This is a genomic window from Actinoplanes sp. NPDC051859 (assembly GCF_044452725.1).
Classification (GTDB): domain Bacteria; phylum Actinomycetota; class Actinomycetes; order Mycobacteriales; family Micromonosporaceae; genus Actinoplanes.
The window spans coordinates 56,418-106,177 of the sequence record NZ_JBITBX010000016.1; the positions used below are offsets into that span (position 1 = coordinate 56,418).

Consider the following 49,760-nt stretch of genomic DNA (forward strand, 5'->3'; position numbering starts at 1 on the left):
GTGCCGATCACCGTCAGGCCGGGGCCGGCGCAGGCGGCAAGCCAACTCGCCTCGACGGATCCCGGTGCAGCACCGATGAGCGCGACGCGGCGAGTTTCCGCCGCCGCAGTTGCCCGGCGCAGGGTGCCAGGGATCATGACCGGCCCGCCGTACGGCCGCGACGGAACAGCAGGCCGCCCACCGGGTCCAGGTCGGCTTCCTCGCCGAACGGGACGATCCACGCCGGGCAGGTGTGGCTGATGTCGGCGTTGACGACGATCGGGAAGGCCGGCTCGGGCAGGTGCTCGTCCACCAGCTCCCTGACGGTCTTCGCCCAGTCCTCCGGCGTCAGCTGCGGATGCCCGCCGATGATCATGCCGCCGAGGCGGGTCAGGTCGGCTGCCGCGCACAATGCCGCGAACAGCGGTGCGACGTCGAGGCCGTGATAGGAGACGTCCCAGAAGAGCAGGGTTCCGTCGAGAGTGAGATCGAACCGCTCGATCAGCTCGGGGAGCAAGGTGAGTTCGCCGCCCAGCAGCGGGCCACGGGCGACGCCCGGCCGCAGCCAGGTCCAGCCGCCGGGAACATCCCTGGTCCGAGGGATCCGCTCCCGATCGGGGACGTACCAGTCGATCACGCCCGCGGTCCGGGACGGCACCGGGTGGCAGCGCAGCGGCGCGGCACTGTCCAGAGCCGCGGCCAGATAGTCCAGCGTTTCCGGGTACGCGCCACCCGCCTCACCGATGTGGACCATGAACGTGCAGCCGTACAGGGAGCTGATTCCGGCTTTCGCGGCCAGGAAGTGATTCAGATAGACGTTGTCGCAGTAGCCGAGAAACGGTTTCGGGTGGGCGGCGATGAGGTCGGGATCCAGCGCGTCGAGCAGATCCTCGCTGCCCAGCCCGGCGTCGGCGGCGAGGATGGCGTCGACGGAGGGGTCGGTGAAAGCGTCCATCAGGTCCCGCGCCCGCTCGGCCGGGGTGCCCGCCGTGAGCCCGTCCGCGGAGATCAGAAACGCGTTCTCCCCGAAGCTGACCTTCCAGCCGGCATCGGTGAGCGCCCGGACGCCCCGCTCCACCCGGTCCGGGACGTACGCCAGCGTCGGCATCCCCGGGCTCAGCACCCGCAGGTGACCGCCGGGCCCGACCGGGGCGGGAACTTTCAGGACACGAGGCACAGCGAACTCCTCCAGTCGACGCGGGTGGTTCATCGGGCGGTACGCGCACTGAGCCGGCCACTCAGCGCGCGGATCGTCTGGCAGGCGAACAGGTCCTGCACGGTGACGTCATGGCTGGGCAGTTCTCGGCGCAGGCTCGCGGCGACCCTCAGCAGCCGCAGCGAGTCGCCGCCGACCTCGAAGAAGCGCTCGTCCAGCCCGAACCGCGCCGTACCGAGCACCTCCGCCCACGCGCGTGTGATCGTCGCGGTGAGCTCGTCGCCCGGAGCGGCTGACTGCTCCTGCGCTACCGGCTGTGCGGCCAGATCACGGAGGAGGCCGGCGTCCAGCTTGCCGTTGCGGGTGACCGGCAGCTTCGCGACGACCGTCCAGAGCGATGGCACGGCGTACCCGGGAAGGCGGTCGGCGGCAAACCGGCGTACCTGTTCGACCAGGCCGGGCCGATCGTCGGCGACCAGGGCGGCGAGCAGGCGACGGTCGGCGCCACCGGGCGCGGCCAGCACGGCGACATCGCGCACCTCGGGATGCTCGCGCAGCGTGCGGGCGACCGCGTCCAGCTCGATCCGGAAGCCGCGGATTTTCACCTGCCGGTCGGATCGGCCGAGGAACCGCAGCCGCCCGGCCCGGTCCCAGCGCACGAGGTCCCCGGTCCGGTAGAACAGCTCGCCGTCTCGGGCGATGAACGCGGCCGCGGTCTCTCGGGGCCGTCCCGCATAGCCGAGCGCCAGCCCGGCACCGGAGGTGTACAGCTCGCCGACGCCGCCCGGCGGAACCGGACGGCCGTGCCGGTCCAGCACCACCACGCCGGTCCCGCCGACCGGCCGGCCGATGGGCAGCGGGTCGTCCACCGCGGCCGGGTCGGCCACCGTGTGCGTGGTGGTGAACGTCGTGTTCTCGGTCGGGCCGTACCCGTTGGTGACCCGCAGCCCCGGGCAGCTCGTCAGGACCCGCGCAACCTGTGCTGGTGGCACGACGTCGCCGCCGGTGAGCACCTGTCGCAGCCCGCCGAACGCTTCCGGCTGGTAGTCGGCGACCAGCCGGAACAGGCCAGCGGTCAACCACAGCCCCGTGCTGTCTCGGTCCGCGAGGAAGGCGGCCAGCGCGGCCGGAGTCGGATGGCCCGCCCCGAAAACGTCGATCGTGCCCCCCGCCAGCAGCGGAGCGAAAATCTCCAAAGTGGACGCGTCAAACGCCAGCGGCGCCAGCCGGACAAACCGCTCGGTCGCGCCCGGCACCAGCAGCTCCGGGTCCCGGGCCAGGCGCAGCACGCCGCGCTGCGGGATCAAGGCAGCCTTCGGCTCACCCGTCGACCCGGAGGTGAACCCCAGGTAGGCGACCCGCTCCGGGTCGGGCGGGGCCGCGGGCGGCGCCTGATGTGACCGTACGGGCGCCCACGGGTCACCGATGTGCAGCAGTGTCCGGCCGGGCAAACGAGCCCAGCGCAGCCAGCCGCGAATCCTCGCCGAGCACCACCTGCACCCCGGCCGCGTCGAGCATCGCGGTGACGGCGGGCGCCGGCACATCGGCCTCGATCGCCGTGTAGGCAGCACCGAGCCGCAGTACGCCGAGGATCGCGACCAGCTCCTGGGCCGATCTGCCGACAGCGAGCGCCACACGGTCTCTTGCCCGTACCCCCGCAGCGGCCAGTTCGGCCGACTGGGCAACGGCGGCGGCGCACAGCTCGGCATAACTGAGCGGGCGCCCGGTCTCGCCGTCGCGCACCGCGATCCGATCCGGTCCGGCAGCTGCTACGGCCGCGAACGAGTCCCAGAGGCCGCCATCTGTCGGGACGACCGAACCGGCGCCCAGCCCGGCCAACCGGTCACGCTGGGCAGGCGTCGTCGTGCGGCAGTTCGCCAGCAGGCCGTCGGCTGCCGACAGGTCGACCAAGGCCTGATCCAGTGCTGTGGCAAGCTCCGTCGCCTCGTCCGGCGCCAAGACGTCGGTGGCGTACTCCAGCGCCAACATCGGCCGGCTGGCCCACTGCTGCACATAGAGCACCGCGTCGTAGATCGTGCCTCCGCAGTGTCCTTCATGGACGGTTGCGGTCAGTCCGGGCGCGTGTACCACGTCCGGGACCAACTCGTCGTGGGCCGCGAAGGCGACCTGGACCAGCGGGTGCCGGCTGTCGTCGCCACCGAGCTCGAGGGCAGCGACCAGCTCCTCGAACGGCACGTCCGCCGACGCCAACGCCTCGCGAAGCCCCGCCGCGACGCGACGGACATGCGCGCCCGCAGTGCCGGTGTCGTCGACTCCGCAGCGGACCGGCACCACGGTCAGACAGGGACCCACGACGTCCCAGGTGGCGGCGGTCCGCCCGGCCGACACCACACCGACAGGAAACTCCGGCAGGCCGGTCCGGCGGCCGATCACCAACGACCACGCAGCCAGCAGCATCGCGTTGCGGGTGACCCCGGCGTCGCGCGCCAACGCCGCACACGCGTCACGCGCCGCGTCCGACAGTGCGAACCGCAGCCGCGCCCCCGTCCGAGTCGCCCGCGCGGGCCGTACGACGTCGCTCGGCAGTTCCAGCGTCGTCGGCACCCCGGCGAGTTCTTCGGCCCGGCGGCGCGCCCGGGCAGCAATCTCGGGGCCACGGGCGGCAGCTACCACCGACTCCATCGACGGCGCGGCCTCGGTGACTTCCGCGCCGCCCAGCCCGGCGACCAGTTCCCGCAGCAGCAGTCCGACACTCCACCCGTCGACCAGGACGTGGTGCACGAGCAGCGAGAGCACGGTCCGGGACGGGCCGACCGGGCTGACCACGAACACCACCGGCGGGCGCCGGAACGGGTCGAGCAGCCCACCCGCGGCCGCGCCGAGCAACTCCTGCACCGCGGGAACCGGGTCTGTGCCCGCTGGCAACAAGAGCTCCCGCACGGTCGGCTCCCAGTGCGCGAGCACCCGCCGCCGCAGCCCGGTCTCACCACGGACGAACATCGTCCGCAGTCCCGCATGCCGCCGGGTCAAGCCGGCCAGCACCTTGCGGAGCCGCTCCGGGTCCACGCTCCCCCGCAAGTCCAGGCTGAACAGCAGGTGGAACGGCGCACCGCCGTGCAGCTGCTCACCGACAAGCATCGCCTCCTGGACGGGTGCCGCCAACGCCGTGCCATCAACACCCGCAACGGCGGCGACGGTCGGAGGGAGCGAGCGGGCAGCGGCCAGCACCCCACCCAGCGGTTCCGGCCCGAGCAGCGCAGCAACCGAGACGGTACGCCCGTACCGCCGTTCCACTCGGGCGGCGAGTTCGATCGCCCGCAACGACGTACCGCCCAGCGCGGTGAACGAGAGTTCCGCGTCAATCTCGCAGCCGAGGACGTCCGCCGCCACGGCCAGGTCGATGTGTTCCACGGTGGACATGGTGGAAGCGTTCGCTGCCTGTGGGAAGACCCGGTTGGGGTACCCGAAGGTCCGGCCCGAAGCGGCCTTGGCGAGCGCATCAACGCTGCGCAGACTCGGCTCCTGCGACCAGCATGGCGCCGGTCGCAGGCGGAGGGAGCGGAACATGGAGCTGCTGTCGGACGTGTCGGCGGTGGCCGGGCAGCGATTCGACCACGTGATCGTGGGCGGCGGCTGCATCGGCACGGTCCTGGCCCACACCCTGCTGGACCGCGACCCACGGGCCCGCGTGCTGATCCTCGAACAGGGCCCGGTGCTGCTGGAATCGCACGTGCAGGACCTGACGCCGGACCGACAGACGTTGATGGAAACGGCGGTCGCCACGCCCTGGCGGCCGTCCGGCGACCTTGACCTCGCTGGGCAGGTGCCGTTCCTGGGCGGCCGGGCGTCGTTCTGGAGCGGCTGGACGCCCCAACCGCGGCCGGAGCAGCTACGGGAATGGCCCGCGCAGGTAGTGCATGACCTGGAGCAATACTGGGCACCCGCCCGCGCCCTGCTCGGCGTGCGGTCAGCGGCGCAACTGTTCGGCCCGCTGCACGAGACGGTCCGGGAACAGGTCCTGCGAGTGCTGGACGACTGCCCCGGCCTGATCGCCCCGGCGACGGCCGCGGAGCTGGACGCTTGCCTAGCCAGTGCGCCCGGGGTCGAGGGTGGGGACGCGCGCCGCTTCAGTCCCGTACCCGTGCTGCGGGGTTTGCTGCGCGACCACCCGGACCGGCTCACCGTGGTGACCGAATGCGAGACCGTCGCGATCATCCGGGACGGCCGCGAGGCCGTCGCGCTGCACACCGCCGGCGGTGACCTGCCGCTGCAAGGCGCCCGGCTCCTGCTAGCCAACGGTACGGTCGAAAGCACCCGCCTCGCGCTGACCACCCACCCGTCGACACCGGCCGGGCGCAACCTCAACGGCCACGTCGGCAGCTGGTTCGCCTGCCGAGTGCCGCGGAATGCACTGCCGTCCCTGCCGACGTCCTACCAGCTCGGCGCGCTGTACCTGGACGGCGGTACGACGGAGCGACAGTTCCACATCCAGCTCATCGCCAGCGCCACCACCAACGCGGCCGCCGACCGGGCGGAGATCTACCGAACCGTGCCGGAGCTGTCCGGCGCGGACATCATGAACCAGCTCGCCGACGACGAGCACGTGGTGTTCCTGGTCCGCGGACTGGGCGAAATCTCCACCGACGGCCCGGCGATCTCCCCGGTCGCGGTCCGCCTCGGCGCCGACGGCCTGCCCGAGGTGGACGTCCGGCTCGACCCGCCGGATCTGCGCATGTGGTCCGCCCTGGACACCGCCCTCGACGCCCTCGTCGCCAACCTGTTCGCCGGTACGCCCGTGGAGTACTGGTGCGCCGCCCGGCAGCAGTGGACCACCGAACTGCCCGACGACCGCCGCCAGCCGTTCCTCATGCACGAGGCCGGCACGCTCTGGCTGGGCGAGGACCCGGAAACCTCGGTGACCAACCTGGATGGCCGCCTGCACGACCTCGACAACGTGTACGTCGCCACCGCCGCCGCCTTCCCCACCGAAGGATCCTGGAACCCGACCCTGACCATGGTCGCGATGGCGCTGCGCCTGGCCCGACACCTCACCTCGGAACACGCCAGCCCGGCCACCGCCCTCACCCTGGTGGCGTGATGGAGGTCCGGATCCACGTCGAGCCCACCGAAGCCGGCGCCCGCTACGCCGCGCTGTCCCGGGCCGCGCAGGTAGCCGAGGACTGCGGCTTCGACGGCTTCTTCCGCTCCGACCACTACCTGCGTTTCGGCACCGGTCACGCCGGGCCACCGGGGCCGAGCGACGCGTGGACCACTCTCGCCGGACTCGCCCGCGACACCCGGCGAATCCGACTCGGCACCCTGGTCAGCCCAGTCACCTTCCGCTCCCCCGGCCAGCTCGCCGTCCAGGTCGCCGACGTCGACGACATGTCCGGCGGCCGGGTGGAACTCGGCCTCGGCGCCGGCTGGTACGCCGCCGAACACGCCGCGTACGGCATCGACTTCCCGACCGACCGGTTCACCCGCCTGACCGAACAACTCGCCATCGTCACCGGTCTGTGGCACTCCACCGGCCCCTTCTCGTACGCCGGCAAGCACCACCACCTGACCGATGCCATACCGCCCCGACGGGAACCCGGCAGACCGGCGCCACCCCTGATCATCGGCGGGCTGGGTGCTCGGCGTACGCCCGCACTGGCGGCCCGCTACGCCACCGAGTACAACGCGCTCGGTGCGGCACCTGCGGAAGCGACCGAGCGCTACGCCCTGGTCAGCCGACTCGCCGTCGAGGCGGGGCGGCCGACGGGCGCGGTGACCTGTTCGGCGTTGCAGACGTTGGCGTGTGGCCGTACCGATGCGGAGGTGGCCCGGCGGGTGGCAGCAGCAGCCGCACCGCCGGGCCCGGACGCCTTCACCGGCTCACCAGACGCCGTCGTGGACCGCATCGCCCGGTACGCCGAAGCAGGCGCCACCCGCGTATACCTCAGTCTCGCCGACCTCGACCTGGACCAGCTGGAACTGGTCGCGTCGACGGTGCTGCCCCAGCTAGCGCTCCGAGACGGCTAGCAGTGCGACCTCGGTCCGGTTGGTGCACCCGGACTTCATCAGCAGGTTCGACACATGCCGCTTGACCGCGTTGCCGGAGATGCCGAGGCTCCGGGCGATCTGCTGGTTGCTGCGCCCCCGCGCGACCTGCGCCAGCACCAGCTGCTCCCGCCCGGTCAGCCGGCCCGCAAGAACCGGGACGGGTGGCGGGGGCAGCGAAACGGTGGCCTGCTGCTCGCGTACGAGTGCGCGGCGCAGAGCGGACGGCACGGTAGCGGCGATCGCCCGGCGCAGCGTTTCGTGCGCGAACTCCAGCTCCCCGCCGCGGACCCGCAGCAGGCCCGCATCGATCGCCTCCTGCCAGGCGGGCAGCAGTGCCGCGGTCGGTCGGCCGGCCAGGTCGGCGATCCGGTCCGGATCGAGCGCCGGGCCGAGCACGGCGGCGACGCAGAGCAGGTGGCGGCACTCGGGCTGTCGCTTCGCCAGCTCGACCCGGATCAGCTCGAGGACGCTCTCGGGCAGACCGTCGCGGACCAGCACGGCCAGCCCGGTGTCGATCCGGACGCGGCCCTCCGCCGTCAGCCCGTCGATCAGGGCTCGGGTCCAGGCCGGGTCGCCACCAGCCTCCGCGATGAGCACCCGCACCTGAGCGGCGGGCGGCGCGCCGAAGGCTGCGGCGCAGCTGCGCAGAACGTCGTCATGGTCCAGCAGGTCGGTCTGGTCCAACAGGTCGGTCATCGTGCTCGTGGTCCTCTCCGGGCGCATCGTGCCGGAGATGGTGCGGAGGCCCGCTCAGAGTTCCCTCAGAGTCCGTTCAGAACAGCCCGGGTCCTGGCACGAAAACGGGAGATGCTCGCCCCTGTCGTCCTTATAGGATCATTCCTAGGTTCACCGGGGGGGTGGCATGGGCGTGGGGGCATCGGCTCCCACGCCCATGCCTCGTTGCCCAGCGATCCGCCGCGACCTGCGCCGATGACTCCGCGAGCTGCATTGCCCTAGTAGCGGAAGCGGGAGACCAGGCTGGTCAGTTCGCTGGACATGCGGGCCAGTTCGGTCGTGGCCTGCCGGGTCTCCTCGATGCCCTCGCTGGTGGTCCGGGCGGCGGTGGCGACGCCGTGGATCGTCCGGGAGATGTCTTCGGTGCCGGAGGCGGCCTCGCCGACGCTGCGGTTCATCTCGGCCGTCGTGGCGGTCTGCTCCTCCACCGCCGACGCGATCGTGGTCTGGAAGTCGCTGATCCGGGTGATGACCTCGGTGATTGTCTCGATCGCCGCGGCCGCCCCACCGGCGTCGGCCTGGATTGCCTGAACTCGCCGGGAGATTTCCTCGGTGGCTCGGGCGGTTTCCTGCGCCAGGTCCTTCACCTCGGCGGCGACCACTGCGAAGCCTTTGCCCGCCTCGCCGGCCCGAGCGGCCTCGATGGTCGCGTTCAGGGCGAGCAGGTTGGTCTGGCCGGCGATCGAGGTGATCACCTTGACCACGTCACCGATCTCCGCCGACGAGACACCCAACTGGTTCATCGTGGCCGAGGTGAGCGTCGCGGCGTCGACGGCCTCCTGGGCGACCTGGGCGGCCTGGGCGGCGTTGACCGCGATCTCCTGAATCGAGGCGGTCATCTCGCCGCCGCCACCGGACACGGTCATGACGCTGAAGGACACCTGCTCGGCGGCCGACGACACCGTCTGGGCCTGGCGTGAGGTCTCCTCAGCCGACTCGGCGATCTGCGAGGCGGTGGCGGACATCTGCTCGGACGCCCCGGCCAGCGACGTCGCGGAACCGTCGATGGTGGACACGGTTTCCCGCAGGCGGGCGATCGCCACGTCCAGGGCGCGACCCATCCGGCCCGGCTCGTCGCGGGCGGTCAGGCCGCTGGTGCTGGTGAGGTCGCCTTCGGCGAGAGCGTTGCAGACCTCTTCGACGCGCGCCAGCTTCTTCACGATGCTGCGGGAGACGAAGATGCCGGCCAGGGCCGCCGCGACCACGCCGCCAACCATCAAGATCAGTGCCAGCGTACGGCTGGTTTCGTACTGTTCCTGCGCCGACTTCGCCGCCTGGGCCGCGTCTTCGGTCTCCTCGGCGACCATCTTGTCGACCGCAGCGGTGATCTTGTCCATCACCGGCAGCACCTTGGTGTCCCGGGCCTGGGTCCACTCGTCGACGTCCCGGGTGACGCCGAAGGTCAGCAGCTCGGACTGGACGAGCCGGGTGTAGCTCTCCCACTGCGACTGCAGCTCAGAAACGGCCGCCTCGTCCCCGGTCTGGGTCTCCTTGTAGGTCATCAGCGCCTCGTTGACGACCCGCACGTCGGCGAGGAACGAGTCACCGAACGCCATCTTCACCTTGGGGTTGGTGGCGAGCGCTTGGTTGGAGACGTCGAGCTGGGCCCGCAGCACCGCGGCCCGCACTTTGCCGATGGCGTCCACCGACACGACGTTGCGGCTGTGGATACGCTGCGCCGATTCGCTCGCCCCGGACAGCGCCTGCATGCCGGCTAGGCCGACGGTCAGCGCCGCGAGCGCGGCCACACTCACCGACGAAAGGATCTTCACCCCGGTGGGCAGGTCACCGAAGCGCAGCGAGGGCACGGACAGCCGACCCCCGGCCTTCTTCGGCTTTCCCTTTTTCGAGGCGGTCGAGCCCTTTGTCGAGGCGGTCGAGGAGGATGCCGCTGCCCGACGCCGCCCGGGCGCCCGCCGGCGAGACCGCCGACCAGGCTTGGCGGCCTTACCCACTGCAGCCGGTTCGCCGGCCGGGCCGGAGGCAGCAACCTCACCGGATGCGGGCAGCTCGCCAGACGCATCTGCCACCGACGGCTCGCCAGGCTCAGCGGACGCGCCGGTCTCCCACGGCTCAACGGGCTCGGCGGCGCTCGTCACGGCGGGCTCCTGTCGGTCGTCCGGCGGGCCGGAAACGCCCCCAGTACCCGACTGATCGTCAAAACAGTGCCCTACTTAACAGCTCCTCCGCAGGAAGACCGCTATTCCCACACCCGATCGCGCTCGCAATCACTCGCGCGCACCGTTGGTCCCGCCTAGCAAACCGTTCGGCCTGATCGTGCTGGATTCTGCATCAACCGGCGAGTGCTGGTCCGGTGGGACCCGGGGCGCGCCGGGTCCCACCATGCCGACAGTCAGGCGTGCCACACCGTGCCGCGGCGCTCGTACTCCATGATTTCCTCGACGCGCAGGGCGAGTTCCGCGCCGCAGTAGCGCTCGACCAGCCAGAGGGCCAGGTCGATGCCGGACGTAATGCCACCGGCAGTCACCAGGTCGCCGTCGTCGACCACGCGGGCCTTCTTGATGACGCCGCCCTTGTCGCGCACCTCTTGCAGGAACTCGTGGTGGGTCACGCACGGACGGCCCGCCGTGATCCCCGCTTCGGCCAACAGCCGTACGCCGGTGCACACGCCGGCGATGACCAGGCCGGGTCGGCGTGCCGCCGTGAGCTGCTGCGGGAGTGCGCGGCGGGGTTCGTCGAGGCGGCCGCCGGGGACCAGGATGACGTCGGCTTCCTCCGGCGCCCAGCGTTCCTCGGCGGCGAAGCGGGTGCCGTGGCTGCCGGTGACGAGTCCGGTCCCGCCGGGGCGCAGCAGCGTGGCCTGCACATCACCCTTGAGCTTGCGGGCGATGCCGAAGACGTCCACCGGGCCGATGAAGTCGAGTTCGTCGACGCCGTCGAAGACGATCAGTTGCACCCGCAGCCGGCCGGGCGGGGTGGGGGTTGCCGCGTGGGCGACGCCGGGGGTCGCGGTCATGCCAGCGCCTACGCCCGCGCCGGCCGCAAGAGTCGCCCCGAGCAGTTTCCGTCGGTCCATGCCTGTTCCTCCTTGAAAGGCGGTTCCTGCACGTCCAGTCGGACAAAGATCAACTCGAGTTCCCGGCGGTTCCTGTCAGAGCGCTAAGCGTTGCTGTGGGTTGGCTATGGAAGGAGAAGGTCGGACCCGGCGGTTCCGAATGGTCACCACGTACGGGGCGGCAGTCGCCCCGCCGGGACGGGAGACGAAGAAAATGACCTCGATCAACGCGCTCAGCTCGACCAGCAGCACCGCTTACACCCAGGCGCCGCGGCCGATGCCGCGCAACGGAGAAAACCCGATGGTCAAGGTCGCGGAGACGTTGGGGCTCAGCGGCGAGGAGCTCAAGTCGCAGCTCGACAGCGGCAAGAGCCTCAACGACGTCGCTTCCGCGCAGGGCGTCTCGCACGACGACCTGATCGCCTCCATCAAGGCCGGCATGCCGACCGACGCCACCGGATCGGTGGACGCCGACACGATGGCGGAGAAGATCGCCAGCAGCACCGGCGCCCCGCCGCCGCCCCCGCCCGGCGGCCCCCGCGGCGAAAACGCCGGCATCCGGGATTCCAGCAAGCTCCAGCAGCTCAGCAAGCTGCTGGAGATGGACTCGGCGACGGTCACCGACGAGGCGACCAGCGCTTCCAGCCTGGTCAACCTGCTCCAGAGCAAGGGCGTCGACCTGGGCGCACTGCGCAACGTCTTGAACAACGGCGACCTGCTGGACGTCGCCGCCTGACCCATCGCGCCGGCTCGGGCCGGTCGCGGCATCCCCGCCGGCTAGATGGCACTCCTCCGGGCGGCGGATTGGATCAGGAAGGCGCGCCTCCGGGCGGCGGCCCGCTCGGGCGGCCGCCGCCGGGCGGCGGACCGCCAGGTCCACCGGAACCACCCGGTCCGCCGGGACCACCAGGCATGCCAGGGCCCCCGGAACCACCCGGTCCGCCAGGACCGCCAGGCATGCCCGGACCGCCGGAGCCCCGCGGCGCCCCGGACGGTGCGCCGTCGCCGGTGAGCTGGCCGCCGGTCGGCGCGGTCCGCGTGTCGACGTTCACGACCAGCGACACCGCGAAGCCGCTGCTCACATCGCCGGTCACCGTGCCGAGTTGGCTGGCACCGTCGTCGTCACCGAAAACGTTGTCGTCGGCCAGGGACACCTGGGCCAGTGTCGCGACCGAGGATTCGTAGCCTGTGCCGGCGTACACCTGGTCGCAGACGGCCTTGGGCAGCGCGACCTGTGACGTCGCGATGGCCTTGCCCGAGTCGGTGATGCTGTCCAGGTCGGGATAGACCTCGAAGTGCACGTGCGGCCAGCGGCCGGTGTAACAGGCCGGGAAGATGCTGGTGAAGTTCACCTTCCCGGACTCGTCGGTCACCTGCACCCCGCGCAGGAAGTTCTCGGTGGTGACGCCCTCGGAGTACAGCGAGTACCGGCCCGCCCGGTCGCAGTGCCACACATAGACAGCGGTGCCCACGAAGGGCTTTCCGCCGTCAGCCAGGTCGTTGACGGTCAGCTGCAGTGTCATACCCACGCCCTGCGCCCTGCCCTTGGCGGTGCCGAAGCTCGACCGGATGTCGCTGCGCACGATGTCGTTCTGGTTCAGGACGTTCGGGCCGTTCGACCCGTCCCCGGGGTACGGTCCGGCGGTTTCCTCCGGAATCTCCCCGCCGGCCGTGGCGGACGCGGAGGCCGCAGACTTCGGCGTGGATGCGTCGTCGCCGCAGGCAGCGAGCCCGAGGGTGGCAGCGCCCAGGCCGAACGCCCGCAGCACCTGCCGGCGTCCCATGGTGACCAGGTCAAAGCCCAAACCCTGGTCGACAAGGTCGGCTCCGGGACGGTCCAGCGGACGGCCCTCGTAGGTGTTGTCGGCGGCCATGAGCTCACCTTCGCAGAGCGGCAGCACCCGCCGGGCCGGAAACCACCATCGGATGACATCTGGCCGCACAGCCGCAGCTCAGCTCGCTTTTATCGGCGCCATACGCTTCGCCTGGCACTGTTGATGGCACGGACGAGTAGCGACGAGCGGAGAGCGGACGATGCGGTATCAGCTCGACATGGCGCTCCACCGGCCCGGCGCGGTGGAACTCCTGCTGTTTTGCGCCCTCACCAGCGTGGCTTTGTTCTGGCCGTTGGCTCGGCTGATGCGGTGGCGACCGGCTTGGACGCTGCCCGCGCTGCTGTCCTTGGCGCCGATCCTGGTGTTCACCGCCCCGTTCGGGGCGCTCGGTTGGCAGGAGGGTGCCCTTCCGCGGTTGGCTCAGTATGTCGGCTCGTTCCTCGCCAAAGCCACGTTCCAGGCTGCCCTGGACGCCCCCGCCTTGCACGAGGAACGGTTCGCGAACCTGCTGCTGTTCATCCCGCTGGGCTTCTTCGGCGCGCTGGCAACCCGCCGTCCCTTCTGGACTCTGCTCGGCGGCGCCGCACTGTCCTTCGGCGTCGAGGGCTGGCAGGCAGTCAGCGGCGTCCGCGACGCCACGGCCGCGGACTGGCTGTACAACAGCGGCGGCACCCTGTTCGGCGCAGCCGCCGGCCTGGTTCTCCTGGCCGCCCACCGCTTCGTTCCGCCGGCACCCGAAACGACACCGTCGACCGAAACGCTGCCGTTGCGACAGCCGCTGCCACCGACCGCGGCGATGCCGCCGGCACCGCACCAGACGATCCCGCCGGTGCAGCCTGCGCCGGGCTCCCACCAGTCACCCTGGCAGCCCGCCCCCGCGTACCGGCATCCATCCGGCGACACGCTGCTGGAACCGACGCTCGCCTTCTCGATGACCCGCCTCGAGGATCAGACGACCGCGAACCTGCATCTGCCGCACCACACCACGGCCCACAGATAGCCGCCATACGAGGACGTCCGCGACGCCCTCAGCTCCCGGGCCGGCCGACGCGGCAACTCGGGAACACGCTCGGGCTAAGTGGAAGGCACCGCGTCTCCCGGGCCGAACGCGCTGCTTCCAAGTTTGGTCACCGCCGTGCGGCGCTTACGGCGGGAGCGGCGAACAACCCGGATGCCCACGTACGCCAGCAGCACCGCAAGCAGCCCCACGAGTGCCCACGGCCACGCCCACACGCTGGTGGTCCTGGACACCTTGTCGATGGTGGCGCCGGCGGCAACGGGTTGGACGTCCACGTGCGCGGCGAGCTGCACGGTGGGCTGGACGCCGAGGATCTTCTCGGTGACGGTGATCGAGCTGCCGGGGAGGAGTTCGGGAATGGCGGCGGCGCCGGTGTTCGCGAGCTCCCAACCGAACGGGCCAGTCACGCGGATTGCGCCGGTGCCGCCCGCCCGCAGATTGCCGGTGTTGCGGACCAGATAGCGGACGGTCATCGCGCCGCCGTCGATCGGGTTGGCGGACTGGGCGTACTCCAGCCGTACGGTGTCGATGGTCAGTTGGGGGGCGGCGGCACCGGCGACTGTGAGGTATACGCGGGCCGCGACCCGGCGGTCGACCAGGATCTTCTGGCCGTTGGCGTCGGTCTGTTCCTGGGCCAGCGAGGCGATGATGCCGCCCGCGTGGTCGCCCGGGGTGGCGTTGGCCGGGACGGTGATGGCGAAGGGCACGTCCAGCCGCGTGTTCGCCGGCACCGTGTACCGCTGCGCGCCCAGCGTGATCCATGAGCCGATGTCCGTGGGTTTGCGGGCGGCGGGCAGCAGTGCGAAGGAGCCGTCTTCGGTGGTGTGCGCGTCAGTCCCGTACACGGAGAAGGTCAGGGGTTTTTTGATCAGGTTGGTGATGCCGACGTAGTCGGTGAGGCGTTCGCCGGGTGCCGCCCGGCTGATGATGTAGTCCCGGCCGTTCGGACCTTTGGCGGTCGACGGCTGGATCGACCAGCGCAGGTCGTCGGCGGGTGCTGCCTGAGCCGGCGCGGGCGTGAGGGCGGCGAGGATGAGCAACCCGGCCAGCGTGCCTCGGACGAGCATGGTGCTCCTTAGACTTCAGGTGGGCCGGCCGGGGATGGTTTCTCCTATCCCCGGCCGGTTCTTTCCGCAACGACTGGTGACTCAGGCGAGCGTCAGCGTGAGGACCGCGCTGTACTCTCCGGCCGCGCTGGACTCGGGGATGCCGAGGTCGAGCGCCGCGCCGCAGGTGGAGCTGCCGAGGCTGCTGCCCGGCTGGGCCTTGCACAGGGTGCGGCTGGCGCCGAGGCCAGCGCCGGGTGCGACCGGGCTGCCGGGGACCACCGCGTTCTTGACGCCGTTGGCTGCCTTGAGGGCGCTGGCCTTGACGGCCGCGTTCGGCGTCCAGCCGAGGTTGGTCGCCGGGATGTTCGCCCCGCCGGTCCCGGTGAAGTCGGTGACCTCGCCGACCAGGTCCCAGCCGGCGTTGGTGCCGCGCAGGTCGCTGACCGTGACGGCGTTGAGGTTGCCGGTCGCGTTCTGTCCGGGGGTGGCGGCGGACAATGCCACGTCCCCGCCCGTCGACGTGAGGGTCAGCGCACCGCCGGAGACGGCCGCCTTGATCTTCTGAGCCGACGATCCGGTGCCCGGGTCGGTGGGCTCGGTCGGCTCGGTCGGCTCGGTGGGCTCCGTCGGGCTGGTCGACGCGGACGCCGACGCGGTCACCGGGTCGAGAGCCGTGCCGGCGGTGAAGAAGCCCGCGAACGCGCTGGCCCCGGTTGCGGTGAGGGTCGCAGCCAGCCCGGTGAACGTGACGTTCCCGTTCTCCACGGTCGGCGCCGCGGTCGCCAGGGTGGCGATCTCGGCCCCGTCGAGGTGCTGCTGGGTGCTGCCGCCGTTCGCCACCAGGTCCACATCGGCCAGGATCGAGCCGGTGCCGTCGCCGTCGACCACGATCTTCGGGTCGGCCAGGGTGATCTCGAACATGTGGGCCGGGTACGAGAACTTGACCGTGCCGCCGTACTGCACGGAGGCGGTTCCCGCGGCGGCGTCGTACGTGCCACTGCGGGCCGGGAAGTCGAACGTCCCGTCGGTGTTGCGGGTGGCGCCGTCGCTGAGGGCGATCGACGGGGTCCCGTTCCCGGTGGAGACGTACGCCCGGAACGAGGCCTTGAAGCCCCAGTCGAGGCTGCCACCGGCGACGTCGGCCGGGGCGGCCAGGGCCGGGGAGGTGGCGGTGAGCGCGGCGGCGGCGCCGAGGGCGATCGCACCGGCCCAGAGCGCTACCCGATGCGGGCCGTGGGGTGTGCCCATGTCGGTCCTTCCAAGATGGATTGAGGGGGTCTTCTCAGGTCCGCACGCGAACCTTTAGGGTAGCCTTACCTAACTCAAGATCGATTGCAAGATCGTGGATGGCGCGAAATGTGGGGAGGCATCGTGCGCACCGCCGGACGAACGACCGTGGCAGCTCTCGCCCTCGCGGCTGTGACAGTGGTCGGATACAGCACACCCGCGCAGGCCGCGAAGCAACTGACCGTGTCCAAGACCGCCGGCCTCAGCCGCTCCGGAGAAACGGTGACGGTCTCCGGCACCGGCTACGACGTGACCAAGGGCATATACGTCGCCTTCTGCGTCGACAACGGCGCAGGCGCCATCCCCTCACCCTGCGGCGGCGGCGCGGACATGACCGGCGCATCCGGCGGATCCGCGTGGATCTCCTCGCATCCCCCCTCCTACGGCGAAGGCCTCGCCAAGCCGTACGGCCCGGGTGGCTCTTTCACCGCGTCCATCCAGGTCAGCCAGATGATCGGCGACGTGGACTGCGTGGTCCGCGCCTGCGCCGTGGTCACCCGCGCCGACCACACCCGCGCTGCCGATCGCTCGCAAGACAAGCGCGTACCGGTCCGGTTCGCCGCGCCGACATCAGCCGGCGGCACCCCAGTCGTCGAGCAAGCCGCCCCCGCCGCAGCAGCACCCGCTGCACAAGCCCAGAAGAAACCCGTCGGGCCGCCCACCGGCCGCCTCGCCACCGCCGCCCCGCCCGCCACCACCACAGCGGCGGCAGCAGCCACAGTGGACGATTCCGCGCTGACCCGCACCAGCACAGCCACCCCGCTCGGACACTGGTGGTCCATCGGCGGGGCGTTCCTCGCTGGCCTCCTCGGCGCCACCCTCATCGGCCGGTTCCGCCGCCGCAAGCAGGAGGAAAGATGATCCGCCGTACCGCCGCCGCGCTCGCCGCGACCCTGCTCCTCACTGCGGGCTGCACCGCGGTCAGCGAAATCGGGCCGGAAACCGCCGCCGCCGGCACGACCGGCTGCGGCACCACCACCGCCAAGCTTGCCAACGCCGACATCTCCCCGCTCGACCCGCGCCCCACCCCGAGCCTGCCGGCCACCGTCGACTCCGCGGACGGCCGCAAAGTGACCGTCACCAGCACCGACCGGATCCTCGCGGTCAACCTCTACGGCTCGCTCGGGGAGCTGGTGTTCAGCCTCGGTCTCGGCGACAAAGTCGTCGGGCGCGACACCGCCACCACGTTCCCGGCAGCGGCCAAACTGCCGCTGGTCACACCGCAGGGACACGACCTGTCCGCCGAGGCGATCCTCAAGCTCAACCCGACCGTGCTGCTCGCCGACAACAGCATCGGCCCGCCAACCGTCCTTGACCAGATCCGCAAGTCAGGGATCCCGGTGGTGCTCATCGGCGACGAGCAAACGCTTGCCGCCGTACCCGAACACATCCGCGCCGTCGCCGCCGCCCTCGGCGTGCCGGAAGCGGGCGACCGCCTCGTCAACCGGGTCCAGGGCGAGATCGACACCGCGAAGAACAGCGCCCCCAAAACCGACAAGCCAATCAAGATCGCCTTCCTGTACGTACGCGGCACCGCAAGCGTCTTCCTCCTCGGCGGCGACGGCGCCGGCTCGGACGCCATGATCGAAGCAATTGGCGCGGTCGACGCGGGCAGCTCCATCGGCATGAAAAAGTTCCGTCCGCTGACCAGCGAAGGCCTGATCACCGCCGCCCCCGACGTCATCCTCGTCATGACCGAAGGCCTGAACTCAGTCGACGGCGTCGACGGCCTGCTCAAGCTCCCCGGCGTGGCACAAACCCCCGCCGGCATCAACCGCCGCGTGGTCGACATGGATGACGGCATCCTCCTCAACTTCGGCGCCCGCACCGGCAAGGCCGTCGAAGCCCTGGCAAAGGCGGTCTACGGCCCGTGCGACTAGGAACCCCCACCGGTCCGCGCCACACCCCGCACCCGGAAGGAACCGCCGAACCTGGCCGCACCGGCACCGGTCGCGTTGCCCGCGGCGGCCTGCTCGCGGGGCTGGCCGTCACCCTGGTCGCGGCCGGCCTGCTCGCCGCCGGCAAGGGCCAGGTGCCCATCTCGCCCACCGAGGTGCTCGGCTCGGTGCTGCACCGCCTGGGCCTGGACCTCGGCCCCCTGCCCTCGGCGGTACAGGGCGAAAACGCGCTCTGGCTGGTCCGCTTCCCGCGGGTGCTCCTCGCCGTCATCGTCGGCGCCTCGCTCGGCTGCGCCGGCGCCCTCATGCAGGGCATCTTCGGCAACCCGCTGGCCGAGCCCGGCGTAGTCGGCGTCTCAGCCGGCGCGGCAGTCGGCGCCGCCGCCGCCATCGTCAGCGGCGCCACCCTGTTCGGCCCCTGGACCACAGCGGCCGCCGCATTCCTGGGCGGCATCGTCACCACCATGATTGTGTACGCCATGTCGCGCGCCAACGGCCGCACCGAAGTGGTGACCCTCGTCCTCACCGGCGTCGCCGTGAACGCCACCGCAGGCGCCCTCCTCGGCCTGCTCATGTTCCTCACCGACGACGACGGCGTCCGAGCCATCGCGTTCTGGCAGCTCGGCAGCCTCTCCCAAGCCACCTGGGCAGCGGTGGCGGTAGCCGCCCCGTGCGCGCTCGCCGGGCTGACCGTGGCCGCCGTGCTGGCCCGACGCCTGGACCTGCTGGCCCTCGGCGACCGCCCGGCCCGGCACCTCGGCGTAGACACCGAACGGTTGCGCATCACCGCAATCGTCGCCACCGCCCTCCTCACCGCGTCCGCCGTAGCGTTCACCGGCATCGTCGGCTTCGTCGGGCTGGTCGTACCCCACCTGATCCGCATGGTGGCCGGCCCGGCCCACCGCCTGCTCATCCCGGCAAGCGCCCTGGCCGGGGCGGTGGTCGTGGTGACCGGCGACCTGATCGCCCGTACCGTCATCGACTACCAGGAACTGCCGCTCGGCGTCCTGACCGCCGTGGTCGGCGGCCCCGCCTTCTTCTGGCTCCTCCGCCGCACCCGCGCCCGCTCCGGAGGTTGGGGATGAAAGCCACCGGCATCGAAGTCGACCTGGGCGGCCGCCGCGTCGTCGACGGCGTCGACCTGCACGCCACCCCGGGCGAAGTGGTCGCGTTGCTCGGCCCCAACGGCGCCGGAAAGTCCACATTGCTCGCCGCGCTGGCCGGCGACCTGCCGGCACGCGGCACGGTCGAGATTGCTGGACGGGACTTGCGGGCGTACAAACCGCTGGAACTGGCCCGGCAGCGAGCCGTCCTGCCGCAGAAAGCGGCGCTGTCCTTTCCCTTCACGGTCGGCGAAGTGGTCCGCATGGGCCGGGCGCCCTGGCTCGGCCGCCCCGAAAGCGACGAGGACGAGGAAGCGGTCGCGGAAGCGCTGCGGCTGACCGACACGACCGAATTCACCAACCGTCCGTTCACCGCACTGTCCGGCGGCGAGCAGGCCCGCGTCGCGCTAGCCCGGGTGCTGACTCAACGCACACCACTGCTGTTGCTGGACGAGCCAACCGCCGCCCTCGACCTACGCCACCAGGAACTGGTCATGACAGCCGTCGCCGACCGCGCCCGCTCCGGCACGGCCGTCATCGTCGTCCTCCACGATCTGGGACTGGCCGCCGCGTACGCCGACCGCGTCTACGTCCTGGCTGCCGGCCAGATCCGCGGCGACGGCCCCCCAACCGACGTCTTCACCGAATCCCTCCTGAGCGACACCTACCGCCACGACCTCGAAGTCCTCCACCACCCCCGAACCGGCACCCCCCTGGTCCTCCCCCGCCGTCAGTAACAAGCTCGCTGGGTGCCGCGCCGCGGTGCCTGGCAAGGCACGTGGCAGCCGCCTGACGCGAGCACCGCGGTGATCCGGTCCAGGGACAGCGTGCTGCGGCCTACCGTTCCCGGCCGAGCATCATGTGCGGGTATCCGCGGTTGATCCGCTCGCCGAGCGACACGTCGAGGCCCGCGATGAAGCGGGTCAGCTGTTCAATCGCCTCGTCAGTGTCAGCAGCTTCCCCTTTGAATTCGAACTCGACAAAGGTCCCAAAGCCGTTGATGGTGTCGATCGCGATGATGACGGGCGTGTCCCCGGTTACGAACCACTCTTCGCGGAATTTGTCGACCTTGACCATCTCGGTGAAGTCGAGGGCGTGCAGGAGTCGGCGGATGGCCTCCGGGTCGGTGACCGAGGATTCGTACTCGTCGCAGTGCGTCTTGGTCAGCGCCTCGACGGGCAGCCAACGCTTGAAGTTGACGCTTGCCCCCCCGTTGTCTTCCTCACGGATGCGCAGCCATTCCGAGATTGCCTCTGGCTCGAGGAAGTCTCGGTGAGGAGCGTTGTAGTAGGTGTCAATCTGCCGGCTCGTGGCTCGCGGTTGGGCGCCGGCCTCGGCAATGGCCTTGCGCAGTGCGTCGATGGCCGGTGCCGCAAACTTCTGCTCTACCTCGGTGTACTCCATCTCCGGGTCCTTTCGATCAGGGCGTTCCCGCATCGGCCTTCTGCTGCCTCATGCGGAGGTGAAAAGGTTTGCGTGCAGCATTGTGCGGGCTGGCTGTAGCGCCCGATGGACGATGCGGCTGCCATCGAGCGTCAAGGGGTGGAGCACCGCGTTCACAGTGGCGGCGATCTGGGCGGCGTTGCGGAAGCCGACAAGAACTGTTGTTCCCTTGTAGAGGTCACCTCGGGTCGCGTGACCGATGGCGGCGCGCAGCAGGACACTCGGGTCACCTCCTAACTGCGCCAAGGCCGCGGCTAGGCCGTTGTTGACCTCTCGAACAATATGGGGAGCAAAAGTCGGATCGGCGCTGCGATGATCGAGGGTGCTGAACCTACGCAGTCCATCCGGGTCGTGCTTGCCAAGCAGCAGTCCTTGTCCGAGGGCTTGCTTGATCAGTACTCCTATGCGGTGTTCCCGGGCGAAGGCAAAGATGTCGGCCTCTTGCGGGCCGTAGTCGTAGGAAAGCAGGTTGTGACGGACGGTGATCACGTTGGGGTGGACGGCGCTGAAGACGTGAACGAACCGCGCCGCCTGCCTCTGCGCTTTGCTGGGCGGCCCACTTGCCCACTGCTCGGCGAATTCGTGCGGCGCTCGCATCCCAATCGCGCGGATGACGCCTTCACGGCGCAGGTCAGTCAGCGTGGTCATGGCTGCGGGTAGGTATTCGTCGTGGGCGCCGAAGTCGAGGTTGTGCAGGAAGTATGCGTCCAGGTGGTCCGTGCCGAGGCGGGCGAGGCTGTCGTAGCACTGTTTGCGCAGCCAGGCAGGGTGATAGGGATGGACACCTTTGCTGGAGGTGCGGTATCCGACCTTGCTGGAGATCGAGATGCTGTCGCGGGGTACCTGGGCGATGAGCTTGCCGAGGAGTCGTTCGCTTTGCCCCATGCCGTAAACGTCGGCGGTGTCGAAGTGCCTGACGCCCAACTCGTAGGCGCGTGCCAGGCCTCCGGCTGCTGCTTCCGGGTCGACGCCGTCCCATCCGATCGGCACACCGTGGTTCGCGGCAGGGCCGCCGATGGTCCAGCATCCGGCGCTAATGACTGCTGTCACCTTGCTGAGGCCGGGCACGAAGCGTTCGCGAGTGAGCTGTCGCGTCTCTGGGCTCATGTGGTCACGTCCCGCACGGATCTGCGGCATTGATGAGTCGCCAAGTATCGGCTTCCGTCCACCTGCCTAGCTCTGCGGTGAGGCGATCTGCGTCCTTCGGCGGCAGAGTGCCGGCCACGTCCGCGATTGTTTGCGTCAAGCGGTCGCGGAGGTTCATGACCCGGTCGTCCATCGCGGCGATCAGGTCGGCGGCGAGGCCAGGGGCAGCAGGCTCTTCCGGATTTCGGAAGTCGATCAGGGTGAGCATGTCGCCAAGCACGTCATAGGCTGCGCCCTTGAGGACCGTGCGCGCGCCGCGGACACTGTGACGCGGCGTCCCGTCGAGAACTTTCTCCAACGACTTGAGGGTGTAGTCCAGGGCGAAGTTGCGATCAATCCAAAGCTGCGCGTGGTGGGACGCGACTCCAATGCGCCAGTCTGCATAGACCGCATCGACGCGTCCCATGGACGGGCGGGGCTCCCGGGTGAGGCCGGCGGTCTGCGCGGTGCGGGTGTAGGCGGCGCCGATGAGGCATTCCATCGAAACGAGCATGTACGAGATGCCCTGATGCAGCGGCCGGCCGATCGCGTGTTCGCGCACAAAGCCTTCGTCGTGCACGCCGTCCACGATCTGTTCAACGCTCAGGTGCGGCAACGGTCGCAGGAGCAGGTCACGGCGCCCCTGGAAGTCATAGGTCGCCTGTAACTCATCACGGTTCATGAGCGGGTCGAACGTGATGTATGTATAGCGGGTCGGGACACCGAGCGCCGACAAAGAGCGGATCGCCAAGGCGTTCTGTTCACCGGTCGTCTCTTTGTTGAACCGTTCCAGGACCGACGTTACACCCGATTCGACCCCGAAGAGACAACGTCGCAGCCCTGCTCGCAGCAGATCACGCCACATCTGAGCGCGGCGCACATGCCAGGCACGATCCTTGGCTGGCCACACCACCTGATCGATGCGGCAGCTCGTCTCCCAGCGGAACCCCGCGTGGTGGACGGTCTGTGCCACCGCTATCGCTCGGTCCGCTGCACCGTCGTCGCGACCGATGAATTCCTCATCCACCAAGTACAGGGTCCGTGACACCTCGGGGTGCTGGTCGAACACCTCCCGCATCGCCGAAAGGATCCAGGGAAGCTGCTCCGGGGTGGAGCCGGACCAAACACCCTTGTGACCGCGCGGACAGAACGAGCAGTAGTTCGTGCACCCGCGCGAGGTCTCTAGCTGGGCCACGCCCCGGTGCCGAAACGTCGCGTCCAAGAGGTCCAGCTCAGGGAAGATCTCGGTCTGCCTACGGTTGCCCACTGCGGCTGTACGACGGAAGGTGCCGATCGTGAGGCCACCGCCACTTGCCGCACCGTGGTACCCAATGCCGCGCACCTCCGGCAGGCTCAGATCTCCGTGCCAGTGCGCGATCACGTCCTGGACAGTGGCCTCACCAGCACCGCGTGCGATCAACAAGTCCGGATACTTCTTGACCAGCAGACGCTCATTACGAGCGGTGAGGCTTCCACCTGCGAGCAGCGTCGGGGGGCGGTCCAACCCGCCGAGGTGATCGAGTACTTGGATCATCAGATCGTGTTGCCCGAAGGTGGCGGACACACCGACGATGTCGGGCTGCCACGCCTCCACCTCAGCGAACACGTCGGGCAGGGAAACGCCGAGCTGCATATCCATCAGACGTACTTGACCAATCAAGGTGGACCGTGCCGCCCGCGCCAGGTCGGAGATCGCCAGGGGGAACCTTGGAAGGGGAAAGTGCTCCGGGTGGTAGAGCGCGACGAGCAGAACCCGAGGCCGCAGCAGACGATAGGCCGCCTCTTCCGAGACTGTGGCAGGCGAGGACCACGAACACGGATCGTGCACGGCAATGTTTTCGGAGCTCCACGTGGGCCAGTCCAGTGTTTGGAGCTCCTGCCCGGAAAGATCGGTGACGCGCCAGCGGCTGACCACAGGGTCCTCCTCCGCCAGGAGGAGTCGTCGTTCAAGCGTGCCGGACAACGAAAATCGATGCGGCATGAAGGTCGAGAGACGGCGCGACAACTCGGCAGGATCAATGATGGATAAATCGCCAGGTGAAAGCTCCGAAGCTTCTCCGGCTGGGCATGTCAGGCCGATGGCGGCGGAGACCCGGTCTTGCGTCGTTCGAGGGACAGCAGCAAACATTTTTCCTCCTGCGCGGACGCAGCACACGGCCAGCGCCAATAAGGGCTGGCGCTGCTAAAAATTAGCTGTGGTCAGGAGATTGTTCGTTTATGGACGGTCGCGGACGACAAGGCTCCCGCCCTCATCTGCAAATTCCGCTGTTGCCATATGGTTCCGTGGCGATCCAGGGTGCCGGGCGTGAACCGAACGGTCGCTTCCCACCACAGTTCGCCGCGGTACTCAATCGGATCGTGGACTGCGAGGACCCGCACAAGAACAGGCCCAAGGCCATAAAGGTAATCCTCATCGGCGAGGGCATATATGGCACCAATTGCCGGCGGACCCTGGACGCATCTTGACACGGCTCAGATCCGACTGATTGAGTCGCGAACCCATTCCAGATCCGCGATGCTGAGATCGGGCGCGTCGTCGAGAATCTTCCGGACGTTGTCTTCCCACTGAACTTGGACGCCGTCCGGATATTTAACCTCTGCTCGCCCTACATACCTTTTGGGAGCGTCCGCGGGAAGCTCAGCCCAGGGTATCCGGCGGGGCAGCGCGGGGACGCGAGACACCATGAACCTCTCCCTCTAGTGACTGGCTCATGTGGTATGTCGGGTCAGGACAGGTAAGGATCGCGCCGCAGGTTGGGCACCACCGAGCCTTGAACTTGAAGCTGAGCAGACCAGCAAGGAAGCCGACCGCCAAGCCTGCTGATATCGCAATCACCTGAACCACAGCGTGACCTCCTCGCTGGCAATCGGCGCAGAACATGATCGGATGTGCTTCCGGCAGGTTGGGCACCTGTTGGACCTTGATGGACTGCCTCCAACCCGCCGACCCAGTCTCGCGTTCATGCTTTGCGAGATCTAGGTGTTGCCAGTTGCCACCGGTTGCCTTGACAACACCGTCAGCAAAGTCGGGAGGATGGAGGTGTGGACGAGTTGGAGAGCTTCGGCGCAGCGCTACGCCGCCTGCGCAAGGATCATGGTTGGTCACTACGTGAGCTGGCTGCGAAAACGCACATCAACTACGGCCACCTCAGCAGGATCGAGAACGGCCAGCGTCCTTCTACCGTTGAGCTGGCGGCCGCTGTTGACGTCGCTCTGAGCGCGAAGGGTGCACTTGTTGCCATCGCTCGTCTCGAACGCTCAGCTCGCGTCAAGAACGCGGTACCGTTTGATCCCATGAGACGACGCAGTCTTCTAAAGCTGGGCGTCGCCGTACCAGCCTCCACTATGGTGCCTGACGCTTCCGCTCATCAGCGACCCATGGGAAAGATCGGCGTCGCCGACACGATGGAACTCGAAAAGATTGCAGTTTGGCTCTACGGACTCGATTATCAGCACGGTGGCGCGACTTTGTGGCAGTCGGCTGCGACATCCGTTGCTGCGGGCTACTCGATGTTGGAGCACGGCACGTATGGCGAGGTCATTGAGCAACGACTTCTCCATGCCACGGGCCGCATCCAGATGTGCGCCGGTTGGCTTGCCTTCGACTCCGGCCATCAGACTGTTGCCCGCTCTTGCTATACGGAAGCACTCGCACTGGCTCGCCAAGCCAATGACGCCGAGGTGGAAGCGCACGCGTTGGCCAATCTAGCGTTTCAGAGCAACGTCTTAGGAAAGCTGCGGGAAGCCGCGCGCTTTACTGAGGGCGCGATACGTGCCGCCTCAGGCGCGCAGGAGCAGGCGCGACTCGGCACCATTCCGCAGTTGCGGCGCGCGATGACGTCAGCGCTAAACAAGGATCGATCCAGTTACGAGCGGGCGATAAAAGAAGCTCGTACAATCCTAGACCGCGATCACGATAGACCGACGAAGGAATGGTACGCCTTCCTCAGTCCTGCCGAATTAGACGGGGTCGAGGCTACCTGCCTGATAGAGCTGAATGCTCCTAAGCGCGCGGAACGCCTTCTCGTTCAGGCCATCGACAGCCACGGTGGTCGCTATGCTCGCAATCTTGCACTCTATCGAGTGCGTCTTGCGCGTGCGCGCCTTGACTTGAAGGAGCCGGATGGGGCCGCTCGAGCGGCGAGCGACGCGCTGAGTGACCTCACCGGCAAAGTGGCTAGCTGGCGGGTTTCCTGCGAATTGGACGCCGTCACCGAAAGGCTGGCAGGGCATGCTCAAATGCCATGTGTCGCCGAGTTCTTAGAGCGCTACTCGGCGCACTGTCGAATCCCCTCTTCTCCTCCTCGCTGATATCAAGAAAGGTTCCCAAATTGACTGCCGAACGCCCCGACCTGAAGATCGAAAAATTTATTTCAGTCGAATCTTCAGCTCGACTAGAGGATTTGATCAAGATTTATGTCGAGGTCTACTCAGATCAACTTGACGACCCCTTCTTCTCGGCGCCTCGCTACCGAGAGCGACTAGAGGGGTACTCCTCCAGAAGCGGGTTTTCTGTCGCGTTGGGATACGTCGACAGCAATATAATCGGCTACGCACTTGGCTACACCCTTCCGGCAGGAAGCGGTTGGTGGAGCGGCTTGCGTTCGAGAGTCCCGTCGGACATAACCGCCGAAAACGGCAATCGAACGTTCGCGCTGAATGAAATCATGGTTCTTGAACAATGGCGTCGCCGCCACTACGCCCGCGAGCTACACGACGCTCTACTGGCCGACAGATCCGAAGAACGCGCCACGCTGCTCGTACTTCCAGGCAACACACCTGCATGCAAGGCGTACAAAGCATGGAATTGGCACAAGCTCGGCGAATTGAAACCGTTCAACGATTCGCCCGTCTACGACGCAATGATACGACCCTTGAAGGGTTAGCCAAGTCGGCATCGACCTGACGAGCAGTCGGCCTTATCGTCGGATACAACTGCAAGCTTGCTTTCTGCCATCCTTACGGATGACACGTCGGCCAGTGTTGGGGATCCGCTACACGGCAAATGAACGACGACATCTCCTAATTCCGCTCTCCCTGTCTTCTACTGCATGAACTGGAAGGACTCATCCGTGGAATCCGGGCAGATTTTCCGGCAGGCACGGATCGATGGCGTTGCCAGGCTCTTCCCCGGCGCGCCAAAAAGCTCCTACGTGACGCCCTGGGAAGACACTCCACAGTGGGAGCGCAGCAGCGCCGCTGCTGTCTGCGACCAAGTCCGCGACTTCATCCTTGCCAGCGATGGGGCAACGCGCAGGCTGAGTCGCGCCCAGCGTGGCCGTTTCGTGGCGCTGTGTTGTATAGCGCAGATCTCAAGCACATTCCGGATCCTCGGCCGGCGTACGTCGCGGATTGGGAGGACCTGCCCACCTGGCAGCAGGAGACGGACGCGGACATATTCGATCGCATTGAGGAAGTAGTGCGTCCGGGCTGAGGGCGCTACGCGCAGGGTTCGCCTGTTGTCGCGTCCGCCTTGGGAAGCTCGACATGCGGGGGGTACACGGTGGCGTTGTCGGTCACCGCGCAGTTGAGGATTGCGCCCTTCAGTGTCGCCGTGCTCAGGTCGACACCTCGGAGGTCCGCACGGCTGAGGTCGGCGTCGGTCAGATCTGTGCCACTGAGGTTCGCTCCGCGCAGGTTTGCGCCTTGCAGATCAACGCTCGTCATAGTGGCTTTGAGGTAGGCGCCGGACAGGTTGGCGCCGGTCAGGATCGCACGATGCAGGTAGGCGGCGTGCAGGTCTGTGTGGGACAGGTCAGCGTCGTGCAGGTCGGCCTCGTACAGGTCGGCGCTGAGGAAGATCGCCCCACTCAGCTTGGCCGCCGGTAGGTTCGCCCGTTCGAAGTTGGTCAGCGACAGGTCGAGGTGCCCATCGCCGTCGTGCCCGGGATCGCGTCGGGCTAGCACGGTCATTGCGGTCTGGATGTCGGCAGACGGCCGGGTCGGAAGCAACGCGCCGGGCTCGTCCGACGCCGGGGCGTGTACGCGAATGAACGCGCTAAGAGCTGCTAACACGATCTCTGCTGGCGGGATTTGATCAGGCGTCGCCAGCAGATGAGGGCGCAGGCGAGGCTGACCAGGCTGTCGTGGATGTCGAGGCGTCGTTCCCAGCGGATGGCGAGGCGGCGGAACTGGTGTAGCAGCGCGATGGCCTGTTCCACGACGTAGCGCAGCTTGCCGAGGCCTTTGATCCGGGTGGTCTTGCGGCGCGGAATGATCGGGTGGGTGCCGCGTTCGCGGCACGCTTGGCGGAAGGCGTTGCTGTCGTAGCCTTTGTCGGCGAGCAGGACGTCGAAGCGGTGGCGGGGCCGGCCGAGGCGTCCGGCGATCGGTGGGTAGCCGTCGAGTAGGTCGATCGCGCGGCTGATGTCAGGCACGTTCGCGCCGGAGGTCAGTACGTAGATCGGGGTGCCGTTGCCATCACAGATCAGGTGGTGCTTGGAACCCGGTTTACCGCGGTTGACCGGCGACGGGCCTGTCCCGGGACCCCCTTTTTCGCGTCGATGTGGCTGCCGTCGATCACTGCTCGCGACCAGTCGATCTCGTTGGCCGCGTTCAACTGCGCCAACAGGATCCGGTGCAACTCGTCGAACACACCGGCGTCGGTCCACCGTTTGATCCGCCGCCAGCACGTCATGCCCGACCCGAAGCCGAGTTCCTGCGGCAGGTCTTCCCAGCCGATCCCGGTATGCAGCACATACAAGATCCCTTGCAGGCACTGCCGATCCGGGACCGGCCGCGGACCAGGCGCCCTCGCCGGCCAGGACGGTAGCAACGGCTCGAGTAGCTCCCACAACTGATCATCGACGATCCACGGCTTGCTCACACCCAGCCGAACGAGACCGATCTTCACATCGACGCGCTGATCAACATCGATTCAGCAGATCGTGTTAGCAGCTCTAAGGATGTCGACGACTGCCGCCTAATCGGCCGCCGAGTCACGCATGATTCGTTGCAGGGCGTAGATCGCGCCCAGGCGTACATCGATTTTCTGGCGGCCCGGTTGGCCGAGTTGCTCCACGGCCTTCGTAAACCGGTCGGTGATCTGTCCTTGCAGGGCGAGCGCCTGCTGTTCCCGGTTGTAGTTGTTGGTGATGACCAGGCCGGCCGCCACTGCCAGCACCGACAGGAGCCCGGCGATCGCCGTGACCCGTTGCCATTTATCGGGCTTCGCTTCCGCCGGGCCGGCTGTGGAGCAGACATGAGCTTCCGCCGGGCCGGCGGCGGAGCTGACGTAAGCTGCGGAGTTCGACATGGCCCCATTTGACCCGATTACGCCCCTCAGTTCCGCCGCGAAACACCCCAGCCGGCTGGAACAACCGGAAGGCTTTCGGGCCGGGCTCTATCGTGTCCACGTGACGACGGCTACGGGTACGGGTGAAGAAGCGGAGCCGAGGTCCGCCCAGCCCCGAGCCTTGATCGTCACCACCTACGGCCTGTACGCCCGGGACGTCGGCGGCTGGATCAGCGTCTCCGCCCTGATCCAGCTCATGGACCGGCTGAAGGTCGACGCCCCGTCCGTACGCTCGGCCATCTCCCGCCTGAAACGCCGCGGCCTGCTGGAAGCGCGCAAGGTGCACGGCTCGGCCGGTTACAGCCTTTCCGAGCAGGCCAGGGGCATTCTCGACGAGGGCGACCAGCGCATTTTCGGCCGAGAACGTGCCGAACTGGCCGACGGCTGGCTGCTCGCCGTCTTCAGCGTCCCGGAGTCCCAGCGCCAGCAGCGGCATGTGCTGCGTTCACGGTTGAGCTGGCTGGGCTTCGGCACGGTGGCCTCGGGCGTCTGGATCGCGCCGAGGCACCTGCGCCAGGAGACGCGGGAGGTGTTGGAACGTTACGAGCTGTCCGGGTTCGTGGATCTGTTCGACGCCGACTATCTGGCGTTCGGGGACGTGGCCGAGCTGGTGGGCCGCTGGTGGGACCTGGACAGCTTGCAGCGGCTGTACGGCGAGTTCGTGGAAACATTCGCCCCGGTGGCGAACAACTGGGCGGGCGACGACGCCCAGGCGTTCGACGATTATGTGCGGGCGTTGACCGCGTGGCGGCGGCTGCCGTTCTTGGATCCGGGGCTGCCGCCTGAGCTGCTGCCCCGCGACTGGAACGGAGTGCGTGCCGCCACCCTCTTCCACGGGCTGCGGGAACGACTGACCGAGCCCGCACACCGATTCGCAAACTCAGTGATCGGCGACGTGATGGGCGACGTCAGGGCCGGATGATCCGCTCTTCGGGGATGACGGCGACGCCGAGGATCTCGATGAGCGCCTCGGGCTGCCAGAGCGCGGTGCAACCGATGCCTGCCATCGCCGGGTAGACCGGTCCGGCCAGCTCGCGCCACGCCTTGCCGATCTCTTTGCCGTGCGCCTGGTAGTCCGGGATGTCGGTCAGGTAGATGGTGATGCTGACCAGGTCTTCCGGTTGTCCGCCCGCGGCGCGCAGGGTGGTGAGAACGTTGCTGAAGGCCTGCCGAAACTGCGCGACGATGCCGCCTTCGACGATCTGCATGTCCTGGTCCAGGGCGGTCTGCCCGCCGAGGTACAGCGTGTTGCCGGCCAACGTGCCGTGTGAGTAGCCGCTGGGGGCTGGCAGGGCAGGTGGGTTGACAGGAATCGGGGTCATCGGGCCTCCGTCAGGTCTAGAGTATTGACTTTAGCTGACGGGCGTGAAAAAAACTGCATACCGCACACGGGCGTACGGCCGAGGGAGCGACGGATGAGGTTCGCGACGGTGACCGGGGCCGACGGCCGCAGCACCGCGGCTGCCGACCCGGGCGACGGGTGGCGCCGGCTGCCCGCCCCACACCTGTCCGCCTACCTGGCGGAATTTCCCGCGGCGTCGGCGCAAAATGTTCTCGGCGAGCGGATCGAGCCCACCGCGCTGACGCTGCCGCTGCCCGAGCCGCGCAAGGTGGTCTGCTGCGGCCTGAACTATGCCGACCACATCCTGGAAATGGGCCGGGAGCTGCCCGCCCATCCCACGCTCTTCGCCAAGTACGCGGACACGCTGATCGGCCCCACCGACGACATCACCCTGCCTCCCGGGCTGAACGTGGACTGGGAGGCCGAGCTGGCCGTCGTCGTCGGCACCGAGATCCGGGGCGCTGACCGGGATGAGGCCGCGGCGGCGATCTTCGGCTACACGGTCGCCAACGACGTGTCGGTCCGCGACTGGCAGAAGCGCACTTTGCAGTGGTTCCAGGGCAAGGCCTGGGACCACAGCACGCCGATCGGCCCGATCGTCGTCACGCCCGACGAGCTTGATCCGGTCGCCGGCGTCGAGGTGGTGTGCCGGGTGGACGGTGTCGAACGGCAGCGCGGCACCACCAGCCAACTCGTCTTCGATGCTGCGGCGCTGGTCGCGTACGTATCGACGTTCACCCGCTTGCGCCCCGGTGACCTGGTCTTGACCGGAACGCCCAGCGGGGTGGGAATGGGAATGACGCCCCCGGTTTTCCTCACCGACGGCGCCGTCCTGGAAACCGAGATCACCGGTCTCGGCGTCCTCCGCAACCGCGTCGTCTTCCGCTAGGAGCCGCACCATGCAACTCCCTGACAATTCGATGTACGCCACCGAGAGTGGCCTGGTCATCCCGGTCGTCACCCGCGGCGGGCTGGAATCCGGCAAGACCGGGCAGTCGGCGGGCGCCTCCCGGATCGCCGGAGTGAGCCCGCAGCACACGCCGGCCCAGCGGCTCTGGTTCGGCAAGGTCAGCAACGAGCCGGGTTTCCGCTCGGTCCCGCATCACCACGGTGAGGCCGAGACCGGCGGCTACGTGCTGTCCGGCCGGGCCCGGATCTACTTCGGTGAGAAGTTCGAGGACTACATCGACATGGCCGAGGGCGACTGGGTGTTCGTGCCGCCGTGGATGCCGCACGTCGAGTGCAACCTGGACCGCAACAACCCGCTGACCTGGATGACCACCCGCACCCCCGACAACATCGTGGTCAATCTCGACGACGTGCCGGACGAGAAACTGCGCGATTGGACCGAGCGCCCGTGACGACCTCCGAGATCTTCACCGCCTCCGTCACCTTGAAGGAGACCGAGGCGCAGCACTTCGACGTGGCGTTCACGGCGGTCACGCAACCCTGCCCGTGGCCCAAGGCGTACGGCGGCGACCTGGTGGCAGCAGCGGCCGCGGCGGCGATGCGGACCGTGCCCGACGGCCCGGACGGCAAGCACCTGCACTCGATGCACTCTTACTTCATGCGCCCGGCCGACATCGGCGCCGAGGTCCGCTACGAAGTGGAGCTGCTGCGCGACGGCCGCGGCTACGGCACCCGGCAGGTTCGCGCGTACCAGTCGGGCAAGCCGGTCTACGTCGCCCTCGCGTCGTTCGCCAAGGGCGAGCCGAGCGGCACTTTCGCGCAGACCGCGCCCGAGGTGCCGGGCCCGGAGACACTTCCCACCTCGGCGGAGTATTTGGCGTCGCGCGACGGCGGGACGATGACCGACGAGTCCAAGGCGTACTGGAGCGGCGGCCGCAGCTTCGACATGCGCCACATCCCCGGGCCGGTCTACCTGACCGTGGACGGCGAGCGGGCGCCGCACCAGGCGATCTGGGTCAAGCCGTACGACGCCCTGCGCCCGGTCGACGGCCTGAGCACCACCCAGCGTGACCTGGCCGCGCTGGCGTACGTCTGCGACTACACGATCCTCGAACCGGTCCTGCGCGTCCTCGACCTGCCCTGGGCCAAGCCCGGCCTGGTCACCGCGAGCCTGGACCACGCGATGTGGTTCCACCGCGTCCCCGGCGCGGGCGTCCTCGACGACTGGTTGCTCTACGCCCAGCAGGCGGGCGCCGCCGAGCACGGGCGCGGGCTGGGCCAGGGCACGTTCTTCACCCGCGACGGCGAACACCTGGCGACGGTCGTGCAGGAAGGCATGATCCGCGCGTCCTGACCCACCCCTGGAAGGGACTTCGACGATGCAGCTCTCCCCCTCCGCCCACACCGACACCTTCGCCCGCGACCACCTCCCCCCGTTCGACCAGTGGCCGCTGCTGGAATTCACCACCGATGCCGTGCAGTTTCCGGAGCGGCTCAACGCGGCCAGCGAGCTCCTCGACGCCGCGATCGCCGCGCACGGCGCCGACCGGCCGGCGATCCGCACGGACTCCGGCGAGACCTGGACCTATGGCGAGCTGCGCCGCCGCGCCAACCAAGTCGCCCAGGTGCTCACCGAGGACCTGGCCCTCGTGGCCGGCAACCGGGTGCTGCTGCGCGCGCCCAACAATCCGTGGCTGGTGGCCTGCTGGCTCGGCGTCCTGAAGGCGGGCGGCATCGCCGTCACCACGATGGCGGCGCTGCGGGCTCGTGACCTGAATCCGGTCATTGCCAAGGCCCAGCCGGTGCTCGCGCTGGTGGACCACCGCTTCACCGCCGACGTCGAAAACGTCAAGGTGGTGCCGTTCGGCGGGGCAGGCGACGACGACCTCGGCACGCGGTGCGCGGCCAAGTCCGGCGAGTTCACCGACGTCGCGACCGCGGCCGACGACGTCGCCCTGTTCGGGCCGACATCCGGCAGCACCGGCACCCCGAAGATCACCACGCATTTCCACCGGGACCTGCTGTCCATCGACGCGACTTTCGGTCAGACGGTCCTCAAGCTCACCCCCGACGACCTGGTCACGTGTACGGCGCCACTGGGCTTCACCTTCGGCCTCGGCATGCTCGTGGTGTTCCCGCTGCGCGCCGGCGCCTGCATGTTCCTGGTGGAGAGCGCGACTCCGACCCGCCTCGCGGACCTCGTCGCCGAGCACGGCATCACCGGGCTAGCCACCGCGCCTACCGCGTACAGGCAGATCTTGAAGGCCGGGAAGATCGAGCAGCTCCGCGGCCTGCGGGTCGCGGTGAGCGCGGGCGAGCACATCCCCCGAAGCGTCCGGGACGAGACCGAGGCCGCGATCGGGCTGCGGATCATCGACGGCATCGGCGCGACCGAGCTGCTGCACATCTTCATCTCGGCGGCCGGCGACGACATCCGGCCCGGGGCCACCGGCAAGGCGGTCCCCGGTTTCCGGGCGACGATCCTCGGCCCCGAGGGCGAGGAACTGCCGGCCGGCGCCGAGGGCCGACTCGGCGTCATCGGCCCGGTCGGCTGCCGCTACCTCGACGACGACCGCCAGCTCGGGTACGTCGTCAACGGCTGGAACGTCACCGGCGACACCTTCTACCGCGACGAGGACGGCTATTTCTTCTACTGCTCGCGGACCGACGACATGATCGTGTCCTCGGGCTACAACATCGGCGGGCCGGAGGTCGAGTCGGCGGTCAACAGCCACCCGGACGTCGCCGAGTCGGCGGTGGTCGCCAAGCCGGACGCCGACCGCGGCTCGATCGTGTGCGCGTTCGTCGTGCTGGTGGACGGCGTCACCGGGGACGCGGCGAAGGCCAAGGAGATCCAGGACTTCGTCAAGCAGCAGCTCGCGCCGTACAAGTACCCGCGCGAGGTGCGGTTCTGCGAGACGCTGCCCCGCAATCCGAGCGGGAAGCTGCAGCGGTATGTGCTGCGGCAGACCGTCGAGAAGGAACAGGAACCCGTATGAGGATCGCTATCGCGGGCGGCGGGCCGGGTGGTCTCTACCTGGCCGCCCTGATGAAGCAGCTCGACCCGGCCCACGAGATCACCGTCTGGGAACGCAACGCCCCGGACGACACGTTCGGCTTCGGCGTGGTCTTCTCCGACGAGACACTGGGCAGCATCGAGGGCGCCGACACCGTCATCCACGACGAGATGGCCCGCCGGTTCGCCCGCTGGACCGACATCGACATCGACGTGAACGGCCACAGCTTCACGGTCGGCGGGCAGGGCTTCGCCGCGATGAGCCGCAAGGACCTGCTACGCCTGCTGCAACAGCGGGTCGCCGACCTGGGTGTCACGGTGCACTACGAGACCGACGCCCCGGACGCCGACGAGCTGCGCGCGACCCACGACCTCGTGGTCGCCGCGGACGGGGTCAACTCGCGGATCCGCACCAAGTACGCGGACACGTTCGCCCCCGCGCTCGACCACCGCGCCAACAAATACATCTGGCTAGGCACGGATCTGGTGTTCGAGGCGTTCCAGTTCTTCGTCAAACAGACGGAGTGGGGCACCATGCAGATCCACGGCTACCCGTACTCCGCGGACGGCTCGACCTTCATCGTCGAGATGCACGAGGACGTGTGGCGCCGCGCGGGCTTCGACGCTACTGAGGGCGAGACGCTGCCACCGGGGACCTCCGATTCGCACGCGGTCGAGAAGATCAAGGAGATCTTCGCCGCCGAGCTGGCCGGGCACGACGTGCTCACCAACAATTCGAAATGGCTGAACTTCACCACCGTACGCAATCAGCACTGGCACGACCGCAACGTCGTGCTCCTCGGCGACGCCGCCCACACCGCGCACTTCTCCATCGGCTCCGGCACGAAGCTCGCCATGGAGGACGCCCTCGCCCTGGCCGCCTGCCTGCATGAACACCCGACCCTCGCGGCGGCGCTGCAGGCCTACGAGACCGAGCGCAAGCCGGTGGTCGAGTCGACGCAGCGCGCGGCGCAGGCCTCCCTCGAATGGTTCGAAAACATCGGCATGTACGCCGGCCAAGATCCCGCCCAGTTCTGTTTCAACCTGCTGACCCGGTCCCGGCGCATCACCTTCGAGAACCTCAAGGAGCGTGACTCGGAGTTCGCCCACCGCATCGAGTCGGCGTTCGCCGCGACAGCCGGTTCCACGCAGTCCGTGCCGGCCATGTTCCAGCCGGTCGACATCGGCCCGCTGCGGCTCAAGAACCGGATCATCGTGTCCCCGATGGACATGTACTCGGCCACTGACGGCGTCGCCGACGACTTCCACCTCGTGCACCTGGGCTCCAAGGCCCTCGGCGGCGCGGGCCTGGTCATGACCGAGATGGTGTGCGTCTCCCCGGAGGCCCGGATCACCCTCGGCTGCACCGGTTTGTGGAACGACGAGCAGCGCGACGCGTACCGGCGGCTGACCGACTTCGTGCACACCCGCAGCACCGCCAAGGTCGGCGTCCAGCTCGGCCACTCCGGCCGCAAGGGCTCCACCCGACTCATGTGGGACGGCATGGACCAGCCGCTGCCCGAGGGCAACTGGGAGGTCATCGGGCCGTCCGCGCTGCCGTACGCCCCGGGTTGCCACGTCCCCCGCGAGGCGACCCGCACCGACCTCGACCAGGTCAAAGCCGACTTCATCGCCGCCGCCGAGCGCGCTGTCGCCGCAGGTTTCGACCTGGTCGAGGTGCACGCCGCACACGGCTACCTCCTGTCGTCCTTCCTCTCACCGATCGCCAACAAGCGCACCGACGAGTACGGCGGCGACCTGTCCCACCGCCTGCGCTTCCCCCTCGAAGTGTTCGACGCCGTCCGCGCGGTGGTGCCCGGCCGGATCCCGGTGACCGTCCGCATCTCGGCCACCGACTGGGCTCCGGACGGCAACACCGAGCATGACGCCGTCGAGATCGCCCGCGCGTTCATCGAGCACGGCGCCGCGGCCATCGACGTGTCGTCCGGGCAGGTCACTGGCGAAGAGAAACCCGCGTACGGCCGCTCGTACCAGACCCCGTTCGCCGACCGGATCCGGCAGACCGTGGCCGCCGGGGTCAAGGTGATCGCCGTAGGTGCCATCTCCTCCTACGACGACGTGAACTCGATCCTGCTCGCGGGCCGCGCGGACCTGTGCGCGCTGGGCCGGACCCATCTCTACGATCCGCAGTGGACGTTGCACGCGGCAGCTGAGCAGGACTATCGAGGTGCAGCCGCGGCCTGGCCGATCCAGTTCCAGGCGGGCAGCCGCAGGCCACCGACCGCACGCACGGACAAGATCCCACCACGGCTCGCCCTCCTACGCCAACAGGCAGACGAAAACGTGCACCTCCGCTGGACCCCCCGAAACGACCAAGCGGTCCTTCGGAACGCCCAAGCGGTCCCTCGAAACGCCCAAGCTATCCCTCGGAACGACCGCGCGGCCGAGGCATGATCCCGATGGACGCCGCTTACACGCCGCGAGGAGAGCACCGGACCCGGGTGGCCTGGATCGACACCGACGCGGCCGGGATCTACCACAACTCCGCGGTCACCCGATACGTCGAGGCTGCGGAGGCCGAACTCATGCGGGCGCACGGGTTGCCGGGCTATTTCCCGTACGCCCCCCGGGTCCGCTACGAGGTGGAGTTCGAGGCAGCACTGCGGTTCGACCAGGAGGTCACCGCGATCGTCGAGATCGAGCGGATCGGCACGTCGTCGATGACATTCGCCTTCGAGCTCTGGCGCGAAGCGCTGCCGGACCGGCCCCGGACCCGGGCCGCCTTCGGGCGCTACGTCACCGTGCACATCCACGACGACGGCCACGGCGAGGACGGTGCCCGCAGCAAGCCCTGGCCCGCCGACTGGGTGACCAAGCTGCGTCAGCTTCCGGTCAGCAGATAGCGGCTTCGACCTCGGCCGCATAGAGCAGGCCGGGGTCGAAGCCCATGCCGGTGAAGTGCCCGGCAAGTTCCAGGCTGACCACCCCGTGCAGCCGGGTCCACAGTGTGAGCACGCGCCGCAGCGCCACCGGGGTGGCGGCGTGCTCGCCCGCCCACTGTCCGTGCGTAACCAGGTCGGTCTCCAGCGGGGTCCGCACCCCTGGGCCATCGGCGAGCTCGGCGAACGCGTCCAGCAGCACGGCCATCAGACTGCTCGCGATCGTCGTCGCCTCGGGCGGAGCCACGTAACCGGGCACCGGCGTACCGAAAATAAGCAGGTAGCGGTGCGGCGCGCCCAGCGCCCACCGACGCATGGCGCCGGCAACTTCGGACAGCCGTTTCTCCGGCGACAGGGCGGGATCCGCCGCCGCCCGGCACGTCCCGGCCAAATCCCGGTACGCGTCGAGCACCAACTCGGTGATCAGCTCGTCACGGTTGCGGAAGTAGCGGTAGAGCGCCGGCCCGCTGATGCCCATCTCCTTCGCGATGCCGTTCAGGGACAGCGCGGCCGCACCACCGGCTACCTGATCCCAGGCATGCGTCTTGATCTCGGCGCGGATCTGTTCGCGATACCGCTCCCGTGGACTGCCGCCCTGCGCCATTGCGTTCTCCCCGCCCTTGACACCTTCTCCGTGAGTGGATAATACTCTTGTTATAGGTTCTAACTTGAGCTACAAGACCTAGCTTGCAGGAGATGATGAAAATGACGCAGCGCACCGAGATCGTGCTTCCCGGCCTGGTCGAACCCGAAGGCCTCGAGGTGCACACCAGCGCGGTGCCGACCCCCGGACCCGGCCAGGCAGTCATCCGGATGGAGGCCACCGGGGTGTCCTTCGCCGAGCAGCAGATGCGCCGTGGCCGCTACTTCGACCAGCCGCCGTTCCCGTTCGTGCCCGGCTACGACCTAGTTGGCATCGTCGCCGCCGGGCCGACCGAGCTGCTCGGCCAGCGCGTCGCCGTGCTCACCAAGGTGGGCGGCTGGGCCAGCCACGTCCTCGTGAACGTCGCCGACCTGGTGCCAGTGCCGGCCGGCGTCGACCCGGTCGAGGCGTCGACGGTGGTCGTCAACGGCATCACCGCCTGGCAGATGCTGCACCGCAAGGCGCGGATCCGCGCCGGGCAGACGATCCTGGTGCACGGCGCCAACGGTGGCGTCGGCTCGACCCTGGTGCAGCTCGCCCAGATCGCCGGCGTCCGCGTCATCGGCACCGCCTCCCCGCGCCACCACGACAAGCTGCGCAGCCTCGGCGTCACCCCCATCGACTACCGCAGCGACGTGCCCACCGAGGTGCGCAAGCTGTGCCCGGGCGGCGTCGACGCCGTGTTCGACCACCTCGGCCCGGGCAGCGTGCCCCACTCCTGGCGACTGCTGGCACCCGGCGGGACCCTCGTCTCGTACGGCAGCGCCGCCAACCGCGACGACTCCGGCAACAAGCAGGTGCCCGTGCTCAAGATCCTGGGTCGAGTGTGGACGTGGAACGCGCTGCCCAACGGCAAGCGGGCCTACTTCTACAACATCTGGGCCGGTCGCGGCCTGGCGAAGCGGCGCTTCCAGGAGCGGCTGCGCACCGACCTGTCGCAGGTCCTGACCGCGATGGCCGACCACCGCATCACCGCTCAAGTAGCCGCCACGTTCCCGCTGACCAGCGCCGCAGCGGCCATGCGACTGGCCGAGTCCGGCACCGCCGCCGGCAAGGTCGTCCTCACCGGCGCGGAAACCCGCCGAGCTGTCAACTGACCGTCAGTCTCCGGTCAACGGGTAGGCCGTAACCCGACCACCGACGCTCCCGATGATCTTCTCCCGCACGACGTGCAGCCGGGTGAACGACGCCGGGGTCGGCACCGACCAGGTGGAGTAACCGGTCTTCGGCTGGATCCGGTGCAGCTCGGAGTCATACGAGGTGGCGTAGATCATCCCGACCGAGTCGATCGTCACCGCCGCGCTGGGCAGCGGCCGGTGCCATAACACGTCGCCGTCGGATACCGCGATGAGTCCGGCCCGGTCCCGGTTCCCTTTGTCGCTCTCCAGGCTGGTCAGAACCAGTCCGTCCACAGTGGCGACGACGTCCACGACGTCGATGAACTGTTCGGGACGGTCTACCCGGAAGGTCGCCAGCGTCATCTGCCAGCTCAGTGTGCCGTTAGCGGCTTTCAGGCAGCACATGATCCGCCGGCCGGGCTCATTGACGACGGCGTACAACCGCTCGCCACTCTCCCAGAGCCCGACGATCTGGCCGGTCGTGTCCAGCACGGTCGACCACCCCTCCGCCCCGGTGAAATGGTCAAGCGCCTCGACGGCGACGAACCCCGCCCGGGTCTGCCGCACCGCGAAGATCAGGCCGCTCGCCGCGAAGGCGAACGTCGACCCGTAGCTGCCAGGTGTCTGCCAGAGCACGTCGCCCTTGGCAGCGTCGAGCGCGGTCAGCAGGCCACCGCGTTCGGTCAGCATCAGCCCCCGGCTGGCAGCGAGCACGACCCCCTTCGGCGCCGCCTGCCTTCGGCCACTCACGACATCGAAGATCAGGCCGCCGCTGCCGCGGGACTCGCCGAGCACCAGGTTGTTGCCGAGGTCCCGGAGGGACTCGACTTTCGGGGCGGCGGTGCTCCAGCGCACCGCGCCGGTCACCGCGTCGACCGACCGCACGGCGCCGCCACCCAGCCCCAGGACCGCATAGCCCACCAGGATCGGGAACCGGAGGTCGTCGCGTTGCCAGGCGACCGGGCCCACCGGCGACGGGGGAGCATCGACCGGTGTCGGGGCAGGAGGCCGGTGGGTGTACCACCAGCCGGTCCCGGAGCCGGCCGCGACGACAGCTGCCGCCGCCCCGGCCGTGAGCAGCTGACGACGGGTCGGTCTCCGACGCCGCTCGATGCCGTCGACCAGCATCTCGCGGGCCTGCTCGAGGGTGGGACGCTTCGCGGGATCCTCGGCGAGCAGGCGCAGCAGCACGGGGGCGAGCGCTCCCGCCCGGTCCGGCGTCCGGATCTCATGCCGGGTGTACGCGACCAGCGACGCCAGGTACGCCTCCCGCTGGAACGGCCCGGCTCCCTGAATCGCGAAGTACAGGGTCGCGCCGAGCCCGAAAACGTCCGCGGGTGGCCCCGGCACGAGCCCTTTCGCCTGCTCGGGGGCAAGGTAGCCCGGCGTACCGAGGATCGCACCGGTCTCGGTGAGGGTTTCGGCGTCTTGCATGGTGGCTAGCCCGAAGTCGGTCAGCCAGACCGACCCGTTCTCGGCGACCAGCACGTTTGCCGGTTTGACGTCACGATGGGTGATTCCCGCGGTGTGCGCCGCGTGCAGCGCCGACACCAGTTGCAGCCCCATCTCGACCGCGCGCTCGACCGGCAGCGGGCCGTCGTTGAGCACGATCTCCTTGAGCGACCGGCCGGACACGAGCTCCATGACGATCCACGGCTGCTCGTCGTGCTGGGCGATGTCATAGACGTTGACGATGTTCGGATGCCGGAGCGCGGCGGCGGCCCGGGCTTCGCGCAGGCTGCGTTCCCGCCCTTCGGCGACCGTCCGATCCGAGCTGCCCCAGCTGTGCCGCAGTTCTTTGACCGCGACCGGGCGGCGCAGCAGCTCGTCCTGGGCGCGCCACACCACGCCCATGCCGCCGGAGCCGATCCGCTCGGTCAGCCGGTATCGCCCGCCCACGAGCACCGAGCCTGAGGCAGCGGAGGAGACGGGAGAGCTCGGCACCGACGCATGCTAGCCGACCTGCCCGAACACACGGTAGGGCCGAATTTGGGGGTCGACCGCGGTGAGTTTCGGTCCGCCGGCCGGTCTTACCCCTATGGCCGTCCCTGCGATCAACGTCGTTTTCGGCCGGGCGGTGACCCGCACCGACCTGCCCGCGCTCAGCGCCGCCCTGACCGCACGGTTGCAGGACCGGGCCGCGGGGTGGGTGGTCTGCGACGTCGCCCGGGTGCAGCGTCCGGACCTGGTGACGGTCGAGGCCCTGGCTTTGGTACGCGTCATCGCCCGGCGCCACGCTCAACAGACGCGCGTAGCGGGCGCCAGTCCGCACCTCCTCGCCCTGATCCGGCTGTTCGGCCTCGCCGACGTCCTCACCGAGGCAGACGACGAAGCCAGGCTCTCCGCCGAGGCAGACGACGAAGCCAGACTTTCAGCCGAGGCAGACGACGAGGCCAGGCTCTCAGCCGAGGTGAGCGGGGAGCCCGAACAACGGAAACAGGCGAGCGGTGTCGAGGAAGTTGTTCACCCCGGTGATCCGCCCGGCTGACGTCTCCAGCACGATCAGCGCCCACGGGTCATGCCCGGACCCGCTGGGCCGGTACTGCCCGAATGCGGGGAGCCCGTTGGCCGCCACCGGCACCAGCCGGGAGCCACGGCAGCCACTACCGGTGCCGCCCATCCACGCGGCGATGTCGGCGTGCCCGCGCAGCCACAGCGGCAGCGGCGGCATCGACAGCGTCGCGTCCTCGTGCAGCAGCGCGGTCAGCGCCTCGAGGTCGTACGCCTCGAACGCCGTCACATAGCGACCGAGGAGCTCCCGTTGCTCGTGGTCCAGCGGCTGACTCACTTCGGCACCGGTGTCAGCCGCGGCGATGGTTGCCCGGGCACGCTGCAGCGCACTGTTCACGCTCGGGACTGACGTGTCGAGCAGGTCGGCGACTTCCTGCGCCGACCAGGCCAGCACCTCGCGCAGGATCAGCACCGCCCGCTGCTTGGGCGGCAGGTGCTGCAGCGCGGCGACGAACGCGAGCCGAATCGATTCTCGGCCGGCGACCACATCCGCCGGGTCGGCGCGTTCGGGCAGGACCCGGTCGTCGGGCACCGGTCCGACCCAGATCTCTTCGGGTCGCGGCTCGCCCGGGTGCGTCGCCGAGCCGGACCCCGCCGGTCCCAGATCCATCGGGCGGATTCGCCGCTGCGCACTGTCCAGCATGGTCAGGCAGACGTTCGTTGCGATCCGGTAGAGCCAGGACCGCAGTGCGGACCGGCCTTCGAACCGGTCGAGCCCGCGCCACGCCCGCACCATCGCGTCCTGCACCGCGTCCTCGGCTTCGAAGGCCGACCCGAGCATGCGGTAGCAATATCCGGTCAGCTCCGGCCGGTACGCCTCGAGCTGCGCCATATCAGTCACCTGAGAAAAGTAGCCGACGTTTCGCGAGCGACCGATGAGTCCGGGTCGCCCGGCCGGTCTACCCCTATGTCAGACAGCACGAAGCACACGAGGAGTCGTCATGAGCACCAGCCAGTGGACCGCCGACAGCGCCGGCTCGGGCGAGTACGCGGACGTCAACGGCATCAACCTGTACTACGAGACGTACGGAACCGGGAGTCCGCTGGTCCTCCTGCACGGTGGCCTAGGTTCGGGCGAGATGTTCGGCCCGCTGATCGGCACCTTCGCCGAGCAGCACCGGGTGATCCTGGTTGACCTGCAGGGCCACGGCCGGACAGCCGACGTCGAACGGCCGCTGAGCATCGAGACGATGGCCGACGACGTCGCCGCCCTCATCGACCACTTGGGCCTGCAGCAGCCGGACGTGGTCGGCTACTCGCTGGGCGGCGGGGTCGCGCTGTTGACCGCGATTCGGCACCCGGAGAAGGTGGGCCGGCTGGTCTCGGCGTCGGCCGGCATCCGCCGCAGCGCCACGTACCCGGAGATCCTCGAGCAGCAGGGCCAGGTCACCGGCGCGGCCGCCGAATTCATGAAGGAAACCCCGATGTACGAGCTGTACCAGCGGGTGGCGCCCCGACCGGAGGACTTCCCGAAGCTGCTGGACAAGATCGGCGAGGCAATGGCGAAGGACTTCGACTACACGGAGGAGGTCCGTGGCCTGCGGGTGCCGACCCTGATCATGGGCGCGGACGCTGACCTGGTCCCGCCGAGCCACTTCGTGGAGATCTTCGCGTTGCTCGGCGGCGGCGCCCGGGACGCCGGCTGGATGGGCGAGGGGCGGCCCGAGGGCGGCCACGCGCTGGCGATCCTTCCTGGACTGACGCACTACAACCTTTTCCTGTCCCCGCTATTCGCGCAGACCACCCTGGCCTTCCTCGCCCAGGAGAAGTAACGTGATTTATGGCCTTCATTGAGTGGGGCGCATTCTTCTTCGGTGCCGTCATCGGGTGGAACACCTACTTCATCAACCGGTATCGCGGCTCCGTCAAGCTGCTCGACCTGTTGTCCCTGGTCGGTGCGGTCGGCGGAGGCGCGATTCTAGCGCTCTTCCCGGAGCAGTCCCGCCTGTTCGCCGCGTACGGAATCGGGCTCTTCACGGGTTTCGGGGTCTATTTCCTGCTGCTTTTGATCTTCGTTTTGGCCCAGCGCAAGAACGGCTGGTCGCTGGCTTTCTTCCTGGACGGCCGCCGGCCCGCGCTCGGCGACGATCAGGAGCGCGACGGCACCCACCCGATGCTGACCCACCGGGCAGCGCCCTAGCTCCGTGACAGTCCGTCATTAGAGTGCAACCGTGGGGGGTGGGTACCGGACGTTCGGGTAATCCGCCTCCCCGCTCCGGGCATTTCCCCGCACGGGTGGGCGAACCTGCTGGTGACGGCCCACCGGCCGTGCCACGGTGGTGGGCGTGACCAGGTTGACGTGGGACTTCTCGAAAGATCAGACCGATGCGGGCTGGCGCTCGATGTCGCTGCTCGCTCGCCTCGTCCAGCGTGGCGGGCACCCCGCGGCGGTAGCGCCGACCGTCGCCCTGCACCCCGACGAGGACGAGTACGGCGCGTTCCCCGTCGACCGGCTCGCCTACTTCGCCGCTGACGTCGACTACACGAGCGGCATCTTCGCCAGCGGCGCGTACTTCTTCACCAGCAACGGCTCCGCCACACAGGGCCGCACCCGGGCCGGCTGGCGGCGGGTGGGCCGGCAGGCCGCCACGATCACCAGCCAGCGACTCGTCCTGCGCGGCGACGACGGCGAGCAGGAGTACGAGTTCCGCGACCTGATCATGATCCAGCCCAACCCGCTCGACTGGTCGGTCAACCTTTACTTCCAGGGCGCCCAGCCGATGATGCTGCGCAGCCCCTGGGTCCCGTGGATGACCGTGGTCATGTCCGCCGAGCTCTACGGCTCGCCGTGGCCGCCCGGACACATCCCGGACGCCGACCTGCCGATCAAGGCATTGTGCGAAAAAGCCCCGTAGTTCCGTGCGGGCGCCGCCCACCCCTGCCAGTCTGAGCTGTGTGAACGACTACGACCTGGTGGTCCTGGGCTCCGGGCCCAGCGGGCAGAAGGCCGCCATCGCCGCGGCCAAACTCGGCAAGCGGGTGGGCATCGTCGACCGCCGGGACATGATCGGCGGGGTCTGCATCAACACCGGCACGGTCCCGTCCAAGACCCTGCGCGAGGCCGTCCTCTACCTGACCGGCCTCAGCCAGCGCGACCTCTATGGCAGCAGCTACCGCGTCAAAGACGAGATCACCGTCTCCGACCTGGCCGCGCGCACCCAGCACGTGATCAGCCGGCAGACCGACGTGATCCGCAACCAGCTGGCCCGCAACCGGGTCGCGATGATCACCGGCACGGGCCGGTTCGCCGACGCGCACTCGATCTGGGTGGATAGCGGGGACGGCCGGGACACCAAGGTCAGCGCCGAGACGTTCATCATCGCTGCGGGCACCCGCCCGGCCCGCCCGGACAGTGTGGACTTCGACGACCGCACCATCGTCGACTCGGACGGCGTCATCAACCTCGAAGCCGTACCCCGCAGCATGGTCGTGGTCGGCGCGGGCGTCATCGGCATGGAGTACGCCTCGATGTTCGCCGCCCTCGGCACCAAGGTCACCGTCGTCGAGCGCCGCGACCGGATGCTCGACTTCTGCGACGAGGAGATCGTCGAGTCCCTCAAATATCACCTGCGGGATCTGTCCGTGACGTTCCGCTTCGGCGAGGAGGTCGCATCGGTCGAGAAACACCAGACCGCTGCCCTCTGCATCCTGCGCAGCGGCAAGAAAATCGTCGCCGACACCGTCATGTACTCCGCCGGCCGCCAGGGCCAGACCGACGACCTGGCCCTGGAAGCAGCCGGCCTCACTGCCGACCGTCGCGGCCGCATCGAAGTCGACAACAATTTCCGTACGGCCGTAGACAACATCTACGCCGTCGGCGACGTGATCGGCTTCCCCGCACTCGCCTCGACGTCCATGGAACAGGGGCGGCTCGCGGCGCACCACGCCTGCGGCGAACCGGCCCGCGACATGCACCAGCTCCAGCCGATCGGCATTTACACCATCCCCGAGATCAGCTTCGTCGGCGCGACCGAGGACGAGCTGACCGAGAAGTCGACGCCGTTCGAGGTCGGCATCGCCCGCTACCGCGAACTCGCCCGCGGCCAAATCGTCGGCGACTCGTACGGCATGCTCAAACTCCTGGTCTCCCCCACCGACGGCCGCCTCCTCGGCGTCCACGTCTTCGGCACCGGCGCCACCGAGATCGTGCACATCGGCCAGGCCGTGATGGGCTGCGGCGGCACGGTCGACTACCTCGTCGACGCCGTCTTCAACTACCCGACCCTCGCTGAGGCGTACAAAGTCGCGGCCCTCGACGCCTCCAACAAGATCCGCAACATCACCCGCATCGACGGCTAACCGAGTTCCTTCTCCAAGAAGACCTGGTTGTACGGTGAACCGTCAAAGGGCGCGATCTCCCGATATCCGCTGCTGCGATACAACGCGATCGCCTCGGTCAGGACCAGATGCGTCCCGAGCCGGATCGTGGTAAACCCGTGCGCCGCCGCGTCCGCCTCGATCTCCTGCAACAGCCGCCGCCCCAAGCCGATCCCCCGCGCGCGCGAACTCACCCACAGGTGCCGCACCTCGGCCACCTCCGGCCCCAGCCGCCGCCACGCCACACAACCGACCGCCCCACCGTCCTCCCACGCCACCAACAACATCAGCTGTCCCGGCGGTGTCAGAGTCGTGACATCGAAGCCTCCCGGAAACCGCTCCTGCAACTCCGCCGCGTACGTCCACAGGCACTCCCGCGCCACCTCCGTGGCGTCGTCGACCTGCACGATGTCGATCGCGGCCAGCCGGAGCAGACGCCGCAGCTGATCCTGGGCGGCAATCAACCGCTCCCGCTGCACCGGCGACAACGGCTCCAGCAACGCGTGCACGGATTCCCGCGAACGCGTGTCGAGGTCGGCCAACTCCCGGACGCCGTCCTGGGTCAGACACGCGATCCGAACCCGGCGGTCACCCGGCTGCTCGGCGACTTCGACCAGCCCCTGCGTCTCCAGCGAGCGCAGCAGCCGGCTCAGATAGCCTGAGTCCAGTCCGAGCCGCGCCCGGAGCTCCCGGACCTCGACTCCGTTGCTCCGCAAGGATTTCATCGCCTTCGCACCGGCACCGATCTCGAAGAGAAGCCGGGCCTCCGCCAGCGGGCGTTGCAGTCCGAGGTACCGGTCGGTCAGAACTCCCATCCGCCGGGTGTAATAGCGGTTGAAGTCCCGTACCAGTTCGACCTGGTCCATGCGGCGACCGTAACAGATCCTCTGACCCCGGTCAGAGGATTGCCATCCGGGGTTCACCCACCGGTCACGCTGATCGAGAACCGTCACTGCCCATGCGCCGTACTCTCGCTCTCACGATCGCCGGTGGGCTGCTCCTGACTGGCACTCCCGCCCATGCCGGCAGCGCCCACGCCCGGGATCGCACGATCACCGCGACCCTGGAAACCCCCGCCCTGTTCGACGACGAGGCCGGCGGCGACGCCGACGCCGACGATCCCGCGATCTGGGTGCACCCCACCGACCGCGCCCGCAGCCTCGTCATCGGTACGGCCAAGAACGCCGGCCTGCGCGTCTACAACCTCGCCGGCCGCGAGCTCCAGTCCATCCCCGCGGGCGACGGCGGCCGTTTCAACAATGTGGACGTCACGAGCCGCAACCTGGTCGTCGTCACCGACCGCGGCCGCGACCGGCTGCGCTTCTTCCGCATCGACCCGCGCACCCTGCGCCTCACCAACGTCACGGACCCCAACGTCCCGCTGCTCTTCGCGAAGGACGAGGCCGAGGTCGAGGACCAGGCCACCGGCTACGGCCTCGCCACATCCGGGACTCTGGCCGCAGTAAGCCGCCGCCACACCACCCGCCTCGGCTTTTTCACCATCCTCGACCACGGCGGCACAGTCACCTACACCCGCCGCGACACCCTCGACCTGCCCCGCGCCTTCACCCTGAAGAACGGCACCACCTGGACACCCTGCGCCGACCCGGGCGAAGACCCGCAAGTCGAAGGCATGGTCCTCGACCACAAAGCCAACGTCCTCTACGCCGGCCAGGAAGACGTCGGCCTCTGGCGCATCGACCTCAAAACCAAGAAGAAGACCATCGTCGAGTACGTCACCGAGTTCGGCGCCCCCTACACCCCGGACTGCACCCTGACCGGCCCCGGCGAAGGCGGCCGCATCCACGCCGACGTCGAAGGCGCCGCCATCTACGGCGACTACCTCCTGGTCTCCAGCCAGGGCGACAGCCGCTTCTTCGTCTACGACCGCCGCACCAACAAGCCCCGCACCACCTTCACCGTCCCCGACGGCCCCACCACCGACGGCGTCCAACACTCCGACGGCGCCGCGGTCACCTCGACTCCCCTGCCCGGCTTCCCGAACGGGCTCCTCGTCCTGCACGACGGTGAGAACAAGCCCGACAACAACCGTCCCAGCACCAACTTCAAATACCTGGACTGGCGCCAACTCGGCCTCTGCTAGGACCGTCTCCCGCCACGCTCCGGCCGCATCTCCCCTCCCCGAGCCGTCGTCGCCACGGCGCAGTGCGGGAGATGCGGGCCCGGGGCGGGCAAGCAGCTGGGTTGCGCCAAGCCACCGCGATACGGCAAGCCACCGCGATGCGGCAAGCCACCGCGATGCGGCAAGCCACCGCGATGCGGCAAGCCACCGCGATGCGGCAGCCACCGCGATGCGGCAAGCCACCGCGATGCGGCAAGCCACCGCGATGCGGCAAGCCACCGCGATGCGCCAAGCCACCGGGTTGCAGAGGCCCGCCGGGGTTGAGCCGGGTGATGGCCGCAGCGTGCGGCAAGCTCTCGGGGCGGGGCGTGCGCCGAGGGCCCCGCCGGGTGAGGCGAGCCGCGAGGGTGAGGCGAGCCGCGGTAGGGCGATTTAGGGTGTGGCGCCCGCCTGGAGGTGCGGTCCAGCTTCGCGTGATGGTGGCCCCGCGAGGAGGTGGGGCTAGCTCCGCGCGACGGTGAGAGCTGAGACGCCTGAGCTGACGTCGAGCTCGAAGCGGTCTTTGACGGACTCCCAGTTGGGGGCGGCGAAGACGAACCCGCCGGGCACCCCGTCCTGGGTTTGCCCGTCGATGGTGACTTTGCCCGCCCCATCCCGCGCCGAGACTCGCACCGGTGCAGTGCCGGCCAGCCGGACGAGCAGCAGACTCGCCCCGCCGCCAACTGTCACCTTCTGCGTGCCCGCAGCGGCCGGCAAAGCCACTTCCGCATTGCTGGTGCCAGCGCTGAGTTCCACATCCCCGCCGAGCTCCGCACCGGTGAGGTCAACAGCCTCATCGCTGGCGCCACCGCTCAACCGCACTTGCCACCGCACGTCTTTAGCGAGCAGCACGGTCACCAGCGCAGGCCCACTCTTCCCGGTGCCCCGCAGTCGACTCACTACCGACGTCCCCGCGCGGTTGGCCTGATCCTTCATCTGGCCTCGGCGCACTTCGACAACCGGCGCCACTTTGGCATCACCGGGCGTTGACACCTGGAACAAGTCGCCGCCAAGGTCGGCGACACTGACCCGGATGACATCCGAACCGTCTGCCAGCTCGAACAGGTGCGGCTCGGCCCGATATCCGGCACCCCCGCGTACCGTCTGATCCGGCTCCTTGGGCGCCGCCTGCCCGAATCCCGGCAACCCGAGCCCGGTCCCCGACCCGGGCCACGTGGCCGCCGGCGTCGGCTCGACGACGTCCTGCCCGGGCAGCACATAGTCAGGTCGGTGGGCAGGGTTGTAGTCCCGCCCGCCATCGTCAGCCATGGAACACCCGGCCATCGCCAGCACCGTCACCACAGCAGCGGCCCGCACCACCCGGACAATCATGTCCACCTAGTACCCGACCCCTCGGCTCAGCACACGGCACGTCCCATTCAGGAAAGTCAACCTACGCTTCCCCACCCAGGACCGCCATGCCCCACCACCGCCATGCCCCACCACCGCCATGCCCCACCACGACGACCAGCCCGCCAGACACGACCGCCGTCCGCTACCACGACGATCAGCCCGCTGTCCGCACGACCGCCATGCCCGCCACGGCGATCAGTCCGTTGCACGCCCCATTGTCCTGCCCTGCTGCCGCGAGCATCGGACCGCTCTAGGCCCGATCGCGACGCCCCGTCTAGGCACGATCGCGATGACCGCACACGGCCGACCAGCCCGCTGCACGCACATTCGCTATGTCTCCGCGTCGTCAGGCACCGGACACTCAGCCCACTCTGCGCACAATCGCAACCCTCGTGACGCCAACACGCCAGAACATACGTGCGCATACAGAAATGGCCGGCCGCATCGGGCCGGCCACCTGTTTCTCTTCCTGGATATGCAGAAACGCCCGCCCGAACCCTGTAAGGGTCGGGACGGGCGTTTCTCAAGTAAAGTCCGGCGGCGTCCTACTCTCCCACACCCTCCCGAGTGCAGTACCATCGGCGC

46 protein-coding genes (1 of these 46 only partly in view) are annotated in these 49,760 nt (G+C 68.8%); 24 read left to right on the top strand and 22 right to left on the bottom strand.

Annotated features, from left to right (window positions below; translation table 11 throughout):
• The 4 genes in view from ACIA1L_RS29710 to ACIA1L_RS29725 are tightly spaced (at most 29 nt apart) and all read right to left on the bottom strand, a layout consistent with a single transcriptional unit that may run on beyond the window.
• On the bottom strand, positions 1-137 hold the 5' portion of the coding sequence (locus tag ACIA1L_RS29710; protein ID WP_396076316.1) for a hypothetical protein. The gene continues 718 nt to the left of window position 1, outside the view; only the first 137 of its 855 coding nucleotides appear in the window; it begins with the start codon at positions 135-137; its stop codon lies beyond the left edge, outside the window.
• Entirely contained in the window at positions 134-1,156 is a 1,023-nt protein-coding gene (locus ACIA1L_RS29715; protein ID WP_396076317.1) for an LD-carboxypeptidase, read from the bottom strand. Before ACIA1L_RS29715 ends, ACIA1L_RS29710 begins: the two co-directional genes overlap by 4 nt.
• A 29-nt stretch (positions 1,157-1,185) precedes the next feature.
• Positions 1,186-2,586, bottom strand: coding sequence for a non-ribosomal peptide synthetase (locus ACIA1L_RS29720; RefSeq protein ID WP_396076318.1), 1,401 nt, complete (start codon positions 2,584-2,586; stop codon positions 1,186-1,188).
• A complete protein-coding gene (locus ACIA1L_RS29725) occupies positions 2,555-4,516 on the bottom strand; it encodes a condensation domain-containing protein (RefSeq protein WP_396076319.1) in 1,962 nt (653 codons plus the stop codon). Before ACIA1L_RS29725 ends, ACIA1L_RS29720 begins: the two co-directional genes overlap by 32 nt.
• A gap of 145 nt (positions 4,517-4,661) precedes the next feature.
• On the opposite strand from ACIA1L_RS29725, the gene ACIA1L_RS29730 reads away from it, so the two are divergent.
• Positions 4,662-6,194, top strand: coding sequence for a GMC oxidoreductase (locus ACIA1L_RS29730; protein WP_396076320.1), 1,533 nt, complete (start codon positions 4,662-4,664; stop codon positions 6,192-6,194).
• Positions 6,194-7,120: a TIGR03560 family F420-dependent LLM class oxidoreductase gene (locus tag ACIA1L_RS29735; RefSeq protein WP_396076361.1), complete on the top strand. Its 927-nt coding sequence runs from the start codon at positions 6,194-6,196 to the stop codon at positions 7,118-7,120. The genes ACIA1L_RS29730 and ACIA1L_RS29735 overlap by 1 nt, the downstream gene beginning before the upstream one ends.
• Here the strand turns inward: ACIA1L_RS29735 and ACIA1L_RS29740 are convergent.
• The 3 genes from ACIA1L_RS29740 to ACIA1L_RS29750 form a co-directional block, all read right to left on the bottom strand.
• The gene (locus tag ACIA1L_RS29740; RefSeq protein WP_396076321.1) at positions 7,100-7,837 is read right to left on the bottom strand and encodes a LuxR C-terminal-related transcriptional regulator; all 738 of its coding nucleotides are present in this window, start codon (positions 7,835-7,837) and stop codon (positions 7,100-7,102) included. The genes ACIA1L_RS29735 and ACIA1L_RS29740 overlap by 21 nt on opposite strands.
• 257 nt (positions 7,838-8,094) lie before the next feature.
• Entirely contained in the window at positions 8,095-9,975 is a 1,881-nt protein-coding gene (locus tag ACIA1L_RS29745) for a methyl-accepting chemotaxis protein (RefSeq protein WP_396076322.1), read from the bottom strand.
• 254 nt (positions 9,976-10,229) lie between these two features.
• Positions 10,230-10,913, bottom strand: a complete 684-nt coding sequence (locus ACIA1L_RS29750) for a DJ-1/PfpI family protein (protein ID WP_396076323.1) — start codon at positions 10,911-10,913, stop codon at positions 10,230-10,232.
• A gap of 193 nt (positions 10,914-11,106) precedes the next feature.
• On the opposite strand from ACIA1L_RS29750, the gene ACIA1L_RS29755 reads away from it, so the two are divergent.
• A complete protein-coding gene (locus ACIA1L_RS29755) occupies positions 11,107-11,628 on the top strand; it encodes a hypothetical protein (RefSeq protein ID WP_396076324.1) in 522 nt (173 codons plus the stop codon).
• Positions 11,629-11,701: 73 nt separating this feature from the next.
• Here ACIA1L_RS29755 and ACIA1L_RS29760 read toward each other — a convergent pair whose 3' ends face one another.
• Positions 11,702-12,766 carry a 3,4-dioxygenase subunit beta gene (locus ACIA1L_RS29760; RefSeq protein ID WP_396076325.1) on the bottom strand — a complete coding sequence of 355 codons (1,065 nt, stop codon included), beginning with the start codon at positions 12,764-12,766 and terminating at the stop codon, positions 11,702-11,704.
• Positions 12,767-12,926: 160 nt separating this feature from the next.
• Here ACIA1L_RS29760 and ACIA1L_RS29765 point away from each other — a divergent pair, with 160 nt between their 5' ends.
• Entirely contained in the window at positions 12,927-13,727 is an 801-nt protein-coding gene (locus tag ACIA1L_RS29765; RefSeq protein WP_396076326.1) for a VanZ family protein, read from the top strand.
• Positions 13,728-13,801: 74 nt separating this feature from the next.
• Here ACIA1L_RS29765 and ACIA1L_RS29770 read toward each other — a convergent pair whose 3' ends face one another.
• Together ACIA1L_RS29770 and ACIA1L_RS29775 are read right to left on the bottom strand one after the other, a co-directional pair.
• Positions 13,802-14,812 carry a WxL protein peptidoglycan domain-containing protein gene (locus ACIA1L_RS29770; protein WP_396076327.1) on the bottom strand — a complete coding sequence of 337 codons (1,011 nt, stop codon included), beginning with the start codon at positions 14,810-14,812 and terminating at the stop codon, positions 13,802-13,804.
• A gap of 81 nt (positions 14,813-14,893) precedes the next feature.
• A complete protein-coding gene (locus tag ACIA1L_RS29775; RefSeq protein ID WP_396076328.1) occupies positions 14,894-16,042 on the bottom strand; it encodes an HtaA domain-containing protein in 1,149 nt (382 codons plus the stop codon).
• Between the two features lie 123 nt (positions 16,043-16,165).
• On the opposite strand from ACIA1L_RS29775, the gene ACIA1L_RS29780 reads away from it, so the two are divergent.
• Genes ACIA1L_RS29780 through ACIA1L_RS29795 form a run of 4 tightly spaced genes read left to right on the top strand, consistent with a single transcriptional unit; the run spans position 16,166 to position 19,819 of the window.
• Entirely contained in the window at positions 16,166-16,942 is a 777-nt protein-coding gene (locus tag ACIA1L_RS29780; protein ID WP_396076329.1) for a hypothetical protein, read from the top strand.
• A complete protein-coding gene (locus ACIA1L_RS29785; RefSeq protein ID WP_396076330.1) occupies positions 16,939-17,961 on the top strand; it encodes a hemin ABC transporter substrate-binding protein in 1,023 nt (340 codons plus the stop codon). Before ACIA1L_RS29780 ends, ACIA1L_RS29785 begins: the two co-directional genes overlap by 4 nt.
• Positions 17,952-19,064 carry a FecCD family ABC transporter permease gene (locus tag ACIA1L_RS29790; protein WP_396076331.1) on the top strand — a complete coding sequence of 371 codons (1,113 nt, stop codon included), beginning with the start codon at positions 17,952-17,954 and terminating at the stop codon, positions 19,062-19,064. Before ACIA1L_RS29785 ends, ACIA1L_RS29790 begins: the two co-directional genes overlap by 10 nt.
• Positions 19,061-19,819 carry a heme ABC transporter ATP-binding protein gene (locus tag ACIA1L_RS29795; protein ID WP_396076332.1) on the top strand — a complete coding sequence of 253 codons (759 nt, stop codon included), beginning with the start codon at positions 19,061-19,063 and terminating at the stop codon, positions 19,817-19,819. The genes ACIA1L_RS29790 and ACIA1L_RS29795 overlap by 4 nt, the downstream gene beginning before the upstream one ends.
• A gap of 100 nt (positions 19,820-19,919) precedes the next feature.
• Here the strand turns inward: ACIA1L_RS29795 and cyaB are convergent, their stop codons facing one another.
• The 3 genes from cyaB to ACIA1L_RS29810 are packed head-to-tail and all read right to left on the bottom strand — an operon-like array spanning position 19,920 to position 23,778.
• The gene (gene cyaB / locus ACIA1L_RS29800; RefSeq protein WP_396076333.1) at positions 19,920-20,486 is read right to left on the bottom strand and encodes a class IV adenylate cyclase; all 567 of its coding nucleotides are present in this window, start codon (positions 20,484-20,486) and stop codon (positions 19,920-19,922) included.
• A 48-nt stretch (positions 20,487-20,534) separates the two neighbouring features.
• Entirely contained in the window at positions 20,535-21,632 is a 1,098-nt protein-coding gene (locus tag ACIA1L_RS29805) for an aldo/keto reductase (RefSeq protein ID WP_396076334.1), read from the bottom strand.
• A gap of 4 nt (positions 21,633-21,636) precedes the next feature.
• A complete protein-coding gene (locus tag ACIA1L_RS29810) occupies positions 21,637-23,778 on the bottom strand; it encodes a B12-binding domain-containing radical SAM protein (protein ID WP_396076335.1) in 2,142 nt (713 codons plus the stop codon).
• 914 nt (positions 23,779-24,692) lie between these two features.
• Between ACIA1L_RS29810 and ACIA1L_RS29815 the strand changes: the two genes are divergently transcribed.
• Positions 24,693-25,961, top strand: a complete 1,269-nt coding sequence (locus ACIA1L_RS29815) for a helix-turn-helix domain-containing protein (RefSeq protein ID WP_396076336.1) — start codon at positions 24,693-24,695, stop codon at positions 25,959-25,961.
• Positions 25,962-25,981: 20 nt separating this feature from the next.
• Positions 25,982-26,536: a GNAT family N-acetyltransferase gene (locus tag ACIA1L_RS29820; RefSeq protein ID WP_396076337.1), complete on the top strand. Its 555-nt coding sequence runs from the start codon at positions 25,982-25,984 to the stop codon at positions 26,534-26,536.
• Between the two features lie 553 nt (positions 26,537-27,089).
• On the opposite strand, the gene ACIA1L_RS29825 is transcribed toward ACIA1L_RS29820, so the two are convergent.
• The 3 genes from ACIA1L_RS29825 to ACIA1L_RS29835 all read right to left on the bottom strand — a co-directional run bounded on the left by ACIA1L_RS29825 (position 27,090) and on the right by ACIA1L_RS29835 (position 28,905).
• Positions 27,090-27,563 carry a pentapeptide repeat-containing protein gene (locus tag ACIA1L_RS29825; protein WP_396076338.1) on the bottom strand — a complete coding sequence of 158 codons (474 nt, stop codon included), beginning with the start codon at positions 27,561-27,563 and terminating at the stop codon, positions 27,090-27,092.
• Between the two features lie 95 nt (positions 27,564-27,658).
• Positions 27,659-28,461 (bottom strand): IS5 family transposase gene (locus ACIA1L_RS29830; protein WP_396076363.1). Its coding sequence is split into 2 segments (ribosomal slippage): positions 27,659-28,146 and positions 28,146-28,461, totalling 804 coding nucleotides; the frame shifts between segments, so codons are not numbered across the junction.
• Between the two features lie 111 nt (positions 28,462-28,572).
• A complete protein-coding gene (locus ACIA1L_RS29835) occupies positions 28,573-28,905 on the bottom strand; it encodes a hypothetical protein (protein ID WP_396076339.1) in 333 nt (110 codons plus the stop codon).
• A gap of 100 nt (positions 28,906-29,005) precedes the next feature.
• On the opposite strand from ACIA1L_RS29835, the gene ACIA1L_RS29840 reads away from it, so the two are divergent.
• On the top strand, positions 29,006-29,866 hold the full coding sequence (locus tag ACIA1L_RS29840) for a PaaX family transcriptional regulator C-terminal domain-containing protein (protein WP_396076340.1): 861 nt from the start codon (positions 29,006-29,008) through the stop codon (positions 29,864-29,866).
• On the opposite strand, the gene ACIA1L_RS29845 is transcribed toward ACIA1L_RS29840, so the two are convergent.
• Positions 29,853-30,266 (bottom strand): RidA family protein, encoded by a 414-nt coding sequence (locus ACIA1L_RS29845; protein WP_396076341.1) that lies wholly within the window; start codon positions 30,264-30,266, stop codon positions 29,853-29,855. The genes ACIA1L_RS29840 and ACIA1L_RS29845 overlap by 14 nt on opposite strands.
• 93 nt (positions 30,267-30,359) lie before the next feature.
• On the opposite strand from ACIA1L_RS29845, the gene ACIA1L_RS29850 reads away from it, so the two are divergent.
• The 6 genes from ACIA1L_RS29850 to ACIA1L_RS29875 are packed head-to-tail and all read left to right on the top strand — an operon-like array spanning position 30,360 to position 37,075.
• On the top strand, positions 30,360-31,175 hold the full coding sequence (locus tag ACIA1L_RS29850; protein ID WP_396076342.1) for a fumarylacetoacetate hydrolase family protein: 816 nt from the start codon (positions 30,360-30,362) through the stop codon (positions 31,173-31,175).
• Between the two features lie 10 nt (positions 31,176-31,185).
• Positions 31,186-31,647 carry a cupin domain-containing protein gene (locus ACIA1L_RS29855; RefSeq protein WP_396076343.1) on the top strand — a complete coding sequence of 154 codons (462 nt, stop codon included), beginning with the start codon at positions 31,186-31,188 and terminating at the stop codon, positions 31,645-31,647.
• A complete protein-coding gene (locus ACIA1L_RS29860) occupies positions 31,644-32,549 on the top strand; it encodes an acyl-CoA thioesterase (protein ID WP_396076344.1) in 906 nt (301 codons plus the stop codon). The genes ACIA1L_RS29855 and ACIA1L_RS29860 overlap by 4 nt, the downstream gene beginning before the upstream one ends.
• 25 nt (positions 32,550-32,574) lie before the next feature.
• Positions 32,575-34,194 carry an AMP-binding protein gene (locus ACIA1L_RS29865; RefSeq protein WP_396076345.1) on the top strand — a complete coding sequence of 540 codons (1,620 nt, stop codon included), beginning with the start codon at positions 32,575-32,577 and terminating at the stop codon, positions 34,192-34,194.
• On the top strand, positions 34,191-36,626 hold the full coding sequence (locus ACIA1L_RS29870; protein ID WP_396076346.1) for a bifunctional salicylyl-CoA 5-hydroxylase/oxidoreductase: 2,436 nt from the start codon (positions 34,191-34,193) through the stop codon (positions 36,624-36,626). The genes ACIA1L_RS29865 and ACIA1L_RS29870 overlap by 4 nt, the downstream gene beginning before the upstream one ends.
• 5 nt (positions 36,627-36,631) lie before the next feature.
• On the top strand, positions 36,632-37,075 hold the full coding sequence (locus ACIA1L_RS29875) for an acyl-CoA thioesterase (protein ID WP_396076348.1): 444 nt from the start codon (positions 36,632-36,634) through the stop codon (positions 37,073-37,075).
• On the opposite strand, the gene ACIA1L_RS29880 is transcribed toward ACIA1L_RS29875, so the two are convergent.
• Positions 37,065-37,715: a TetR/AcrR family transcriptional regulator gene (locus tag ACIA1L_RS29880; RefSeq protein ID WP_396076349.1), complete on the bottom strand. Its 651-nt coding sequence runs from the start codon at positions 37,713-37,715 to the stop codon at positions 37,065-37,067. The two genes, ACIA1L_RS29875 and ACIA1L_RS29880, sit on opposite strands and share 11 nt — an antisense overlap.
• Before the next feature lie 101 nt (positions 37,716-37,816).
• Here ACIA1L_RS29880 and ACIA1L_RS29885 point away from each other — a divergent pair, with 101 nt between their 5' ends.
• A complete protein-coding gene (locus tag ACIA1L_RS29885; RefSeq protein ID WP_396076350.1) occupies positions 37,817-38,851 on the top strand; it encodes a medium chain dehydrogenase/reductase family protein in 1,035 nt (344 codons plus the stop codon).
• A gap of 3 nt (positions 38,852-38,854) precedes the next feature.
• On the opposite strand, the gene ACIA1L_RS29890 is transcribed toward ACIA1L_RS29885, so the two are convergent.
• The gene (locus ACIA1L_RS29890) at positions 38,855-40,816 is read right to left on the bottom strand and encodes a protein kinase (RefSeq protein WP_396076351.1); all 1,962 of its coding nucleotides are present in this window, start codon (positions 40,814-40,816) and stop codon (positions 38,855-38,857) included.
• Between the two features lie 94 nt (positions 40,817-40,910).
• Here ACIA1L_RS29890 and ACIA1L_RS29895 point away from each other — a divergent pair, with 94 nt between their 5' ends.
• Positions 40,911-41,360: an STAS domain-containing protein gene (locus ACIA1L_RS29895; RefSeq protein WP_396076352.1), complete on the top strand. Its 450-nt coding sequence runs from the start codon at positions 40,911-40,913 to the stop codon at positions 41,358-41,360.
• Here ACIA1L_RS29895 and ACIA1L_RS29900 read toward each other — a convergent pair.
• Positions 41,274-42,215, bottom strand: a complete 942-nt coding sequence (locus tag ACIA1L_RS29900) for a sigma-70 family RNA polymerase sigma factor (protein ID WP_396076364.1) — start codon at positions 42,213-42,215, stop codon at positions 41,274-41,276. The two genes, ACIA1L_RS29895 and ACIA1L_RS29900, sit on opposite strands and share 87 nt — an antisense overlap.
• 109 nt (positions 42,216-42,324) lie before the next feature.
• On the opposite strand from ACIA1L_RS29900, the gene ACIA1L_RS29905 reads away from it, so the two are divergent.
• The 4 genes from ACIA1L_RS29905 to sthA all read left to right on the top strand — a co-directional run bounded on the left by ACIA1L_RS29905 (position 42,325) and on the right by sthA (position 45,682).
• Positions 42,325-43,155 carry an alpha/beta fold hydrolase gene (locus tag ACIA1L_RS29905; protein ID WP_396076353.1) on the top strand — a complete coding sequence of 277 codons (831 nt, stop codon included), beginning with the start codon at positions 42,325-42,327 and terminating at the stop codon, positions 43,153-43,155.
• An 8-nt stretch (positions 43,156-43,163) separates the two neighbouring features.
• A complete protein-coding gene (locus tag ACIA1L_RS29910) occupies positions 43,164-43,523 on the top strand; it encodes a hypothetical protein (protein ID WP_396076354.1) in 360 nt (119 codons plus the stop codon).
• A 145-nt stretch (positions 43,524-43,668) separates the two neighbouring features.
• Positions 43,669-44,238, top strand: a complete 570-nt coding sequence (locus ACIA1L_RS29915) for a hypothetical protein (RefSeq protein WP_396076355.1) — start codon at positions 43,669-43,671, stop codon at positions 44,236-44,238.
• A 40-nt stretch (positions 44,239-44,278) separates the two neighbouring features.
• Positions 44,279-45,682 (top strand): Si-specific NAD(P)(+) transhydrogenase, encoded by a 1,404-nt coding sequence (sthA, locus tag ACIA1L_RS29920; protein ID WP_396076356.1) that lies wholly within the window; start codon positions 44,279-44,281, stop codon positions 45,680-45,682.
• Here sthA and ACIA1L_RS29925 read toward each other — a convergent pair.
• A complete protein-coding gene (locus ACIA1L_RS29925; protein WP_396076357.1) occupies positions 45,679-46,566 on the bottom strand; it encodes a GNAT family N-acetyltransferase in 888 nt (295 codons plus the stop codon). The genes sthA and ACIA1L_RS29925 overlap by 4 nt on opposite strands.
• 92 nt (positions 46,567-46,658) lie before the next feature.
• Between ACIA1L_RS29925 and ACIA1L_RS29930 the strand changes: the two genes are divergently transcribed.
• Positions 46,659-47,804 (top strand): phytase, encoded by a 1,146-nt coding sequence (locus ACIA1L_RS29930; protein ID WP_396076358.1) that lies wholly within the window; start codon positions 46,659-46,661, stop codon positions 47,802-47,804.
• Between the two features lie 480 nt (positions 47,805-48,284).
• Here the strand turns inward: ACIA1L_RS29930 and ACIA1L_RS29935 are convergent, their stop codons facing one another.
• On the bottom strand, positions 48,285-49,160 hold the full coding sequence (locus ACIA1L_RS29935; protein WP_396076359.1) for a hypothetical protein: 876 nt from the start codon (positions 49,158-49,160) through the stop codon (positions 48,285-48,287).
• Between the last annotated feature and the right edge of the window lie 600 nt (positions 49,161-49,760).

Coding starts and splice junctions, on each gene's coding strand:
- ACIA1L_RS29865 (WP_396076345.1), top strand. CDS start 32,575: ATGCAGCTCTCCCCCTCCGCCCACACCGACACCTTCGCCCGCGACCAC.
- ACIA1L_RS29795 (WP_396076332.1), top strand. CDS start 19,061: ATGAAAGCCACCGGCATCGAAGTCGACCTGGGCGGCCGCCGCGTCGTC.
- ACIA1L_RS29900 (WP_396076364.1), bottom strand. CDS start 42,215: ATGGCGCAGCTCGAGGCGTACCGGCCGGAGCTGACCGGATATTGCTAC.
- ACIA1L_RS29905 (WP_396076353.1), top strand. CDS start 42,325: ATGAGCACCAGCCAGTGGACCGCCGACAGCGCCGGCTCGGGCGAGTAC.
- ACIA1L_RS29930 (WP_396076358.1), top strand. CDS start 46,659: ATGCGCCGTACTCTCGCTCTCACGATCGCCGGTGGGCTGCTCCTGACT.
- ACIA1L_RS29880 (WP_396076349.1), bottom strand. CDS start 37,715: ATGGCGCAGGGCGGCAGTCCACGGGAGCGGTATCGCGAACAGATCCGC.
- ACIA1L_RS29810 (WP_396076335.1), bottom strand. CDS start 23,778: ATGTTTGCTGCTGTCCCTCGAACGACGCAAGACCGGGTCTCCGCCGCC.
- ACIA1L_RS29845 (WP_396076341.1), bottom strand. CDS start 30,266: ATGACCCCGATTCCTGTCAACCCACCTGCCCTGCCAGCCCCCAGCGGC.
- ACIA1L_RS29775 (WP_396076328.1), bottom strand. CDS start 16,042: ATGGGCACACCCCACGGCCCGCATCGGGTAGCGCTCTGGGCCGGTGCG.
- ACIA1L_RS29875 (WP_396076348.1), top strand. CDS start 36,632: ATGGACGCCGCTTACACGCCGCGAGGAGAGCACCGGACCCGGGTGGCC.
- ACIA1L_RS29805 (WP_396076334.1), bottom strand. CDS start 21,632: ATGAGCCCAGAGACGCGACAGCTCACTCGCGAACGCTTCGTGCCCGGC.
- ACIA1L_RS29725 (WP_396076319.1), bottom strand. CDS start 4,516: ATGTCCACCGTGGAACACATCGACCTGGCCGTGGCGGCGGACGTCCTC.
- ACIA1L_RS29825 (WP_396076338.1), bottom strand. CDS start 27,563: ATGACCGTGCTAGCCCGACGCGATCCCGGGCACGACGGCGATGGGCAC.
- ACIA1L_RS29765 (WP_396076326.1), top strand. CDS start 12,927: ATGCGGTATCAGCTCGACATGGCGCTCCACCGGCCCGGCGCGGTGGAA.
- ACIA1L_RS29755 (WP_396076324.1), top strand. CDS start 11,107: ATGACCTCGATCAACGCGCTCAGCTCGACCAGCAGCACCGCTTACACC.
- ACIA1L_RS29850 (WP_396076342.1), top strand. CDS start 30,360: ATGAGGTTCGCGACGGTGACCGGGGCCGACGGCCGCAGCACCGCGGCT.
- ACIA1L_RS29730 (WP_396076320.1), top strand. CDS start 4,662: ATGGAGCTGCTGTCGGACGTGTCGGCGGTGGCCGGGCAGCGATTCGAC.
- ACIA1L_RS29785 (WP_396076330.1), top strand. CDS start 16,939: ATGATCCGCCGTACCGCCGCCGCGCTCGCCGCGACCCTGCTCCTCACT.
- ACIA1L_RS29910 (WP_396076354.1), top strand. CDS start 43,164: ATGGCCTTCATTGAGTGGGGCGCATTCTTCTTCGGTGCCGTCATCGGG.
- cyaB (WP_396076333.1), bottom strand. CDS start 20,486: ATGGAGTACACCGAGGTAGAGCAGAAGTTTGCGGCACCGGCCATCGAC.
- ACIA1L_RS29870 (WP_396076346.1), top strand. CDS start 34,191: ATGAGGATCGCTATCGCGGGCGGCGGGCCGGGTGGTCTCTACCTGGCC.
- ACIA1L_RS29735 (WP_396076361.1), top strand. CDS start 6,194: ATGGAGGTCCGGATCCACGTCGAGCCCACCGAAGCCGGCGCCCGCTAC.
- ACIA1L_RS29750 (WP_396076323.1), bottom strand. CDS start 10,913: ATGGACCGACGGAAACTGCTCGGGGCGACTCTTGCGGCCGGCGCGGGC.
- ACIA1L_RS29770 (WP_396076327.1), bottom strand. CDS start 14,812: ATGCTCGTCCGAGGCACGCTGGCCGGGTTGCTCATCCTCGCCGCCCTC.
- ACIA1L_RS29895 (WP_396076352.1), top strand. CDS start 40,911: ATGGCCGTCCCTGCGATCAACGTCGTTTTCGGCCGGGCGGTGACCCGC.
- ACIA1L_RS29740 (WP_396076321.1), bottom strand. CDS start 7,837: ATGACCGACCTGTTGGACCAGACCGACCTGCTGGACCATGACGACGTT.
- ACIA1L_RS29760 (WP_396076325.1), bottom strand. CDS start 12,766: ATGGCCGCCGACAACACCTACGAGGGCCGTCCGCTGGACCGTCCCGGA.
- ACIA1L_RS29855 (WP_396076343.1), top strand. CDS start 31,186: ATGCAACTCCCTGACAATTCGATGTACGCCACCGAGAGTGGCCTGGTC.
- ACIA1L_RS29885 (WP_396076350.1), top strand. CDS start 37,817: ATGACGCAGCGCACCGAGATCGTGCTTCCCGGCCTGGTCGAACCCGAA.
- ACIA1L_RS29925 (WP_396076357.1), bottom strand. CDS start 46,566: ATGGACCAGGTCGAACTGGTACGGGACTTCAACCGCTATTACACCCGG.
- ACIA1L_RS29835 (WP_396076339.1), bottom strand. CDS start 28,905: ATGTCGAACTCCGCAGCTTACGTCAGCTCCGCCGCCGGCCCGGCGGAA.